Here is a 57,671-nt window from a genome sequence, read left to right on the forward strand (position 1 = left end):
CAAACCAACTCTTTTGGATGGTTTTATTGACAGGGAATGGCAGAAAACTGAGTGGTCATTTTTACAAATAATCAGAGAGATGGAGCACAACCCCTTCAGCCTTCATAGCCTTGTAACTGCCACTTTTACTGTTAACCATTAACCGCAGGTCGTTTTCAACATACCTAGGCTTTAGCTTAACGACTTTTGGCTTCTCTTTGACTGGGGGCACTGGCTCTTTATTCTGCAAGTTATTGATATGCGCAAGCAGCTGAAATAAGTTGGCGTCAGGAAGCTCTGACACAGCTTGCTCTGCCACAGTGGGCGCAATGTCTTCACCGATACCCGCTTGCTCAAGCATATTGATCAGCTTAGATAGCTTGGTCTGCTCAGGGAAATCATGCTCATCCTCTCTATTAAGCTCCGTATTTTCATTTACTGGAGCTGAAACCACTGCGTTCTGAACTATGCTTGCTTTTGGTATTTCTAGATCATCATACTTTTGTATTTCTGAATCACGGCCACTTTGAAGCGCTTTGATCATGGGTTTGATCATATGAAGCTCTTCATTGAATACGGTTTCCACTAAGTCTCTGGAGATCACTTCTCTACCCACTGTCACAGCTCTTGTCTGACATAAGTAAAAAAGTGTTACCGCAACATGGGCAATGCCCTGAGAGTAGTCCCAGAAAAGCGTTTTAATCTCTTTCGTTAGGGGCTGAGGTGACTTGAACCACTGTAAAGCCCACAACTGAGAGAAAAACCTATCCCAATCAGAGCCTTTACCGGATCTGTCTGTGGTATTGAATCGATTCCAATTGATACTGCCAAACTGTGAAGCACGTCTAGCCGAACGCATACTAGGAGAAAATAGCTCATAGGCTTTTGGCGTCCCGACAAACAGTATTGGTAGCTTAATCGTGTTCGTTAGCTGCACAAAGAACCGAAGAATTCGATCAGACACATTCGTAGAGCTCGAACGCTCTAAATGCTGAATTTCATCAATAACTAGTAGGCCTATTGAGTGCAAAGCGGCAATTCTCGCAAAATCCCCCAGCAACATTTCAGCATTTGCTCGTGGTTTTACGTATTGCTTTTCATATAGTCCGTTGTTGTCTAATGCCTCGTCTAGAGCACGAAAGAAGTTGATGCATAGACTTTTTACAGAGGCGTCATGAGGACACTCTACTTTAAGCCAGACAATCTGAACATGTTGGTAAGAGGAATGCATAATGACTTGAGGATAGCCAGACAAGACGGCTTCAACGGCTGTTGATTTACCAGCACCCGAACAGCCAATAACAGAGCTTACTAATGCTTCATTTCCAGCATTACGGCTGTCATCTGCTAGCTTCTCTGTTCGATTCAATGTTTCTTGATAGCTTTTATTGGCTATGTTTCGACTCAAATAGCCTTGACGAATCATAGTAGAGATCGTTTGCTCTAACTGTAGATGCGCTTTTGTTGGGTATAAAAAACCATCCATAATTCGCAACATGGCATGTCGACGGATATGAGCAGGAAGAGCCACCTCTTCAGGACTTACAACCGGAATACGTCGTATCAATTCCGCTGTGTCTTTTGGCGAATTAATCGGTGGCAGTGCATTGATTAATGGGTGATCTTCGTATTCTTTGATCTCTGCATCTATGTATTCTCGCTGTTTCAAATACGGCCATGTGATTATCCCTTAAAAATCATCCAAATCTGGGTAGTCGAACCCCTGTTCAACTTGTTTACCGGAATGGATAGAAGTAACTGTCGCTGCCTCCTTCTTCTTAGGCGATTTAGCGGACTCTCTATTTTTCTGGCGTTCTGACTTTTTTTCTTGCTCTCGATTGTTACGAATTCCACTTAGTCGCTGCGAGTTGTTAGATAGATCCGAAGACTTTTGTCTCTTTTCTGCAACTTGGGCAATCATCTCAAGCTCATTTTGAAGATCTGGTGCTTGATAATCGGCTTCTTGTTGAGCTTCAGAATATGTTGATCTCGATTCAGATTGAATTGACATTGCTTCAACTAAGCTCATGTCTTGATATCTACGACTTCGACTCTGCAATGTGCATTCCCATACACTATCAAACTTATTGTCTGGTCTCACATATAGAACATTGGTGTTCAGAGGATCGTAAGCTACCTCTAAGCTTTTTGGACGAGGCACTGATCTATTTTTATGAAACCAGCCAAGTTCAACTGCTTCTGCACAGGTATAATACATGCCCTTAAAACATATGCCTGAAGGAGATATCGTAGCTTTGCTATGGGGCAACATGTTCACATAGGTGAATTTTGGATCTACTTCCCTCAAAACACCCGTTCTATTTTTAACGCCCCAATGCCATAGCCTTACAGGTATCGCAGCCAAATCTGCGGGCATATCAGATTCAAAGTCGTAGCCCTCTAATGGAATGGATGTATTGCGGTTGATTTCAGAGATGATCACCATTTTTGTGAAATCATAAAGCGTTAGGTTCGCTGATAGCTCTGTTCGTTTCCCCGCTTTTTTCTTTCCATTTACAGGTTCGACCTTCCCTTTCACATAAGGAAGAATATCTACATGCATCATATGAAATGATTTTTCGACTATGCCTTTATCATCACCGCGATATGCTCGGGTATTCGATAAAGTGATGCCAAATCGGTTAACTAAGATATCTCCGTGTTTGCCAAGCAACTCTCCTCGGTCAGCTGTAATCGTTGCAGGGGTCCCAATACTTGGCCAATCACTTTCAGTAATCTCAATACCGAATCTACGGCAGTACTCAACTTTGTCACAGAACGCGTGCGCGAGGGCGATCGATGCGGTTGCCCAAGAAGGATTTTCTAACCCAACATACAAGCCAACAGTCATACGACTAAACACATCTTTGACTTTATATACGATTGGGCGGCCTACGATCCGATCTGGGTCATGGCCTGAAACAAGGTGCAAGTCCGCTATGGTCGCATCGATTTCATAACGAGCCCCTGGTCCAAAGTTATTTGTGGTAGAAGTGCTGTGGCTAGGTGTAACATCTTTTGCATATTGAATAGATGGAGTGCGAGCTTGCACAACAAGAGGCTTTGCATAGTTTTTGTTGTAGAAGTATCGGAACTGCCTATAAGTGGGTAAATCTTCTTTTTTCACCTTAGGGTACTTTGACTTAATAAAGCCATTCGCCTTTGTCCTAGCCCCTTTTAGGTCTACATCATTATTAACTAAATAGAAGCCTTCAATAGCCAACTTGAAAAGACTTGCTATCTCATCAGTAATAGCAAGTCCCTCTCCATGGGATACTGTGCGTTTACTCCCTGTTTTTTGAATTGCTAGTCGGTTTTGTCCAGGAGCACCGCATTTTGTGTAGTCTGGAGCAAGGGAGTCAGGAGAAAGTCCTCTCTGCCAATATCGACGCAATTGTCGAGTCACATACAGCCTAGACTCATCCGTTGCTTCTAAAACTGACTTAATCTTCTGATTCCTCAGCTTTTTATCAAATAAGGCAAAATAGTCCGTTAACAATAAAGCTACGGATCGATAAGCCCGATCTCTTATCTCTTCCGCTTTAGAGCCTGCTTCGGGGGTGGCCAACAAAATTGGATCTGGCACGGCTTCTAGTGACAAACTTTCGAACTCATCTAGATTTACGCGATATGGCCACGCTTTTTCATCGTGTATATCGATAAGCATTAAGAAATCGACATGTTCATAAACAATTCGGACATGGGTTGGATGGTCCAAGTGAGGGTCAAGAAATACTTTATTAAGATACATCAGACAATCCAGCTTTACATGAATCTAGGCCTAGAACGATAGACACATCCGTTGCACGCCAATTCCTAAATACAATATCTAAAGGAACATCAATCAAATTTGCAGCAGCAGCATTACGAATCACACCAATATGAAAGCCTGCACTGCAATCGTATAGGTCATCCATAGCAGCACAAACTGTAGCAAGCTTCTTCTCAGAGCCTGATAACCGGTTAATCACTGTCGAAATATCTTCTAAAGACAACTCTTCGTATAGGTCATGGGAATTCTGGCTGGCTGCATGAAGCCATTCAAGATTCTCTTTTACGACCGCTGGAATCTCTTGGTCTGTGAAAAGTTTCCATTCATAACCAAGCTCTTCCCAATACAGCTTTTCGATTTGAAGTTTGTCTACCGTACGCACATTGTCTAAATCGCTGGCGTATTTAACAGCAATAGCAATAGATGGCTTGCCTTTCAGCTCCACAACTAAGTCTGTGGTAACGACTTTCAATTTGTTGCGTATTTGGGGGTGCTTAATTCCCAAACGAGAACAAATACTCAAGGTATCAGCTACAGGTAGAGGAAATTGCTCTTTGATGTCGTAGGTAAGATGGAAGCGATCAAAGACAAGGAAAGCAGAAAATTCAAGACGAGATAAAAGATGATGAGCTCTAGAGGTGTTTCGACCTCGGATGCGATAGCTCTCACCAGTACTACTTATTTCGTGGACTTTTATAAAGGGCTCGTAGTCTTCCCCTGAACCAATCCCTCTGGTTTTTAACTTCTTCTCATCTTGAAGATCAACTAGTTTCTCAGAATCTAACATTTTTAGGCCTCATGCTTACTCTTTGAGCATAGCAGAAGGCCTAAAAAAATATCAAACATTATTGTAAAATATCAAACTATAATGTCTTTTATCAAACTATAATGTCACCGTACAACACAATCTCGTTTCCTAATCTCGTTATTCTACGGTAACGCTTTTCGCTAGGTTCCTTGGCTGGTCTACGTCCGTACCTTTCACAACGGCAACGTGGTAAGACAATAATTGCAGCGGAATGGTATGAACAATCGGCTCTAAAATGCTGTCGACCTTTGGCACTTCGGTGAAGATAATATTGTCTTCATTATGAAGGTCGGTGTCTTTGTCCGCAAAAACGTATAACTCACCACCACGAGCGGCGACTTCTTGCAGGTTTGATTTCAGCTTATCGAGCATGTCATTGTGTGGAACCAAGGCGATGATCGGCATGTCTTCATCCACCAACGCCAATGGGCCGTGCTTCAATTCCCCTGCTGGGTAGGCTTCGGCGTGAATATAAGAGATTTCTTTTAGTTTCAAAGAACCTTCTAGCGCAATAGGGAACATGGTGCCGCGCCCTAAGAACAAGGCGTTGGTTTTATTGGCAAAGCGGTCCGCGACTTTTTTGATATGACCGTCAGTCAATAACGCATCGTTAACGTACGCAGGCAAAGATTTCATGGCTTGCACTAGCTCTTTTTCTTTGTCGGCTGATAAGCCGTTTTCTACCGCGATGGCAACGCTGGTAATCAATAACGCGGTTAGCTGAGTGGTAAAGGCTTTGGTGGAAGCCACGCCGATTTCAGGGCCAGCATTTGTTAGCAAAGTAAGCGCTGACTCACGCACTAGCGTACTAGATGGCACATTACAGATAGCCAGAGTCGTCAAATAACCGAGTTCTTTTGCCATGCGCAATGCCGCTAACGTATCGGCGGTTTCGCCCGATTGCGATAGGGTCAAAAACAAGGTGTTTTTTGGCACAGCCACTTTTCGGTAACGGTATTCGCTGGCGACTTCGACCGTACAAGGTAATCCAGCTAGATCCTCAATCCAATATTTCGCGACCATGCCTGCATGGTAGCTGGTGCCACACGCCACGATGTGAACATTTTCCACGTCTTTTAAGAATCCAGAATCGGCACCAAAACAGCTTGTCAGCACTTTGCTCTCGCTGATCCGACCTTCTAAACAGGCGCTGATCACTTTTGGCTGCTCGTAGATTTCTTTCATCATGTAATGACGAAATTCCCCTTTGTCTGTGGCATCCACATTGTGATTAAACACGCTGATTGGGCGGTCTTGCAGTTCGCCTTTTTCATCATAGATAACCACACTGTTTCGGCTTACTTCGACAACGTCTCCTTCTTCCAAAAAGATAAACTGGTCGGTAACGTGTAACAATGCAAGCTGGTCAGACGCAACAAAGTTTTCTTCGATGCCCACACCAACGACAAGCGGGCTGCCTTTGCGCGCTGCGATAAAGCGTTCGTTGTCGTCTTTTTGCACCACGCCAATCGCAAACGCCCCATGCAGTTTTGTTAACGCAGCTTGAACGGCTTTGAGCAAGTCTGGCTGTGTTTTCATGGCATCGTGAATAAGGTGAACGATGACTTCGGTGTCTGTCTCGGATTTGAACTCATAGCCTTTGGCTTTTAATTCACGACGTAATGGTTCGTGATTTTCGATAATACCGTTATGAACCAATGCAAGGTCATCACCAGAAAAGTGCGGATGCGCATTGGCTTCCGTTGGTTTGCCATGGGTTGCCCAACGCGTATGTGCGATGCCCATTTTTCCATCCAATGGCACAGCGTCAAATTTGTCTTTGAGTGCTTGAACCTTGCCTACGGCACGGTGCGAATAGACACCTTCTTCGTTGTTAATGGCCACACCAGAAGAGTCATAACCACGGTATTCAAGGCGGCTCAGTCCTTCGATTAATATTTTTGATACGTTACGACGTGCAATGGCACCCACTATTCCGCACATGAGATCATCCTTTTTTGGTCTTTAACTTTAAAGGTAAAACGTTACTTTTTAATTGGCCTAGGCCAATTATCTTTGTTTGTTTGACGCGCTCTGGCAAAAGCCAATTGCTTCTCACCAACCCGTTTGGTGATGGTCGAGCCTGCGGCAATCGTTGCGCCTTCTGCCACTTGAACAGGGGCAACTAATGAGGTGTTAGAGCCGATAAACACATTATCGGCCACTTGTGTCTTATGTTTATTAACGCCGTCGTAGTTGCAGGTAATGGTACCCGCCCCAACATTCACATTGGCGCCCATTTCGGTGTCTCCAATGTAACTCAGGTGATTCACTTTACTGCCTTCTCCAATGAGCGCTTTTTTGGTCTCTACAAAGTTACCAATTTTGGCGTTATTCGCTAAAACCGTTCCAGGACGCAGACGCGCAAAAGGGCCGATATCACAGGCATCACCGACTTCACTTTCGTCAATCATGGTGTTGCTTTTAATGATGGTATTGTCGCCGATAAGACAGTTTTTAAGATGACAGTTCGGTCCAATTTCAACCCCATTACCCAACACCACATTGCCTTCAAACACGCAGTTGACGTCAATGATCACGTCTTGCCCCGTGGTCAATTCGCCACGGATATCAATGCGAGCAGGGTCGAACAGTGTCGCGCCGTTTTGCATCAAAGTAATGGCTTGTTGGTGCTGTAACTCACGCTCCAGTGCCGCCAATTGAATACGGTCGTTCACACCAGCCACTTCGGCTTCGTTTTCAGGATGAACCGTGACAATGTCCACACCATCTCGCGCTGCCATGGCAATCACATCGGTAAGGTAATATTCGCCTTGAGCATTGTTGTTTGTTAATGCTGCTAACCAGCCTTGCAGGTGAGAGTTGGGTGCTAACAGAATGCCGGTATTGACTTCTTTAATTGCCAGCTGACTGTCGGTCGCATCTTTTTGCTCCACTATGGCCACGACTTTGTTTTGTTCATCACGCACAATGCGGCCGTAACCCGTTGGGTTATCGAGAGAAATGGTCAATAGCACTAGAGTATTCGGTGTGGATAAAGCCGTCATTTTTTCAAGCGTGCTGGCACGAATGAGTGGTACGTCGCCATACAAGGTCAAGGTCGCGCCGTTGTCCTGCAAATAAGGCGCGACTCGACGCAGCGCGTCTCCCGTGCCTTGTGGGTCATTTTGCCAAACAACATTGGCCATAAAATCCTGACAGCTGGCTTCCACCTGATCACCCTGATGGCCCACGACCAGATGTAATTTTGCGTTCGGTAGCGCGCTGGCGGTAGTCAGTACACGTCGAACCATGGCGCTGCCGCCGACCTTGTGCAAAACCTTAGAAAAAGCAGATTTCATTCGGCTGCCCTTTCCGGCAGCAAGAATTACAATATCCTGAGTCATGAAGCGTCCTTGTATTGGCGTCTTTAAATAATAGATACATTAAGAATGGAGCCATTAGACCTTTTTGCCAAAAACGCCACAACCCAAATTGTCAAAAATAAAATGACAATTTTTAAAAAATAAAGCCGAATCTGATTTTTCATGGCGTCTACGCGCCTTACGCTTAAAGATTGTCAGAAAGAATCGGCACAATATTAGACATTACGGACACCTAACATGGTGCAACAATCTCCCGACTAAATACGTTGTTCTAACCCTATTTTTGAACATCAGACAATGCGCAAGCTGCCCCTTCGCGGGCAGGCGTTGCACTCAGCCTGAAGCAGTTCCACTAATAAGCGAGTAGCAGGGCCGGTTCGCTCCCCTTTGCCAAAAATAGCGTACATATGGAAGTTACGCTCGCTGCCTGAAATCAGTTTCAATTTTTTCAGTTTGCCACTTTGTAAGGCGTATTCTAAATCGGCTTTTGGCAACCACGCGAAGCCGATACCACTGGTCACCATTTCAAGCGCGGACTGCACGCTCGATACCGTCCAGCGACGATCTGTTCCCAACCAACCCGCATCTACTGAGGTTTCCGACGCCGAATCGCGAATCACGATCTGCAGTTCTCGACTCAAGCGTTCATTATTAATCGGGGGCCGTCTCGCTGTGCAACACATGGCTGCTTGCCGCCACGGCGATCATTTCCACTTCTACTATAGGGTCCGCAAGGTAACCTTTTGGTACCATGCCACTGAGCACCAAATCGGGACTGCCTTTTCGCAAGGCCTCTTCGCCACCACTTAATACCGCTTCTTTTAGCTGCACCTGTGTGCCTTGGCTTTGTGGTTCAAATGCCTGCAACGCTCGCAGCAAAGCAGGCGTAGGAAAGGCCTGATCGACGACTAATTCCAACTCTGGCTCCCAGCCTTGGCCTAGCGTATGAGCTAACTCTTCAAGGTCTACCGCTTCTTTTATCAAATGACGTGATCGGCGTAACAGTACTTCGCCACGTTCGGTCAATTTGGCTTTTCGCCCCTCAATGATTAATAAAGGATAACCAAGCTGTTCTTGCAGTTTCGCAACGGTATAACTCACCGAAGACTGACTTTTATGAAGGGCTTCCGCCGCTTGGGCAAAACCGCCCTTGTCGACAACCGATTGCAGTACTCGCCATTGCTCTAACGTTACTCTTGGGGCTTTCACAGTTCTTCTCTTAGGTTGGGGGTATGAAAATAATTTATCGTATTTTTCGATATATATCTCCAAAAAATGTCACTTTTTTATCGAATATATAGGTTATATGATGGCTTCATTAATCAAGAAACGGGGTCGACCTGATCCTAAATACCTTATTACGGAGAATGTAAACATGGCAACTTTATTGCGTATCGACTCTAGTGCTTCTGGCGAAAACTCAAAATCACGTCAATTGGCAAACGAATTTATTCAACAATGGTTAGCAAAAAACCCAGACGGCAAGGTTGTTGTTCGTGATGTAGATGCAAACCCATTGCCTCACTTTACCAGCGAAACATTGGGTGCATTGTTCACTCCTGAAGAAAACCGTACTGCTGAGCAAAATGCCATTGTGGCGATTGGTGATGAATTGATTAGCGAAATCGAGGCCGCTGATGTCGTTACTATTTCTGCGCCAATGTACAACTTCGGTATTCCATCTACTTTGAAGTCTTACTTTGATTACATTGCGCGTGCTGGCCGTACTTTTAAATACACAGAAACGGGCCCTGTTGGCTTGCTAAACAAAGACGCTTACGTGTTTGTTGCAAGCGGTAGCTTCTTGGCAGAAACACCAATGGATCACCAAGTACCTTACCTAAATACGTTCCTAGGTTTTGTTGGTGTGACAGTGAAAGAAACCTTCATTGCAGGCGGCCAAGCATTGGGCGAGCCAGGTGAAGAATCTTTCAACCAAGCTAAAGCGAAAATCGCTTCTGCAGCGTAATGTAATAGCCCAACGCGCTATCTAAAAAAACCGATTAGCCGGCTGGTTAATCGGTTTTTTTGTTTGCGCGCCTAACAAAACACTCAATGAATGTTATAAGCCATTGGCTTTCAACGCGATTCGTTTGCGCTGTACATCGACTTCCAACACAGTGACATTCACCACTTGTCCCACTCGCACCAAATCTCTAGGGTCTTTCACGAATCGATTGGCTAGCTGAGAAATATGAATCAGCCCATCTTGATGAACACCAATGTCAACAAACGCGCCAAACGCCGCCACGTTAGTAACGACGCCTTCTAAGGTCATCCCCTCGTGGACATCATCGAGTGTTTGTACCGTCTGATCAAAAACCGCATAGCGAAATTCAGGACGAGGATCTCGACCCGGCTTTGCTAATTCCGTCAAAATATCTGAGTAGGTAAAATCATCCACCTGAGCCATGCTCGGCGCCATGTTTTTAAGCTGTTGTAAAGCGTGGCTGTTGTTTAAAAGCTGATGCGCTTTAAGCGACAGACGCTCTGCCATTTGCTGCACCAAGGGATACGACTCAGGATGCACGCCAGACTGATCCAGTGCCTCTTTACCGTTTAGAATTCTTAGAAAACCGGCGCATTGTTCAAAACATTTCTCTCCAATGCCTTTTATCTTCAACAACTCTGCCCGAGATTCAATACGGCCTTTTTGTTGACGATATTCAACGATATTTTGTGCAAGACGCTGTGTTAAACCAGACACATAGGACAACAAAGACACCGACGCCAAGTTGATATCAACACCAACACGGTTCACACAGTCTTCCACCACATTCCCCAGCGACTTGGAAAGCAGAGACACTTTCACATCATGCTGATATTGGCCCACGCCAATCGCCTGTGGGTCGATTTTTACCAACTCCGCAAGTGGGTCTTGAAAGCGTCGAGCAATAGACACCGCACCACGAATGGTGACATCCAAATCGGGGAACTCTTGTATCGCAATCGGTGAGGCAGAATAAACAGACGCCCCCGCTTCACTGACCACCACCGCACGACAATCAAGCTGCTGTTGTGTTATTAGTGCATTAATAAGCGCTTCGGTTTCCCGTGAGGCCGTGCCATTACCAACGGCCAACCAAGCAATGCGATGCCGATTAATAAGGGACAGCAAAGTAGCTTCGGCTTCTTGTGTGCGATTTTGAGGTCCATGAGGGTAAATAACCCCGTGATCTAATACACTGCCTTGTTCATCAATCACAGCCAGTTTTACGCCATTACGAAAACCTGGATCAACGCCTAATACACGAAACGCCCCTGCTGGTGCCGACATTAATAAGTCGTGTAAATTATCCGCAAAAACCTGTATCGCCCCTTCTTCGGCTCGGTCTTTCAGCTGAGTTAAAACATCGGTTTCTAATTTAGGCAGCAGTTTCTTATCCCAAGCAAGGTTTAAATAACGTCGCTGTACAGACGTTACACGATTCGATTCCGGTTGTGTTCCATCAAACAGTTGATTCAATTGAGGAAAGAGTAAAGTGTCCGGGTAAGAAGCCGAGTATTTCAATGCAACACTCAGCTTTAATATGGATTCTTTTTTCCTCTAAATAACGCCAGCAATCTATGCGCTGGCACTTTATTTATATCTTCTTGGTAATCAAAGTAATCTCGAAATTTCTCGCCTAATTCTTTTTTGCCTCTTAATACGCGACTGATGATACGTCCATTTTTCAGCAATTCTGCTCGACCTTGCTTTAGTACGTCACTGTCATTAGCAATGGTTTCGCTTACTATCTCTACCACCCCTTCTAGAGCCTGTTCAGGCGTGACTTTGCTGTTCGTTTGCTTGCACCATGCGGAAACAGCCGACACGCTGTCCGAACGATCGCCAGACCAGATTAGCGCGGCCAGCGGTTGCAGACCTTGCTCTCTTGCTTCATCGGCTTTTGTTTTGCGCGCTTTTTTAAAAGGGGCGTATAGATCTTCTAATTCATTTTTAGAGGTGGCGTTCTGTATTTTCTTTCGAATAATATCGGTTACCGCTGGCTCGTCAGCTAATAATGAGAGGATGCTTTCTTTGCGTTTACCTAATTCCACTAGGTATTGCCATCTATCATAAAATGAACGCAGATCCATGTCGCTCATACCGCCCGTACTCTCTTTTCTATATCGAGCAATGAATGGCACCGTGGCACCTTCTTCAAATAATTGAATGATGTTGTTACTGTGTTTTTTTAATATAGAAAACTCTGTACTTAGGTTATCTGCTATAGAACTCATGTATTACCCTATTGTTTACACTTTTCTAACAGTCCAACTACGTTATTTTATTAGCATGTTAGGATGTTTTTTATTAAAATCCGCACACAAACTTGAAATAGTATAAAATCACACCACAATGTATTGATAGCAATTCAATTATTATGCAGAGAAAGCAAAGTATATTGATTTGATCAAATATATGACAAGCCCACTTCTCAATGGATTTTAATAAATTACCAGAGAAGATAGAAAACCTTTTCTAAGGAAATCGTTTTTAATGGCTTATTTTAACACCACTGAGTGTAAAAGATGGATCTCTTTTCAGTGCAGGACCATACCAACCAGTTCTTAACAGATTAATAGGGGACACCAATGAGTTTATTAGTTGAATTAGCAGGCAATAAAGCAAAAGCACGTGCAGCAGGTAAAGAGCTAAGCGTTGCACAGCTTGAAAACCTAATTGCTGGCTTCACCAATGCACTTGAAAAAGCGAAGGAAGAAGAAGCTGCACGCGAAGCGGAACAAGCGCTTAAATCGGCCCGCGCAGAAGAAATCGCCAACCTAATTGCAAAAAGCGGCCTAACAATGGAAGAAATTGCGCTGTTAACCACACCAAAAGCTGGCGCGACAAAAGGCAAAACAGTAGAGCCTAAATACCGCCTAGTGGTAGAGGGTGAAACACATGAGTGGACTGGCCGTGGCCGCACACCAAAAGTATTCCAAGAATACTTTGATGCTGGTAACAGCCGTGACAGCGTTGAAATCAAATAAGACTTTGATGTCAGTGTCGAACAGATAATAAAAAAGCGACTCATGAGTCGCTTTTTTATTATCTTAAAATCCGCACTTGTCGTTAGATTTTGTGCGTATAAATCAGATCCCAAACACCGTGCCCCAAACGCTCGCCACGTTGTTCAAATTTGGTCAGCGGTCGCCATTCAGGTCGAGGATGATACAACCCTTTACCCGCGGCATTTTCATACCCTGCTTGAACTTCCATTACTTCCATCATGTGCTCTGCGTATGGCTGCCAATCTGTCGCCATATGGAAATGTCCGCCGTCTTTTAAAACATTAGCCACTTGTTGAGCAAACAAAGGCTGAACGATACGGCGTTTGTTGTGCTTTTTCTTGTGCCAAGGATCAGGGAAAAATAATTGAAATGCACTGGCGGCTTTTTGCGGTAAGCAATTTGCCATGACTTCAATCGCGTCATCACAATAAACTCGCAAATTGGTTACGCCCTGTTCGGTCGCCAACATCATCAATTTAGCCACGCCAGGGGGATGAACTTCGATTCCAATAAAGTCTTTCTCTGGGGCATTTTTCGCCATTTCAACCAGTGATGCGCCCATACCAAACCCAACTTCCAGCACAACGTCCGCTTCACGGCCAAATACCGTGGCGTAGTCGATACGTCCATCGGCCAGATCTAAACCGTAGATTTCCCAGTTTGCGTCGTAGTTTTTTTGTTGGCCTTCGGTCATGCGACCTCCTCGTACCACAAAACTGCGAATGGTACGTTTTTTAATAGGCTCTTGTGTTTCTGTTTTTTGATCTTGCATGATTGTGTGTCGCTTAGCGTAAATATGTTCTATTTGTGTGTGCTTACCATTCCATATTGGAAGAATAAAACACGCATTATCAATTTGGTCGCCATACTACCCGAAAAAGCCAATTATGTCCTGCTTTGAACTCAGTTCTAAAAATGAACAAAATAGTGCCTTTATTACGTTGAAGCGCGCCACAAACGTAACGCCAATAACCCCCATGCCATCAAATAGCACAATCCACCTAATGGCGTAACAGCACCCAAAAAGGTCAGGCCACTTAATGCCATGAGATACAAGCTACCAGCGAATAACAGATTTCCCACTGAAAACAGCAGCAAAATACGCGGAGCCTTAAGTGCCAAAGACGACATAGACACCGCCAACCCAGCAAGCGAATGGTACATAAGATATTGGCTCGCAGTCTGCCACCAGCCTAATGCTTTTAGGTCAAGAATCGTGGTTAAAGCATGCGCACCAAATGCACCCGCGGCCACAGAAAGAGCTGCTTGTATTGCAAATAGTGCTGCCCATTTTGATAAGGATGACGTCGTAATCATAAAAAAGTCACTGTAGGACAATGGATGTGTTGATAAGGTCTTATCTGAACAGATAATTTATTCTAGGACGTTAAAGTACCCATTACTGCCAATGGCATAATAACGATTGCCGGGGCCATACGCCAAAGCAAGCACCACGGAGCCGGTTAGACGGCTTTTCTGCTGCATAATGTCCCACTCTTTCTGAACAATGCCAGTACTCACCTGAGCCAAGGTCACACGACCGGTAACTTCCCCCATCAAAATGGTTCGGTCATCTTTTGCAAACACCGCCTGACTGATCGTTACATTACGGTATTGCAATGCTCCGGTGTCTATCTTTGTCAGTTCTTTGCCCGTTCTTGTTGACCAAATTTTTGCATTTCCTAATTGCGCGGCGCCAAACGCGTATTTACCGTCTGCCGATAACGCCACACTGGCGATGGCATTATTTAAGGGCCATTCGTATTTTTTCTCGCCCGTTTGCATGTCCCACAAAATCACTTTAGACAAATCGTCGCCGGTGATTCCCAGCATGCCATCCGGTGTGACATCAACGGCTCGCACAGTCGCCCCCGTTCTTAGGGTCTGTTTTATGCCGCCACGTTTGATATCAAAATAGCGTGCGGTTTGATCATTCAAACCAATCAAGGCGTAATCGCCATTTTGCGTTAATTTAAGCGATTGAATATCGCCTGGTGTATTCCAAAAACCGTCCGGCTTTCCGGTGACGGTATTCCACAACACCAATGTGCGTGCACCGCCCGTTGCGGCAAATTGACCAGTTGGGTCAATGTCTACGCCCAACAAAGAGGAATACTCCCCTTGGGCATGGTTCCAATTATAACGACGCTCATTTACCGCGTTTACCCAGTAACTGCCACCGTGTTCAATAGAACCAATCAAAGCGGTCGAGCCATCATCGCTCAACACCGCCGAATACAAACCTTGCACAGCGTATTTCGCCGTTCGAACTGGCGCCTCTGCCGAGCAAGACAATAACGCCGCGCAGCAGAAAACCATAACCCCCAATTCAAGCGTCTTTTTCGCTGTGCGCTTCATGTAATTCCTTAATTAATTGGTCTTCGAATTGAAACCGTTCAGCCATAACGAGCGTTAAGGCCTGCAAAGAAAATGGCAAAGCCTCTAATTGCGCATTGCAATGTTCTTTGGTGTCGTATTTGTCGTTAAACTCAATCGCCACTTCCGTCGAACTGTCTATCTGCGGCAAAAGTTCGCGTAACAATACCAAGGCACCGTCATCATGAAATTCTTTGGCTTCCAACGCCAATTGTTCGTAAACTGTAAAATGACCCGCAGACACATAGTCCACCAGCATTTCGCATACCGCTTGTATTTTAGGTGTGTCCGTCGGTGTAAATTCACCTCGCTCACGCAAATACATCCAGTTCTCAATCAATTGTCGACGCTGCTCTAACCAACGATCAATAATGATGTGTACTCCGCCCCATCGCTCTTGGGCTGTTTTACAACCTTCTAACATATGCAGACTCCATCAGGCGTTCATTATTATTACTGTCTTACCTCAAGCATATTCCGATACGTTACCCCCTGCAAGACGATAGTCAGGGGGTATTTGTAACCTTTTATTAGCGAAAGGTGTTTTTACCCGCTCGCACAGCGATCACGATATTAATGATGGCCATGCCGACAAATGCCACCAAAGTCCAGCCAGGAATGCTGATACCAAAGAGTGTCCACACCACATCTCCGCACTCTCCGGTACCCATCACCATCGCCTGCATAATTTCTTGCCACGGGAAGACTTCAAACATGTAGCTTAGTCCCGGCAAGCACGCAGGTAGCTGCTCCGCCGGCAAATTTTGTAAATACAGATGGCGAATCGCCAGCGCCGCACCCGCAAAAGACAACACCACGACCAGCCAAGAACAGCTTTTTCGAACGGTGGCATTGGCCGTCAATGCAGAACCCAAAGACACCACCCCCACGCAAAAGAAAACAATGCGCTGCAACATACACAATGGGCAAGGCTCTAGCCCCATTTGGTATTCCATATAAAAAGCCACGGCTAAAAGAGCAAACGCGGCAAACGCAACCAAACCATGAAAACGACGAGCAGACAAAAACGCAAACATAAACGAAGGTTCCTAAGCTGACTAAAGTGATAATTTAAAAATATGAGTTTATGACAATAAGAAGACCAGAAAGTGCGAAATTCCTACTGACAGAACGCTTTAATGGCAGTTAGTATACTGTCTATTGGAACGAATACGAGAATCTACCATGTCATTGATGATGTCCTTGAGCAATAAAATGCGAATCCTTGCTCTGAGCTGTGCTTTTTGCGCAACCAGCCTGAATGTCTACGCGGCAGAAGAAGGCGAAGCGCCCGTTCCGACCTATATCGAGTTAAAACCCAACTTTGTCGTAAACCATGTGGGGGATGAAACACGACTTAAATACATAAAGACCAGCATTAGCATCCGCACCGACATGAGCAAAAAAGAACTGATCGAAGCCAATATGCCCTTGGTCAGAGACGCACTCGTCATGTTTCTCAGCTCACGCACCACAGAACAAGTCACAGGCGCCATCGCCAGAGAGAAAACTCGCGAAGAAGCGGCTGTTGCCGTCAATTCCGCATTAAAAGAAGAAACCGGCGCAGAACCAGTGAAAGACATTTTATTTGCCAGCTTTGTGACACAGTAAACACTCATTTACATACTCATTTGCTCAAACACAAAAAAAGCCCCTTGACTACCAAGAGGCTTTTTTTATGAAAAATGACTCGCCCTAAAATCAACTTACAACTCTTTGATGTCATCAGGATCGACGTAACCAGACAATTTGTCTGTGGCTTCGTTATTGAAAAACTTCTCCATTTGCTCCATTACATATTTACGAGAGTCAGGCTGCATCAGGTTCAATTGCTTTTCGTTGATCATCATTGTTTGCAGTAACTGCCATTCTTGCCAAGCTTGTTTAGACACTGACTGTAGAATTTCTTGGCCTTTTGCTCCCGGTAACGGCGCGCGGTCTAACGCCTCCATGTCTTTCTGAAACTTTTTGCAAAATACTGTATTCGCCATAGGAATCTCTCGCCATCATAAAGTAATAGAGTGAATAATGGCGTTAACACGTCAGAATTCAAGGCATTATAGAAATAAGATAAGAAACGCGATCCACTTAGCTCCTCCCCCTTGAAGATAAGGGGAAGGAACAAAAAAACGTACTTAGCCCCTCCCCTGCTAAGGGGGAGGCTGGGAGGGGTTAATAAAGCTAACAACCCCATCCTAACCTTCCCCTTGAAGATAAGGGGAAGGAACAAAAATGCTTAGCCCCTCCCGCTGCTAAGGGGGAGGCTGGGAGGGGGTTAAAAAGCTAACAACCCCATCTTAACCTTCCCCTTGAAGATAAGGGGGAGGCTGGGAGGGGGTCAACAAAGCTAACAACCCCATCCTAACCTTCCCTGGAAGATAAGGGAAGGAACAAAAATACTTAGCCCCTCCCCCTGCCAAGGGGGAGGCTGAGAGGGGTTAACAAAGCTAACAACCCCATCCTAACCTTCCCCTTGAAGATAAGGGGAAGGAACAAAAATGCTTAGCCCCTCCCCCACTAAGGGGAGGCTGGGAGGGGGTCAATAAAGCTAACAACCCCATCCTAACCTTCCCCTTGAAGATAAGGGGAAGGAACAAAAATGCTTAGCCCCTCCCCCTGCTAAGAGGGAGGCTGGGAGGGGGTCAGTTTTTAAGCACTTCCAACCAATCCAATCAGCACAAATACCGCAATAAAAACAAAAATCGACGGCCGTTTGTAACGCAAAACAACAAAACCTACCCCGACAATCATCAGATCCCAAATCGTCAGTAAACTGGACGTAGCTATTGGAGAATACAGTGCCGCCAGCAAAATCCCTACGACGGCCGCATTAAGACACGCCACAGCAGAACGACAACGTGCCCGCTGAAACACACTCTGCCAAACACCCTGCGCGCTCAACATCAACAACAAACCAGACAAAAAAACCGCTAAGGTCGCCACACCTGCCCACCACCAAATTTGGTGACCATCGGGGGCGGCAATGGCTCCTAAAAAGCTCGCCATGGTAAACATCGGTCCAGGTACCGCTTGAGCCGCCGCATAGCCTAATAAAACCGTCGACTCAGACACCATACCCGAGGCCGACGGCAAGACAAACGAAGACAGCATTGGCAACACCACATGACCGCCCCCAAACACCAAAGCGCCCGCCTGATAAAAGCGGCCAAACAAAGCACTCAAACCATCATTTAGGGCAAAACTAGCGATAAAAACGCCCACTACGATGGCCAACAGCACGCCAGAAAAACGTATCGGCGGCAACGACTCTTGCGGAGACATCGCCTTAGCCGGAACAAAAAGGCTGACCAATACCGCCAACAACAGCGCCCACAACGTGGCCAATCCAAATGGGAATAACACAATAAACAGCCCACACAACACCGCCAATGCGGCAAGTAATGTAGTCTGGCAAAACGATCGCCACATACTGACACAAGCGTCGGCCACCACGACCACAGCCAACAGTTTTAAGCTATGCACTATGCCGTCAAAATAGAGGTTCTCCTGCCACGTTTGGCCAAACTGCGCCAGCAACACCATGATGACAAAAGACGGCAAAGTAAAACCGATAAACGCTGCCAACGCCCCCATTATGCCCGCTCGATGATAGCCTAAAGCAAAGCCTACTTGGCTAGACCCTGGGCCAGGAACAATTTGACTTAGCGCCACCCACTGAGCATATTGGGATTCGCTCGCCCATTGTTTTCGTTTGATAAAAGTTTGGTTGAAATAACCAAGGTGTGCGGCGGGCCCACCGAAACTGGTAAAACCCAACAATAAAAACGAAACAAAAACCTCGACCACACGTTTATAAAAAGAGAGGTTTTTTTCAGTCATCGGACACTCATTCCCAATTCATTCAGTTGCTCTAAAATACGTCTTACTGGCGCAGGTAACCCCTGTGCTAACGCTTCATCTGGATTAAACCATTGATATTTATCACCCTCTCCCACTAATTGAATGTCAGACACCACTATCTGGCTGGGCGAAATATCTAAATGGTAATGACTAAAAGTATGTCGAAACAATGACAACGGCGTGACAACCGACACCTGCGTCGCAAATCGTTGCTCTGTATGCAAGACAACCGACTCGTCTACCGCCAATTCAGGCAAGCTCCATAGCCCACCCCAAATCCCAACCGAAGGCCGTTTTTCCAATAACCACTGACCTTTCGGGTTGGTCAATACCAATAATTGAATGCTTTTCTCTGGCTTGGCGGCTTTTTTCGGTTTACGAATGGGAAATTGTGTTGGGTCTTGCGTCAGTCGACCTTGGCAGTCTTCTTCCAATGGACACAGCAGACATTGTGGCTTCGAACGAGTACACAGCGTCGCCCCTAGATCCATCATAGCTTGCGTGTAATCACCACAGCGTTCACTTGGCATATAATGCTCGGCTAAGTCCCACATGGCATTTTCCGTCTTTTTCTCACCTGGCCAAGTCGGCACCGCATGAAAACGAGCCAATACACGCTTCACATTGCCATCCAAAATCGCGGCCTGAACACCACGAGAAATCGACAATATCGCCGCTGCAGTGGAGCGCCCAATGCCAGGTAACTCACACACCCCTTCCACACTGTGTGGAAACTCACTGTCCAACTCATCCACCAACATTTTTGCCGCTTTGTGCATGTTGCGTGCTCGCGCGTAATAGCCAAGGCCACTCCAATGCGCCAACACCTCGTCTTGTTCCGCGTCAGCAAGCGCCTCTACAGTGGGAAAGGAGGCCATGAATTTTTGGTAATACGGAATCACCGTTGTCACTTGCGTTTGTTGCAACATGATTTCAGAAATCCAAACACGGTAAGGCGTTTTGTGCTCTTGCCAAGGCAAGTTTTTACGCCCGTGCTCATCAAACCACGCTAATACACGAGGCGCGAAATTATCAACTGGTTGCATGTATTTCTCACATTTACGCCGTTTTATCCGTATGGGTTAAAACAAGCTCTTTAGTTTTTCTTTTAATTTCTCTTTTAACTTTTCTTCTTCCGCTTTCCGCTTTGCTTCAAGCTCGGCCTTTAATCGGGCGGTTTCCGCTTGTTTTTTCGCGTCTAATTCCGCTTTAATCTCCGCTTCCTTGGCTTTTAGTCGGGCTTTTTCTGCGTCCAATTTTTGCGTCAACTCGACTTTAGCAAGGTCCGCAAACAACTTCCCAAAGCCTTTTAGATCAGGGCGACATAAGCCCGCTGGGTCATCACTAAACTGACCTTTACAGACAATAGGAAACGCCAATTTGGTTACCTTTTCATTCACACGGCACGCGTTGTCTAATTCACTGCCAGCGAGGCCAACATTGGCCTGATAATTCAACGAAGATTCAGGCAATGACACCACGCCATCACCGGTTACTTGAATGCCCGCGGAACTGATTTTCAAACCGGGCGTAGACACTTGGCCGTTTACAATATGGGCAGGAAAACGCATGGTTTCAAACGGTGTATCTGGCCCAAATTGTTGTTCATCAATGCGCTCTTTGCGTGTGGCTGCGATGCCTTCACACACGGTTTTGGTTAAGTTCGTTCCGACCAATGCACCATTCTTGATTTCAATAAGCACATCGCCCTGTAAAGACGCCATCAGGTCATTGACGCTGTTGCCGCTCGTTTTTAGATCACCGTTTAAATACGTGGCTCCGGCGATTTTATTTAGATCCATGAAGTCCACTAACAATGGCTGAATTTGCACGCCCTCAATGGCAGGAGACACATCGATTACCGGTTGTTTGCCTCTCACATCCAGACGCGCTTTGGAAGACACGGTTCCCTTATACAAGGCCACTTGCAATGGTGCGACGGTGACTACCCCATGAGATTGGGTCGAATCCAACGACACTTTGTCAATTTTTACTTTTTTGACAATGATGTTTTCAAACACCAAACCAACATGACCATTTAACCCGCGAATCAGCTCGACAGGGATCAAAGCATCGGCTTCTTGTGCGGTTTGGGCTTCCATTTGCGCGGCGGTTATGGCCTCTTTTGAGCCATTTTCATTAGGGGTAATCGGCGTTGGCAAATAGCGGTCTAGGTCTAGGTTTTTACCTGCAACTTTAATGTCCCAGCGCAAAGGCGACAGATCCACCACCGCATTGGCTTCCATGTTGGTGTCATCCATGGCAATTGAAATGGGCTGTGCGGTGATCGATTCTAGATTGCCTTCTAGGGTGATATTGGCACGCGCTTTCGTAAACGCACTGTCATCGGACATGTCCGGTACAGGTAAGTTAAGGCGTGTCATTAAATAGCGGGGATTCACGTCCCCCACCGACAATACGGCTGAAAACTGTGGCTCACTCAATACTTGATACGCTTGAACTTTGGCGTCTAGGTTCACACCCAGCACACTTAACGCCGCGCCTTCTATTAAGACATTCTCTTGCGGCAAATCCACATCCACATTCGCCACTTTGAGTTTTGCGCTGATTGGGCTAACAGGCAAAAGCGCGCTGTCTACCTCGGCTGACAACACTAACGAATCCAACGCTAACGCTTCTCTTTCTGGAAAAACGGCAAGATTGGCGTTCAACGACACGTTGGCTTTAATGGGCGACTGCCCCTGTAAATCACTTTGCGTTACGGCAATGTCCATCACCATTGGCCACGCTTTGTCCCATTCCACATCGTTTAATTGAATATTAAAGACGGCGCTCAACAACTGATTGGTTTGTTCATCACGGTACTGAACTTGCGCGTTTTCAATACGCAACTCGTCCAACTGTATAGCGGGAAGCGCTCGACTTGGTGTGCTGTCGGTAGTGGTCGAAGAAGAGGGATTCACGGTTGCCGCTGTCGTTCCTGTTTGGTTGAGCGATTTCTCGCTCGGGCTTGCCGATGGGTTTAACTGCCAATTCCCTTGCCCTTTGGCGTTTTTGCTTAAACTGGCTTTCACATTGACTAGGTTGACCTTATTCACCTGAATCTTCTGTTCCAGCAAGGGTAAAATAGCCAATCCAAACTCTGCGCGGTCGAATTGCACTATTTCAGGGTCAGAACCCAAAGCCACGCCAATATCTTCTAAGTTCAAACCTAACCAAGGAAAAACGACCAACTGATGTCGCCATCCAAACGCAGACTGACATTGGCTTTTTCTAACGCAACGTTTTTGAGTTCGTCTTTAAAATCATTGGGATTCACAAACAACATCACGTACGCCAACAGCAAAGCAATGACGGCGAACAAACCCACCACTAACATACCAATTCGCTTTAACCACACCATGAAAAACCCCTAAATGAATTGTCCTTACCAGCCTCCCCCTTAGCAGGGGGAGGAGCTCGTACGTTTTTTTTGTTCCTTCCCCTTATCTTCAAGGGGAAGGTTAGGATGGGGTTGTTAGTTTTTTAACCCCCTCCCAGCCTCCCCCTTAGCAGGGGGAGGAGCTAAGTACGTTTTTTTGTTCCTTCTTCTTATCTTCCAAAGGCAGGAATAAAAATATCGCCATATCATAGCATTCGATGTTGGCGTTTATCGATGCAATAGCGATAACTCATCGAAAAACACACGGACAAAGCATAGAAGCAAACGTGTCCACGTTCTATAATGATCATCTTATGTCATCCTCTTAATACACAAAACGTGGCGGCCATTCGTCACAATCACGGTGGAGAAACCAATCAATGTCCGATCGCATTGCCAGTGTCGAGCGCAATACGCTTGAAACTCAGATCAAGGTGTCGATTAACTTAGACGGTACCGGTAAATTCAACTGCTTCACAGGCGTTCCTTTCCTTGACCACATGCTTGAACAAGTCGCGCGTCATGGCCTGATTGATTTAGATATTCATGCCGTGGGCGACCTTCACATTGACGCTCACCACACTGTTGAAGATTTGGGTATCACATTAGGGCAAGCATTTGATATTGCTGTTGGCGACAAAAAAGGCATCAAACGCTACGGCCACGCTTATGTGCCATTAGACGAAGCCTTATCTCGTGTGGTGATCGATTTCTCTGGCCGTCCAGGTCTAGAAATGCACGTGCCATTTACTCGTGGCTCTGTTGGTGGCTTTGATGTAGATTTATTCTCTGAGTTTTTCCACGGTTTTATTAATCACGCAAAAGTGACCCTACACCTAGATAACCTGCGCGGTAAAAACACTCACCACCAAGCGGAAACCATCTTCAAAGCATTTGGTCGTGCATTGCGCATGGCACTAGAAGCGGACGAACGTATGGCGGGGCAAATGCCTTCCACCAAAGGTTCTTTGTAGGACTCTCTTAGTTTGAGCGATAAGAGTATGAGCAATAAGAGTATGAGTGAAACGAAAAGATCCACCGTCGCGGTAATCGACTATGGCATGGGCAACCTTCACTCGGTTGCCAAAGCCCTTGAGCACGCGGCGGATGAAAACACCGACGTAATCGTCACCAGTGACCCTGCGGCGATCGATGCGGCAGACCGTGTTTTGCTGCCGGGCGTTGGTGCCATTCGTGATTGCATCGGCGAAATGCACAATGCTGGGCTGGTTCCTAGTATTCGCAAAGCCATGACAGAAAAACCTTTTCTTGCCATTTGTGTCGGTATTCAGTCGTTGATGTCACACAGTGAGGAAAACGGCGGCGTTGATTGCCTAAATCATTTTCAAGGCAACGCGCTGTTCTTTGGCGAACACCACAAAGACCATGACGGCAGCAAACTCAAAGTGCCGCACATGGGCTGGAATCAGGTTAAACATACCATAAACCACCCGCTTTGGGCGGGGATTCCAGACAACGCGCGCTTTTACTTTGTGCACAGCTTTTATGTGGTGCCAGAAAACAAAAATGAAGTCGCAGGCACCTGTGACTATGGTTTGGAGTTCTGTGTTGCGATTGCGCGTGACAATGTGTTCGCGGTGCAATTCCACCCAGAGAAAAGCCACAAAGACGGCCTTCAACTGTATAAAAACTTCCTTAACTGGGATGGCAAGCCATAACAGCAATCGATATTAGGAGCCGTAAATGGGCTTAGCAAAACGCATTATTCCTTGCCTTGATGTGGACAATGGCCGCGTTGTAAAAGGCGTTCAGTTCGTTGATATTCGTGACGCTGGCGACCCAGTTGAAGTCGCAAAACGCTACAACGAACAAGGTGCAGATGAGATTACCTTTCTCGACATCACTGCCAGTTCAGACGATCGCGCAACGACAGTTCACATGGTTGAAGCCATTGCCAGCCAAGTGTTTATCCCGCTTACCGTAGGCGGCGGCATTCGTACCTGCGAAGACATTCGTCGCATGCTTAACGCAGGCGCAGACAAAGTTGGCATTAATACCGCAGCGGTCTTTAACCCTGAGTTTGTGCGCGAAGCCGCACAACGCTTTGGTTCTCAGTGTATCGTTGTCGCCATTGATGCGAAAAAAGTCAGCGCCGAAGGCGAACCAGACAAATGGGAAATTTTCACCCATGGTGGCCGTAAACCGACTGGTTTAGACGCCGTTGAGTGGGCGAAGAAAATGGTCAAATACGGCGCAGGAGAAATCTTGCTGACCAGTATGGACCGCGACGGCACCAAAAATGGTTTCGACCTTGGCGTTACTCGCGCCATTAGTGAAGCCGTGCATGTGCCTGTTATCGCCTCTGGTGGCGTTGGTAACCTCGATCATCTTGTCGATGGCGTCATCGAAGGCAAAGCCGATGCCGTGTTGGCGGCCAGTATTTTCCATTTCGGTGAATACAGCATTCAAGAAGCCAAGCAACGCATGACCGACGCCGGCATTGAAATGCGTCTTTAGCGCATTCAGAAATGGCATCAAAAAATTAAAAACGCGGTGTATCAACATCGCGTTTTTATTTTCGTATCCTCATCGGGAAGTCAGCATTTTTTGTGCATGGGATATCTGTTGCTTGCTGCGAATAAGCTCTGCCGAGTACAATCCTTGAAATTTCATTTTGCCTTATTCAATAGAAGGACGACTTCTTGACTACCTTAACCGATGCTTTGCAAGCGTTGGCAGACCATTGCCAACAAGCCGCGACAACTTCTGCCTTAACATTTCATCGTGGCGTAGAACGAGAAGCCTTACGCGTTGACCGTACCGAAGGCCGCATTTCGCACAAGCCTCATCCAAAAGCATTGGGCTCCGCTTTGACTCACAGCTCCATTACAACGGATTATTCTGAGTCACTAATGGAGTTCATCACTGGCGTTCACCCAAGTGTGGAAGGCGTCATAAAGGAACTGGAAGACATTCATAATTTGGTCAACCACGAACTTTACAAGCAAGACGAATGTTTGTGGCCAGCCAGTATGCCTTGTTATTTGGCCGGTAATGAGGACGTTCCTATTGCCTATTATGGCGAATCAAACACCGGCAAGCTAAAGCGCGTTTATCGTGAAGGTTTGTCTAATCGCTATGGTCGCATCATGCAATGCATCGCGGGCATGCATTACAACTTCTCTTTCGACAAGGATTTCTGGTCTTTCTTGGAAAACCATAAAGGCCGTGCCAATCTTTCGGCGACTGAAAAGCAAGCATTCCAATCAGACAGTTATTTTGCCCTGATCCGTAACTTCCGTCGCAGTTCTTGGATGTTATCACTGTTGTTTGGCGCTTCTCCTGCCATCGATGACAGCTTTCTTCCGAAAAAACCAGACAGTTTAAACGCGCTTGAGAAAAACACTTGGTTTGGCCCAAAAGCCACGTCACTACGAATGAGCGACCTTGGCTACCAAAACAAGGCGCAAGCCGATCTATACGTGTGCTACAACGAAGTTGACACCTACATCAGCACGGTCAAAAAAGCCTTGCAGACGCCTTATCAGCGTTACCAAGACATTGGCGTCAAAGTAGACGGCCAATATCGACAGCTGAATAGTAATTTGCTGCAAATAGAAAACGAGTACTACAGCGACATTCGACCCAAGCGTGTCACCCAACCGGGCGAGCATCCGAGCGCAGCACTTCATGCACGAGGGGTTGAATACATTGAAGTTCGTATTATGGATCTTGATCCAAGCTCTTCGATTGGCATGCAATCTTCGACGCTGTACTTCATCGATGTATTCTTGCTTTACTGCATGCTGCGTGGTGATGAGCGTCTAGGCAGTGCAGAATGCAGCCAACTGCGTCAAATGCAACAAGAGATTGCTTCCCACGGTCGTGATTTGGATATGGATTTTGACTTTGGCCAAGGCCCAACCAAGCTTCGCTCAAAAGCAGAATCGATGTTGGACTCACTGGCGGAAGTAGCGGATTTTCTGTCCAATAAAACAGGCAATCCCGCTTACCGTGATGCGGTTGAAATGCAGCGAGAAAAGCTCAGCAACGAGGCACTGCTTCCTTCGTCTCAGCTGTTAGAGCGCAGTAAAGCACAACAAGGTTACCAAAACGCCATGTTGGCACTCTCTAAAGAGCAGCAGACACAGTGGATGTCTCGCCCATTATCTGACGAGCTGATCCGTGAATTTACGCTAAAAGCCGAGCGGTCTTTACAAGACCAAGAGGCAATGGAAGCGGCAGACGACGTCGATTTCGACACCTTTCTTACGGCGTATTTAACTCCACAATAAAACGTCTTTTACACCTATAGACCTAAAAAAAGCCTCGATGAGGCTTTTTTAGGTCTGGTTCAGATCGGGCGTTCTATTTAACACACGCTATTATGCATTTGGTGAAACCGGAATCTCTTCCAGATTATCAAGTACCAACCATTCAGCCAGTTTGATGCGCAAGTTGTCGACACCGTCACCATTGAGTGAAGAAAACGTTTGTACTGTGCCATCAACGCCTTGCGCTTTTAGGGCTTTTTGTACCGTAAACATGGAAGCTTGAGCTGGACCGCGCTTTAACTTATCCGACTTGGTCAGTAGCACGTGCACTTTCATGCGATTGGACTTCGCCCAATCCAACATCATTTCGTCAAATTCTTTTAATGGGTGGCGAATGTCCATCACCAAAACCACCCCCGCCAACGAGCGACGGTTCATCAGGTAATCTTGCATGTGAGCTTGCCAGACTTTTTTCATTTCAATCGGCACTTTTGCAAACCCGTATCCAGGCAAGTCAATCAAACGACGATCGTCCACGTTTAACCCAAAACAGTTAATCAGCTGAGTACGTCCAGGTGTTTTGGAAGTACGAGCCAATTTCTTTTGGTTGGTCAGCGTGTTCAACGCCGTTGATTTGCCCGCATTCGAGCGACCTGCAAATGCGACTTCGACGCCTTGGTCTAAAGGGCATTGAGAGAGTTTCTCGGCACTTTTAATAAAGTGTGCAGATTGAAAAGTGGAGTCAAAAGGGGTCATAAGTTGATATTCGTCAGTAGATTCGGATTTGCATTCAGATTTATTTCATTTGCTGTATATAATGCCAGCAATCGTAAAAATATGCCATGTTAAACTCGGCTAGACACGGGAATCACAGGAAATGAGCAAAGCCACCATTGATCCGATGTTTCATTTCATTAAAAACATTGAGAAAGACTCCACCAATCTGCTTTTTTGTTGTAAGTTTTATGTAAACTTACTGGAAATGCAGAACCTTCCTCAATTCAAATAATCGTATTCTATGTCATTCTGTGCATGATATGCAGATACTATTAAAGACAAACATAACCATTTAATACGATCAGGAGTAACCCATGATAAAGCTGTTTTCAGCATTGATACTTTCTTTCTTTATTTCACTAACGGCGACTGCGGCAGAATACAGTGACGGCAATGGCTACACGACGATTAAAACGCCCGTTCGTACCAGCGACCCAAGCAAGATCGAAGTCACTGAAATTTTTTGGTACGGATGCCCACATTGCTACAAGTTAGAACCTATTACCGCCGCATGGAAAAAGAACGCACCAAGCGATGTTGATTTTAAATTCCTACCAGCGGTGTTTGGGCGTAACTGGTTAGCACACGCTAAAGCCTTCTACGTTGCCGATCTGCTTGGCATTGAAGATAAAATTCGCGCAGACCTTTTTAATGCTATCCATGTTGAACGTCGTAATCTAAACTCAGAAGACGCGTTGGCGAGCTTCTTTGCAAATTACGGTGTTAGCGAAGACGAGTTCCATAAACAATACAACTCTTTCGCAGTGAACAGCCGTTTGAGCCAAGCCGATGCAAAAATTCGTGCTTATGGTGCTCGCGGTGTTCCTGGATTGATTGTAAATGGTAAATACTTAGTCAGTGCTGAAACAGCGAATGGAAACGAAAATATTTATAAAGTCGTTGATTTTCTTATCGAGAAAGAACGTCAAAAATAATATAAATGAGGCGATATGACGGAATCATCAAGTGACAAACTGATCGAAGCTTTACGTAAAGCGGTTTCCCGAACGAGCATGCTCGCTGAAGGAAATGACCCTAAACTGGATTCCGTTGTTCGCCAAATTCGCCAAGCCATAACAAAAGGGGCGGACGCGAACGAGATACAAGACGTACTCAATGCGGCTGAGCCATTGCTTATTCAAAGCGATGAAGCTCAGCTAAGTCGAGCAAAGCAAGTTCGAAATTGCTTGCAAGATCTGATTGAACTACTTGAAAAGCAAGATACTAGCAGCGTTCCTCAAAACGAAAAGAAACAGCTAGAAGCACAAATACGTATGAACTGGCAAGTATCGTCACAATGGCCACACTTGCTAAAAGGCTTTTTGTCTTTAGCCGAAAAAACCCTAGTACAAACCGAACATAATCCGTCAAAAAGCTCTTTTTTCAAGCGTTTTTTTAACCGTGAAACTCAGGTCATTACGCCGAAAAACGACCAAGAAATCATGGTACAGATCAGTCATACGCTCGCGGGCTTGACGAATAACTTAATGCTCCCCAGCCATTATGATGACGATATCTCTGATCTTAAAAAAGCCCTATTAGGCAATAACAACTTACAACAATTACCCGCGCTGCTTGATGAAGTCATTAACTTAATCATGGTGGCCATTGGTAAAACACAAGAAAACCTCACCAACTACTTAAATCAATTAAACAAGCAACTTGCCAGTATTAACGAGTCCATTACCAGCAGTTATCATTCGCAAAAGTCGCTATCTGAAAGTCGGGAAGGATTTAACGCCAAACTTCAACAACAGGTCACGAACACGTCTCAGGCTGTCAAAGGGGCCAGCGATTTAGACAGTTTAAAGGCATTGATTGATGATCGGTTGTCGACGATATCGACCACCATGACCGAATACCGAACCCAGATGCTGAAGCAAGAAAAACTCGCGACACAGTCAATTACACAGCTAAAAAACAAAGTCACTCGCATGGAAAAAGACACCGCATCACTGCGCTCTTTGCTGCAAGAAAAATTGGCGCAAGCGATGACAGATTCCCTCACCGATTTACCCAATCGCACCGCCTACCAAGACGCTATTCTCCCACTCTGCAAAATCATGCAAAAAACACAGAAGCCTATTTGTTTGGCCGTTTGCGACATTGATCATTTTAAAAAAGTAAATGACACATGGGGGCATCTTGCCGGCGATAAGGTATTACGTCTGGTTCCAAAACAAATTCGCAGTATTTTGTCGAAGGAAGATTTGATGTTCCGTTATGGTGGAGAAGAATTTGTTATTGTTTTTCCCGAGTTGACTCTTACACAAGCCACCGAACGCGCGGAAGCCATTCGTCTGGCGGTGGCAAAAACCCCGTTTAATATGCAAGGCGAGCCCGTTTCTATCTCTGTTTCAATAGGAGTTGCCGAGCTGATCCCTCAAGAAGAGCCTGAATCTTTGTTCGCTCGTGCAGATAAACAGCTGTATCTCGCAAAAGAATCTGGCCGAAATAAAGTCATGGCCAACAAATAGAAAGGACAAAGCAGTACCAGAGCCTTGTCGTCGCGGTTACAATAACCGCCATACGCTCGCTACAATACAGCGACTAACACAATTGCCAGAAAAGAAGACAGGCGTGCGATGCCGCCATTAGGATGAAGTAGTTTATGCAAGACGATCAGAAAAAAACCACCGACTTTGGTTTTAAAGAAATTCCCACAGACGAGAAAGTACAAGCTGTCGCGCAAGTTTTCCACTCCGTCGCTGCAAAATACGACATTATGAATGACCTAATGTCTGGCGGCATTCATCGCCTATGGAAACGTCATACCATCAGCCAATCTGGTGTTCGTGCTGGCAACTGCGTACTCGATATTGCCGGCGGTACAGGGGATTTAACCCTAAAGTTTTCACGTTTAGTTGGCAGCCAAGGCCAAGTCATTTTGGCGGACATTAACGATTCCATGCTAAAAGTAGGTCGTGACAAATTGGCCAATCAAGGCGTCGTCGGAAACGTCAAATTTGTACAAGCCAATGCCGAAGCCTTGCCCTTCCCTGATGACACGTTTGATTGCATTACCATTGCGTTTGGTTTGCGCAATGTAACCGACAAATCCAAAGCGCTAGCCTCCATGTATCGTGTGCTCAAGCCTGGTGGACGTTTGCTGGTTCTTGAGTTCTCTAAACCCGAGTCAGAATTATTGTCGCAAGTGTATGACCAGTACTCATTCCGCCTTCTTCCAGCCATGGGCAAACTGATCGCCAATGACGCCGACAGCTACCGCTACTTGGCTGAGTCTATTCGCATGCACCCTGATCAAGAAACACTAAAAGGCATGATGGATGACGTGGGGTTTGAACGCACAAGCTACCAAAACTTAACCGGCGGTATTGTTGCGCTGCACAAAGGATTTAAATTCTAGTCATGCTAACCAGTACTTTTCGATTACTGCGCATACTGTTTACGGTTGTGCGCTTTCGCCTTGATGTGTTTATCCCATTTGCTCTTTTGCCTTGGTACATACGTTACACAGTCGGTGCCGTATGCTCTATCGGACGTCATAGAGCCAGCAAAAATAAAGGCGAACGTTTACGTCTAGCCTTAGAGTCACTTGGCCCTATTTTCGTAAAGTTTGGACAGATTTTATCGACAAGACGCGATCTTCTGGACGACGACATCGCCGATGAACTTGCCAAATTACAAGACAAAGTGCCTGCGTTTTCAGGGCAGGTAGCGCAAGCGATTATTGAGCGAGATTTGAAAGCACCGGTGGCGGAGTTATTTGCAAAATTTGACTCAACACCATTGGCATCGGCTTCTATTGCTCAGGTTCACACCGCAACCTTGCACACTGGAGAAGAGGTTGTCGTCAAAGTCATTCGACCGAATATTCAAAAAACCATCAGCAAAGACATTAGCCTGCTGTACACATTAGCGCATCTGGTCGCCAATATGAGTGCCGATGGTCGACGACTTCGCCCTGTAGAAGTGGTGACAGATTATGAATACACCATTTTAGACGAACTCGACCTAGCGAAAGAAGCCGCTAACACCGGCTTACTGCAACGTAACTTTACTGACTCTGAGTTGCTGTATGTTCCGCAAGTTTATTGGGATTTCAGCCATCGCAATGTCATGGTAATGGAACGCATTTCAGGCATTCCTGTCGCCGACATTGCCGCGCTAAACAAAGCCAATGTGGACATGAAGTGCCTGGCCGAGCGCGGTGTTGAAATCTTTTTTACCCAAGTGTTTTCCCATAGTTTTTTCCATGCTGACATGCACCCAGGGAATATTTTTGTTGATATAAGCAACCCTCAAAAACCAAAATACATTGCGATCGATTGCGCCATTATGGGCAGCTTGGATGATGCAGATAAAAGCTATTTGGCGCGTAATTTGTTGGCGTTTTTCCAGCGTGATTATCGTCTGGTTGCTGAGTTGCACGTGGAAAGTGGTTGGGTACCCAAAGGCACGCCCGTTCACGCATTTGAATCTGCAATTCGCAGTGTTTGTGAGCCCATGTTTGCCAAACCTTTGAAAGACATCTCTTTTGGACAAGTACTGATTGGGCTGTTCCAAACCGCTCGCCGTTTTAATATGGAAGTGCAGCCGCAACTGGTTTTGCTCGAAAAAACCTTGCTGAATATTGAGGGACTGGGGCGTCAGCTCTACCCAGATTTGGATCTTTGGGTAACAGCAAAACCTTTCCTAGAACGTTGGATGCGGGAACAAATGGGGCCTAAACGCGTCATGGAAGAAGTCCGTAAACAAGCACCACAATGGGCCGGACAACTCCCTCAGATACCAAACTTGATCTTCACGGCCTTATCGCAAATGTCGCATCAAGAAGAGCGCATACAGGCACAGACCGAAGCGATAACGCAACTTGGTAAAGAGCTGAAAAGCAGCCGACAAAATTTGCCATTTAGATTACTTGGCGCATTAAGCATTGGCGCAGCTTGGGTCATCACCGATCCCGTATCTTTACAACATTTAAAGGTTGCCGACATGACCAGTTTAGGCTTATTTTTAGTTGGCCTATATTTGCTTGTCTTAAAACCGTAACATTTGAGAGACTATAATGAATTCCGATGTATTGGCTGAATTAGCAGCGACTCTAGAACAACGTAAAACAGCAGCGGCAGACTCTTCATACGTAGCCAGTCTACATGCGAAAGGATTAAACAAAATCCTAGAAAAGGTAGGCGAAGAAAGCATTGAAACCATTATCGCAGCCAAAGATGCCGTGATTTCAGGTGACAAATCTGATCTGATTTATGAAACCGCCGACCTTTGGTTCCATACGCTTGTCATGTTATCTCACTTAGATATTGGCCCAGATGCTATCCTTGATGAACTGGCTCGTCGCTTTAACCTGTCTGGTCTTGATGAAAAAGCCAACAGAACCAAATAAACCGTAGGAGTAAAGTTATGTTAGGTGGAATCAGTATTTGGCAATTACTTATTGTCTTAGCCATTTTGGTGTTGATTTTCGGCACGAAAAAGCTCAAAAACCTAGGTTCTGATTTAGGTGGCGCGGTCAAAGGTTTCAAAGAAGCCGTGGACAAAGACAGCGACACAGAAGCCGACAAAACCGCTCAGCATAAAGTCATTGATGCCGAAGCGAAAAAAGACGATAAGAGCGCTTAAGCTGTGTTCGACATTGGCTTTTCAGAACTTCTTGTCGTCTTCGTCGTTGGCTTACTTATTTTAGGCCCTGAACGTTTGCCACATGCGGCAAAAACGGCAGGGCTTTGGGTTCGTAAAATTCGTCGAAGTATTAACTCGGTTCAACGAGAAATCAACGCTCAGTTGGATCAAGAAGAACTGCAACAAAAAATCAATGAAACCAACCAGCGACTGCTTAAAGAAGGCCAAGCCATTCAAAATACGATTACGCCGTATCCTGAAACGTTCGGCACGCCAGCAGATCAGGCACCTGAGCCACAAGCAGATATCCTAGACGCTGACACGGCTAAAGCCACAGCCACAAATGAAAACAAAACCGTGCCAGAGGCCAACAAGCCCACTGAATCAAAAACAGTAACGGATGCAACAAGCACCCAACCTTAGTGGCTATATTTTCTACATGACAGCGGACACATAACGCATTATGAGCACAGATTCTTCTAACCAAGCCCCATTGGTTGCTCACCTGATTGAGCTGAGAAACCGTTTATTAAAATGCGTTCTTGCGATACTCATTTTATTTATTGGCTTGTATTCGTTCGCAAATGATTTGTATTTGATCGTGTCGGAACCATTGCGATTGTTGCTGCCTGCTGGCAGCTCTTTGATTGCAACCGAAGTGGCGTCGCCTTTTCTTGCGCCATTAAAACTGACATTTGCAGTGGCTGTTCTCATCTCCGTGCCATACACTCTATTTCAGGCTTGGTCCTTTATCGCCCCTGCTTTGTATAAAAACGAGAAGCAAATCGCGATCCCTTTGTTAATTTCGAGCATTTTTCTTTTTTATGCCGGTGTGGTGTTTGCTTATTATGTCGTTCTACCGCTTATTTTTGGCTTCTTCACCACCGTTGGTCCAGGTGAAGTGACCGTTATGACGGACATCAACAACTACTTAAATTTTGTCTTAAAACTGTTTTTTGCGTTTGGTGTGACCTTTGAAATCCCAGTAGCAACGTATCTACTGATCAAGGCCGGCGTGACAACGGTTGCCACTCTATCGAAAAAGCGTCCGTATATTTTCCTAGGATGCTTTGTGGTGGGCATGCTCATCACGCCACCGGATATATTTTCACAAACCCTGCTCGCCATACCTATGTGGCTGTTGTTTGAGCTTGGTTTGATTGCCGGTCGTACCGTCAAAGTCGTGGTCGATGGTTCGGAAACGGAAGAAGACAGCGAAGCCTCTCACACCACCCCTTAATCGAGCATAAAAGTAACAGGCCCATCGTTGGTAAAGGACACTTTCATGTCAGCACCAAAACGGCCTGTTTCAACTCGTTGATATTGTGCTCTCACTTTCTCCACAAAATCGTTAAACAAACGCTCTGCTTCAGACGGGACAGCCGCTGTGGAAAAGCCAGGGCGCAGGCCTTTTTTGGTCTCTGCCGCCAAGGTGAATTGAGAGACCAATAACACACCACCACCGGCTTGCTGAACATTGAGGTTCATCTTGCCCTCTTCATCACTAAACATGCGGTATTTCAAAAGTTTGTCTGCCAATCGTTGAGCATCCGCTTCGGTATCGCCTTTTTCAATGCCAACCAACACCAGCTGTCCATGATCAATGGCTCCTACCGTGTCACCCTCTACAACAACGCTCGCGTTCAATGCTCGCTGCACCAATACTTTCATTGCACTCGCCCTCTTTCCTTTGGCTCTTCTTACGTTACGACTCTAGCAAACCCCAGATAAAACAAAAGCGCCCGAAGGCGCTTCTGTCGCTCACGGATTCATTTGCATGAACCCATTTGCTGCTGCTCTATAAAAACAACGTATTTAAAGCATTACACGAAGCAATGGCTTACTTACGACCAGCGCGTTTACGCTCGTTTTCAGTCAATAGCTTCTTACGAATACGAATGCTTTCTGGTGTTACTTCTACCAATTCATCGTCTTCGATAAACTCAAGCGCTTGCTCAAGTGTGTGGCGAATTGGTGGCGTCAATGTCAACGCTTCATCCGTACCAGAAGCACGCATGTTCGTTAACTGCTTCCCTTTAACAGGGTTAACCGTTAGGTCGTTATCGCGTGAATGGATACCGATTACTTGACCTTCGTACACTTCAACCGCATGACCTAGGAACAAACGACCACGGCTTTGTAGGTTGAACAATGCAAATGCTGCTGTCTTACCCGTCACCATGCTGATCAATACACCGTTTTGGCGTCCACCTACATCACCTTCTTTTACTGGACCGTAATGGTCAAATACACTGGTCATGATACCAGAGCCAGAAGTCAATGTTAGGAACAAGCCACGGAAGCCGATTAATCCACGAGAAGGCGTCATGAACTCAAGACGAACACGACCTTTACCATCTGGTTCCATGTTAGTTAATTCAGCTTTACGTAAGCCAAGCTCTTCCATGATAGAACCTTGATGCTGCTCTTCAACGTCGATAACAACCAACTCAAATGGTTCTTGAATTTTGCCGTCGATTTCTTTTTGAACTACTTCAGGACGAGAAACACCCATCTCGAAGCCTTCGCGACGCATGCTTTCAATCAAAACAGAGAGGTGAAGCTCACCACGACCAGAAACGATGAATTTATCCGGTGCATCACCTTGGCTTACGCGCAATGCCACGTTGTGGATAAGCTCTTGGTCCAAACGGTCTTTGATATTACGAGAAGTAACAAATTTACCTTCTTTACCAGCAAACGGAGAATCGTTCACCATGAAGGTCATGCTTACTGTTGGCTCATCTACAGACAATGCAGGAAGCGCTTCTACGCACTCTGGGTTACATAGCGTGTCAGAAATACTTAGGCCATCGATACCATTAATACAAACGATATCACCCGCCGACGCTTTTGTTGTATCGACACGAGCTAGACCATGGTAACCCTTAACGTTTAGAACTTTACCTTTACGCTCTTTACCGTCAGCAGATTTGATTACTACTTGCTGGTTTGGAGACAAGCTACCACGAGTGATACGGCCGATACCGATAACGCCAACGTACGCATCGTAGTCCAACGCAGACACCTGCATTTGGAACATGCCTTCTGGATCAACATCAGGAACAGGCACGCTGTCTACGATCATTTGGTAAAGTGGCACCATGTCTTCGGCCATGTTTTCTGGGTCATTACCAGAAATACCGTTGATTGCAGAGGCATAAATAACAGGGAAGTCTAATTGCTCTTCTGTTGCACCAAGGCTATCAAACAAGTCAAATACTTGATCCATAACCCAATCTGGACGAGCGCCAGGGCGGTCAATTTTGTTAATAACAACGATTGGACGAAGACCACGCTCAAATGCTTTTGATGTTACGAAACGAGTTTGTGGCATTGGGCCATCAACTGCGTCAACCAACAACAATACAGAGTCAACCATGGACAATACACGTTCTACTTCGCCGCCGAAGTCAGCGTGTCCAGGTGTGTCTACGATATTGATACGGTAATCGTTCCACATGATGGACGTGTTTTTCGCCAGAATGGTGATGCCGCGCTCTTTTTCTTGGTCGTTAGAGTCCATGATTCGCTCTGAACCAAGGTCTTTACGATCTAGCGTACCAGATTGTGTTAATAACTGATCAACCAAGGTAGTTTTACCATGGTCAACGTGGGCAATAATAGCTACGTTACGTAACTTATTGATATCATTAGACATTTATAGTTCTCTGCATTTAGCGTGAGCAAAAAGATAAACTGCCGCTTGATACGGGCAGATATGCTCTTCAAGCGTCTCGGATCTTGGTGCGGGATAAAATTCGCGCAATTGTACCCTTATATTTGTGAAGATCCCATTAAAGTGGCCAAAAAAGCCAATAAAATATCGAAATATTTATTTTTTGGCACCTTCTTCGCAAGTCTGCTTGTCTACCGTTTGCGCCCAAAACTGCGCGGCAAGCTCTTCCATTTGCCTCACCAGCTGATGCACCTCGTCACACTCTTTGGCGTCTTGCTCTCCATGCTGAACCAATTCACCAACTACTTTGACGGCATTGACCATACGATGGCTTATTTCGTTTGCGCATTCATTTTGTTGCTGCATTGCGTTTACGGTTTCTTGCATTTGTTGATGCACAACCTCTATCTCGGCCTGCGCATCAATAAGTCTCGCTTCTGCTGAGTGCGCTCTTGCTTGGCTTTCTTGGGCGACATCATACGCTTGTTCCATTTGTGACAGCGCCGTCATGGATCCTTTTTGCAAACGCTCCATAACCGCAACAATATCTTCTGTTGAATGGTACGTGCGTGTGGCCAGCCCTCTTACCTCATCCGCCACCACGGCGAACCCTCGTCCTTGATCGCCTGCGCGTGCGGCCTCTATCGCGGCATTTAATGCCAATAAGTTGGTCTGCTCAGCAACGTCTCGAATTACCCCAACCACGGAGGATATCGCATTACTGTCTTCCTTTAAGTTCGCCAAACCGTTTCGAGCGGCTTCCACTTGTTGACACACTCGACTCATTGCTTCTCGAGAAGACTGCATTTCTTCTCGTCCACCAAACATATTGTCTCGAGCCATTTGAGTATTTTGTTCGCTTTTTTGAGCGGAAGAGGCCACTTGATCCGTCACCACAGCCATGTCTTGCGACGCTTGCCCTATTAAGCCGAAGTCCCCTGATAATGCATTCAGCGCCTTTTGTTTACTCTCTACACTGGCACAGATAGTGGATTGCCTCGCCCACACATTTTTAGAAAAATCACTGATGCGCCCCATAATCGCAGCGGTTTCACCTCGCAAGCGAGACATAGCAAGGCCAAGCTGACCCGCTTCATCTGTTCGCCCCGTATACAAATACATCGCCAAGGTAGAATCTGATATGGTTTTGGCCTCATTTAAGACTCGTGTTAAAGGCCGTAGTAGTCCGCCAATACTGAACAAACACAGCAATAACGCCATGATTTCCAGAGTGGCCACCAGCCAAACGGATGATAAAAATTGCCCCAACAAGGCAACCACAAAAAAGAACGCCGTGGTGAGTTGCAGCTTTCTAAGTAAAGTCAATCGAGGGCGTCGTATTTGCTTTAAAGGTTTACCTTTCGCCTCTACCCCTTGTTGATAAAGCGATTCAGCTCGGTGCTTCACACCGTCATCAGGACGACGACGCACGGATTGAAATTCTGCCACCTCCCCCTCTCGTCGAATTGGGCTAACGTAGGCATCTACCCAATAGTGATCCCCATTTTTACAGTGATTTTTTACTATTCCCATCCAAGATTTATCGCGCTGCAAGTGCTGCCAAAGGTCTTTAAACGCAAGGGCGGGCATATCCGAATGGCGAATAATATTGTGAGGTTGGTCAATGAGCTCATCAAACCGATAGCCACTGACTTCTTCAAACTCGGGGTTCACATACTTAATGGCACTGCTAAGGTCTGTGATCGACAAAATGTTAGCATCATGGCTGACAACACGTTCTTTACCCACTGATGTATATGGCACCCGACACCCTCCCTATGTTCACAAAGTAGACAATTTCTTGAGGCGCCAAGCATAAGCAGGCCATAAAAAAAGGTTCTTGATGTAAATCAAGAACCTTTAACTATTGCGTAACAGTATGTAATACCAGTAAACAACCTAAGGCAAATACACTCCGACATTTTCATGCCCTTTGCCCAATAAGTAAGATGCGTGCATTCGACTCATGACGCCCTTGCCACAGTACAGTAAATGCATTGTGTCTTTATCAAGATCAGACCAATTAGAATCCAATGCAAAAAATGGAATCACTTTGACAGGACGACCGCTGACTTTCAATGGGCGGTTACTGGCTTCATCTGGGTGACGGATATCGATGATCACTTCGTCTCCCACGGGCATACGCACCACAGGCACTTCACCTTGATATTGCTTAGAAACATCGTCCATTACATTTTGAATCGACATAACTTGAGCGTTCTCAATGGCACTTTCCAAAACAGCGAAGTCAAAGTTCGACTCTTGTTTTTCCACGCGATGCATTTTTGCTCGCGTTGTTGGCTTAACCGAAATCACACCACAAAACTCAGGCATACTGGCCGCAAATGGCGCAGTGCCGATTTCGATGGCCTTATCAATGATGACTTGCTTATTCGTCGTAATCAAAGGACGCAGTACCAGCTCTTCTGTCACCTGATCGATCACTTTTAAATTCATCAAGGTTTGACTAGAAACTTGCGCCACACTTTCACCCGTTACCAACGCTTTCGCCCCAACTTCGCCCATCAACTGAGAAGCCGCACGCAACATCATGCGTTTTAAGATAACGCCCATCTCGGCGTTATCTACTTTGGTTAAAATCTCACCGACCACCGCCTCAAAAGGCACAGTAATGAATTTTACATTCAGTGCGGAACCGTATTTTTCCCAGATAAAATTGGACACTTGCTTAACGCCAATTTCATGAGCATCTCCGCCCAAATTAAAGAAGCAAAAATGCGTTTTCAAGCCTCGACTCATGGTTAAGTAGGAGCTTACTGTTGAGTCGTAACCACCTGACATTAAAGACAACACAGAATCTTGGGACCCTAACGGATAACCACCAAGGCCTTCAACTCGTTGTTCAATCATCCACACTCGATCATCACGAATATCAATAGGTACCAATACTTCAGGATTTTTCAAGCGCACCGCTAAGGCGCCGCAGCGTGCTTTTAAACAACCGCCAATATGACGTTCAGCATCCACAGAAGTAAAGTCATGCTGGCCGACACGTTTTACTCGTACTGCGAAAACAGCGTCTTTTAATGCATCGCCATAAGAAACCACCGCTTGCTCTACAATGTCATCAAGGTCAACCAAAGGGAATTCACGAACATACTGGAAATGAGCAATACCAGCGATACAAGACAATGCCTCTGTGAACTCTTGTCGCAATGCGTCTTTATCGGAAAAAATTTCAATAAAATCCCAATTACCAGAAACAATGACATCGGCATCGTGCTTCTTTAATACCAATTTCACATTATGGCGGAGTTGTTTAATAAACGCCTTTCTTACTGGACGACTTTTGATGGTGATTTCTGCAAAGAACTTAACAATGAATTTCATAGGGTTTGAGGTTTTTACCGGATAGTGTAATTTAGGCGCATAGTATAAAGAAAAGCCAATCGATACGAAAACGCTAAATTTGCACCAAAACAAAACAATCAGCCTTATTTTTGCACTAACAAGGTGCATTTAAGCAATTTCAAAGCGCTATTTTGGCCAAAGTGAATAACAACAAGGATCAAAAAAAACCTATCTTATTGTTATTTATGAACTTATTGTCTCGCACAAAATTCTGGCACAAGTTGTGCTTACCTTATAATCGATGAATAACTAGACAAACGGCGCTTTACATTGAAGCCCCCTTAAATCAAAAGTAATTTTGCTTTTACTATGACTGGAGAACAACTATGTCAAACAAGACCCTTGCCTTGATTGCTGAGCATGACGCGAAGTGGGTTGACCTTCGCTTTACCGATTTTAAAGGTAAAGAACAACACGTATCTATTCCAGCTATTACGGTAGATGAAGAATTTTTTGAAAACGGTCAGATGTTTGATGGCTCTTCCATCGCTGGCTGGAAAGGCATCAACGAATCCGACATGATCATGATGCCTCAGGACGATACCGCGATTATCGACCCTTTCACTGAAGAGCCAACGGTTATTGTTCGTTGTAACGTTATCGAGCCTTCTACTATGCAAGGTTACGACCGTGACCCACGCTCTGTTGCTCTACGTGCAGAAGAATTCCTAAAATCAACAGGTCTTGGCGACACTGCGTTCTTTGGCCCAGAGCCAGAGTTCTTCATCTTTGATGATGTTAAATGGAAAACAGACATGTCAGGTTGTTCTGTAGAGATCAACTCTGAAGAAGCGGCTTGGTCTTCTAACAAGAAATTCGAAGGCGGCAACATGGGCCACCGTCCTTTCGTGAAAGGCGGTTACTTCCCAGTTCCACCAGTAGACTCTCATCACGACCTACGTGCTGCAATGTGTGGCGCGATGGAGACTATGGGTCTTGTGATCGAAGTTCATCACCACGAAGTAGCAACAGCGGGTCAGAACGAAATCGGCGTTAAATTTAACACTCTAGTTAAAAAAGCCGACGAAGTTCAAATCCTTAAGTACTGCGTACACAACGTAGCGCACGCTTACGGAAAAACAGCGACTTTCATGCCTAAACCAATCGTTGGTGACAACGGTTCTGGTATGCACGTTCACCAGTCTTTCTGGAAAAACGGCGAAAACCAATTCGCAGGTGACCAATATGCCGGTCTATCTGAAATGGCGCTTTACTACATCGGCGGTATCATCAAGCACGCTAAAGCATTGAACGCGTTCACTAACGCTTCAACTAACTCTTACAAGCGCCTTGTACCTCACTTCGAAGCACCTGTTATGCTTGCATACTCTGCACGTAACCGTTCTGCTTCTATCCGTATCCCATACGTTGCAAGCCCTAAAGGCAAGCGTATTGAAGCTCGTTTCCCTGATCCAACCGCTAACCCATACTTGGCATTCGCAGCCATGTTGATGGCGGGTATCGACGGTATCAAAAACAAGATTCACCCTGGCGATGCAGCGGATAAAGATCTTTACGACCTACCAGCTGAAGAAGCGTTGGCCATTCCTCAGGTTGCTGGCAGCCTAGAAGAAGCGCTTAAGTGCCTAGATGAAGACCGCGCATTCTTAACTCAAGGTGGCGTTTTCTCTGACGACATGATCGATGCTTACATCGACCTTAAGACTGGTGAAGCTCGTCGCGTATCTATGACAACTCACCCACTTGAGTTCGAACTTTACTACAGCGTGTAATATCAATATTCGCTAAGTAATTCACGAAAAGCCCCGACACAGATCGGGGCTTTTTTTTGCACTAAAAAAAACACCAACACCATAACGCACAAAAACAGTGCATAATGTTTTCTTAACAAACGCAAAAACCTTAATAAACAAGCCATTCTAGGCTGCCCAATGTTGGTTCGCTTTTTGCAGTTGTTATAAAAGGAAACCATAAAAGCAGGAGTCAATAGAGAGGCACTGTCTGTGTATAGTTTATTAATCGACCATTTATCTACGGCTATTGTTCAACTGAATGACCAGCTTGAGATCGAATATCTGAATCCTGCAGCCGAAATGTTGCTGGCGGTCAGCCGCCGTCGAATTTATGGCAGTGACATTAACGCCGCCTTTCGTGAAGACGAAGACAGCATTCAAGCCTTGCATGCCGCTATCGAGTCTGGCCACCCTTTTACTAAGCGCGAAGCGGAAATAGAGTGCAGTAACAACAAAAAGCTCTTTTGCGACTACACGGTCACACCGGTCATGGGCACGTCCAATGATACGGAAAGCTTAATCATTGAGCTGTACCCACGCGACCGCATGAAGCGCATCTCACAAGAAGATGAAATCATCGCGAACCACGAAAGCAGCAAAGAACTGGTGCGCGGCTTGGCTCATGAAATCAAAAACCCACTTGGCGGTATTCGCGGCGCCGCGCAACTTATCAGCCGAGCCTTTACCGATGAAGCACTAAACGATTACACACAGGTGATCATTGAAGAGTCCGATCGGTTACGTGATCTTGTTGACCGTTTGTTAGGGCCGAGACAACTACCGAAGAACAAACCTCTCAACATACACAAGGTCATAGAACGCGTTAGACAACTGATCTCAGTTGAGACAGACAATCAAATCCAACTCATTCGAGATTACGACCCCAGCATCCCAGACCTCATTGGCGACGAGTCGCAATTGATCCAAGCGCTGTTGAATGTGACACGCAACGCCATGCAAGCACTCATGGAAGACACCGACAATCACCACAAAACCATTCACATGGTGACGCGGGCTTTGCGTCAATTCACCATTGGCTCAAAACGCCATCGTTTAGTGTGCAAAATCAGCATTGTCGATAATGGCCCAGGCATTCCAGAAGCCATTCTAAAAACCCTCTTTTACCCAATGGTCAGCGGCAGAGCCGACGGCACAGGCTTAGGCTTATCCATCGCACAGTCTGTTATTCATCAGCACCATGGGATTATTGAATGCAACAGTTACCCGAAGAAAACCGAATTTAATATATTGATTCCCATAGAGACAACAGTCCACGAACAGGAGAAACACACATGACACCAGAAGAAACCGTATGGATTGTTGACGACGATCGCTCTATTCGTTGGGTTTTAGAAAAAACACTGGAACAAGAAGGCATTCAATGTCGTTTGTTCGACTCTGCTGAAAACCTCGTCAACATGATTGACAAAGAGCAACCCAGCGCGATCATCAGCGACATACGTATGCCAGGTATGGATGGCCTTAAACTGCTTGAGAAGCTGCAAAAAGATCACCCCTATTTGCCCGTAATCATCATGACCGCCCACTCCGATTTGGAAAGCGCGGTGGCATCTTATCAGGGTGGTGCGTTCGAATACTTACCAAAACCTTTCGACGTCGAAGAAGCGGTCAGCTTGGTGAAACGCGCCATGCTCCACCATCGCAACGCAAGACCCAGCACCGACGACATGGAAGTGGCAGAAGAGCCTCAAGTAGACAAAGAGATTATCGGCGAAGCGCCTGCCATGCAGGAAGTTTTCCGCGCCATTGGTCGTCTTGCCAATTCCAACATTACGGTGTTGATTAATGGCGAATCGGGCACAGGCAAAGAGTTGGTTGCACAGGCGTTACACACTCATAGCCCACGAGCATCCAATCCATTTATCGCCTTAAACATGGCGGCCATTCCACACGACCTCATTGAGTCTGAATTATTCGGCCATGAAAAAGGCGCATTCACTGGTGCCAACACACAACGTCGCGGACGCTTTGAACAAGCCAACGGCGGCACCCTGTTTTTAGATGAAATCGGCGACATGCCAGCCGAAACCCAAACCCGCTTATTGCGCGTTCTAGCGGATGGTGAGTTTTATCGCGTTGGCGGCCATACGCCCGTTAAAGTGGACGTTCGTATCATTGCCGCGACACACCAAAATTTAGAAAACTTGGTACAAAAAGGTTCATTCCGAGAGGATTTGTTCCACCGACTAAACGTGATTCGCATTCACTTGCCAAAACTGGCAGAACGCCGAGAAGACATTCCAAAATTGGCTCGTCATTTCTTGAGTCGTGCCGCGGATGAACTGTCTGTGGAACCAAAGCAACTCACCAAAGAAACCGAAAATTACCTTACTCAACTCGACTGGCCAGGCAACGTTCGTCAATTAGAGAACACCTGTCGATGGTTAATCGTGATGGCATCAGGCCGAGAAGTGCTTGTCGAAGATTTACCACCGGAATTGCTCGCAGCGGTTCCACACGAGCAACCTTTCGCATCTTGGGAGGAAGCGCTTAAAAATTGGGTCGACAGTACATTAGCCACTGGACAAAAAGGCATACTTGAACAAGCGGTGCCAAAATTTGAGCGAATCATGATTGAGACGGCATTGGCACATACTGGTGGTCGTCGTCGTGATGCTTCTTTGTTACTGGGCTGGGGACGTAACACTCTGACCCGTAAAATCAAAGAGCTCAACATTGATCACGCCGAACAGGATGAAGATTAATAAGTCCTGAGAAACAATCGAGTAATGCAAGCAAGTCTTTTATTATTTGCTTGCATTATCTCAGCTTTCTATTCTTTTAGACTTGCTTTTACTGACACAATCCCCTACTAATTAAAGATTATTAAATAACGATTAATAAACGGGAAAATAGTTATGTATCCAACACTTCAGTCCATGGGTATCACCAGCATACAGGACATTGAAAAATTCACGTTACGCTACGAAGGCGGTCACGACGTCTTAAAAATTTATTACCGCCGTGAGAAAGGCTCTTTGCTTCCAAAGAGTAAAAAATTCAAATTTGGTCGCTCAACAAAAACCGTATTGGCTGATGGTGGTCAACAAACTTACCGACAAGTACAAGAACCATCATTGATCGTTTTACGAGCGATGGAAGAGCTGGAACAAATCGTCGGTAAGCAGCACGAAACCAAGGCATCAAAAGAAGATTTGATTAAAGAGCTGGAACACCTAGAAAAAGTGGTCAACAGTAAAATCAGTGAGATAAAAGAAAAAATCGAATCGATGCAATAAACCTGTACTGGGTATTTAGCAGAACTTCCCTTTGACCAAGCGATTGCCGTTATCGCTTGGTCAAACAACAATATCAACTGGCTCCCCTCTTTTTTTCTCGCTACAATCTTTCGTATTCTTATCTTCTGTGTACATTTTATAAGCCAATCAATATGAACCTCATTACCTCTGTAGAAGTACTTGCCGACATTATTAGACAAGGCGGCGTTATCGCCTATCCAACTGAAGCTGTTTGGGGGCTGGGTTGTGACCCTTTTAATGAAGCGTCGGTAAGACGTATTTTGACATTAAAAGACCGTCCAGAATCCAAAGGATTAATCTTGGTCGCCGGGGCAAAAGAACAACTGGCGCCTTGGCTTCAGGCTCTCGACGCTACCTCTGCAGCGCGCCTTATCAGCCACAATGACATCCCAACATCATGGGTGGTACCCGACAGCACCATTACACCAAGCTGGGTAAGAGGCGAACACCAAAGCGTTGCAATACGTTTATCTCAACACCAGCCGGTTCAACGCCTGTGCGCTGCCTATGACGGCGTTATTGTCTCTACCTCCGCTAACCCTGCAGGATTATCACCCGCAATGAGTGCAGAAGAAGTGCATGCGTATTTCGGTGACAAGATTGATGCTATTTTTCAAGCACCATTGGGCATGGCTTCACAACCTTCGCAAGTACGGGACATTTTAACCGATACGCTTTTAGAGCTTAACGCCCCACTTCAACCAGCGTGGTTTTCCTGAAAAATACAGCAAGAATGCTGAGCAGCCTGTGTAAAACACACTGTTTTATCCACAATAAAAAAGCCACGTTTCATTCCTGTTATAAATGAAACGTGGCTTTGATTAAAAGACCAAATAATCGTTTAAGTTTAGTGGCCGCCTAGGTAAGCTTCTCGTACTTCTGGGTTGACCAGTAGCTCAGCCCCAGTACCAGTCATACGAATCTCACCGTTGACCATAACGTAACCACGGTTTGCCAATTTCAAGGCGTGGTTAGCGTTCTGCTCCACCAAAAATATGGTCATCCCTGTGCTCGCTACGTCTTTCAAAATTTGAAAGATCTGCTTCACGATAATGGGCGCCAAACCTAAACTCGGCTCATCCAACAACAGCAGTTTTGGACGGCTCATCAAGGCACGAGCGATCGCCAACATTTGTTGCTCACCACCAGACATAGTAGAGGCTCGCTGATTGCGGCGCTCCAGTAATCGAGGAAACAGCTCAAACATTTTCTGCATGTCTTCCTCAGCATGATCCATACCGATTGGAATCGTCCCCATCAATAGGTTCTCTTCCACCGACATACTAGGGAAAATCCGGCGACCTTCTGGTGATTGAGCCAAACCATGCGACGCCACATAATGCGCAGATTTTTGCGAAATATCTTCACCGCGATAAATGATTTCACCTGAAGAAATGCGTGGCTGCCCAAAAATAGACATCAATAACGTTGACTTACCCGCACCGTTGGCACCGATCAACGTCACAATCTCCCCTTCATTTACAGTAAGAGAGACTTTTTTCAGCGCTTGAATTGGACCGTAATGAACATCTACGTCTTTAAATTCCATCAATGTAGTCATAGTGTTACCTCCTCACCTTCTTCTGCACCAAGGTAAGCTGCAATAACTTTTGGATTACTCTTAATGTCATCAGGGCCGCCTTTCGCAATGACTTCACCATGATCCAGCACTACTATGTAGTCCGAAATATCCATGACCATCCCCATATCGTGCTCGATCAACAACACTGTCGTATTATGCTCATCACGCAATACGCGAATCATTTTGGTCAATGCTTCGGTTTCAGATGGGTTCAAACCAGCCGCAGGCTCATCCAAACACACAATCTCTGGATTCGTACACATAGCACGAGCAATTTCTAAACGACGTTGCTGGCCATATGAAAGTTCACCCGCCAATCGGTTAGCAGAATCCACCAAATCAACCACACCCAACCAATAAAAAGCACGTTCTAACGCGTCTTCTTCGGCTTTTTTATAAGACTTAGTGTTTAAAATACCGGCCAATAAGCTGCGATTTGCTAGCATATGTTGTGCCACCAGCAAATTCTCCACCACCGACATTTCTTTGAACAATCGAATATTCTGGAAACGTACGGGCAAGGCCCGCACGGTTCACCAAATGCGAGCCACCAAACATTTTGTATTTAAGGCGCGCAAAGAACGCAAAAGGTGAGAAGAAATCCGTCGTTTTGAACGGTTCGCCTAACACTTTAATGATACTGGTCTCTTTACCGCCAGCAGACAAAATAATCTTACCGCCAGTCGCTTTGTAAAACCCTGTCAAACAGTTAAATACCGTCGTTTTACCCGCTCCGTTCGGACCAATAAGAGCAGAAACAGAGCCTCGTTTAATATCAAAGGTCACGTCATTTAGTGCTTTAATACCACCAAAATGCATCACCAAGTTTTCAACAGCTAAAACATTTTCTTGGCTCATTTCGTTACCCCTTTTCTCGCAGCAAAACCAGTTCGAGTAACACGAACAATACCTCGAGGTTTCCAGATCATCATAACAACCATCAAAATACCAAACATCAACACACGGTATTCAGCAAATTCCCGCAATATTTCAGGTAAAACAGTTAAACAGAAGGCAGCAAGTACAACGCCTAAAGTCGAGCCCATTCCACCCAAGACAACGATCGCAAGAATCAACGCAGATTCAAAGAACGTAAAAGACGATGGGTTGACGAAACCTTGGTAAGAGGCAAAAAACACACCCGCCAAACCCGCCGTAGAAGCACCTAACATGAAGGCAGACAGTTTTACCAGTACGTGGTTTAACCCCAAAGATCGACAAGCAATCTCATCTTCACGCAATGCTTCCCACGCGCGACCAATTGGCATTTTTACCAAACGATGCTTAATGAACAATACCGCCCAAACTACGAAAAATAGAATCAAATACACAAACATGTACTTGTAAGCGGAATCATAAGGAAGATTAAAAAATTCATGGAAGGTTTCACCACTGCTAGAGCGGCGCTTAAATTCCAAACCAAAAGAGTAGGAAGTGGTGCAGAAACACCGTTTGGTCCATGAGTAAAAGACGCCCAGTTTGTTAAAACAAGTCGAATAATCTCACCAAAACCCAGCGTAACAATGGCCAAATAATCCCCATGCATACGCAAAACAGGGAAACCCAGAATCGCCCCAGCAATGGCCGCCATAACGGCCGCTATCGGCAACATAGACCAAAAGCCCAAGCCCAGATTTTCATAACCTAACGCCAAACCGTAAGCACCAATCGCGTAGAAGCCAACAAAACCAAGATCCAGCAACCCCGCCAAACCCACAACGATGTTAAGCCCCAGCCCTAGCAAAACGTATATTAGGCCAAGGATGACAACCGTCAAAACGTATTTGGATGCAATAAACGGAATGATTAAGCCAATCACCATGACCAACGGAATAATCCAGATCATTTTAGATTTATGGCCCGGAGCTAATACCTCCACCCCTTCATTGTTATTCGCGTAACGAAATGCCATCGCCACGCCTTTTTCAGTCTGAAAAAGCATGACATAACGAAGCGGCCTGCGGCGACAATAGCCACCATCCAAGCGACTTTTCCGAACTCAGCATTAAAGTTATACCCATCTAACACGACACCAACAATGGGTCCAAATAAGACCAACGCCATAAAACCGGCAATTAAGGCATCAATGCTACTTTTTTTAAAATTAATTCCGACTGCTTGGCTCATTTATACTTTCTCCACTTCAGGTTTGCCTAAAAGGCCACTTGGGCGAACAATCAAAATGAGTACTAACAAAGAGAATGAAAAAACATCTTTATAATCAGAACTAATCAACCCAGCAAACAGTGCTTCAGACAATCCAAGAATCAACCCACCTAACATAGCACCTGGTAAGGATCCAATGCCGCCTAATACAGCAGCAGTAAAGGCTTTGATACCAATAATAAAGCCAACATAGAAATCAAATGCACCGTAATCAAGCGTAACCAATACACCCGCCAACGCAGCCATAACGGCACCAATAACGAAAACAGTCGAGATAACCTTGTCCGTATCTATACCCAAAATAGAAGCCATTTTACGGTCTTGTTGGGTCGCTCGACACATACGACCTAGTTTTGTTTTTTGGATAACGTAAGTCAGTACACCCATACCCAAAATAGAAATAAACAGAATGAGCAATTTCATGTACGTGATTTGCACAAATCCGTCACCAACATGGAAACGCAAGGCGCCGGTTAACAGTGTTGGTACGCCCTGCTGATTTGCACCTTGGCTAAGTTGCACATAGTTTTGCAAAATCAACGACATACCGATCGCAGAAATCAATACAGACAAACGACTGGAGCTTCTTAATGGACGATAGGCAATACGTTCAATTACCCAGCCATAAGCGCCAGTGACAGCAACCGTTAGGAATAAGGTGCCGACAAGAATGATAGGAAAAGATTCGATACCGAAAAATGTTAAAAGTGCTAATGCAATAGCGGTGATATATGCAGAGACCATGTAAACGTCGCCATGCGCAAAGTTAATCATGCCGATAATGCCATACACCATGGTGTAGCCGATCGCAATGAGTCCATAAACAGAACCAAGGGTAAGACCGTTTACCAACTGCTGGAGAACGATATCCATCGTAAGACCTCGTGGGAATTTTAATAGAGAAATCAGGAGTGCTCACCTAATCCGTGGCGAGCAACCCTGTGTCAGATATGACAGGAACAGAAAACTAATAGGAAATTAATCTACTTGACTATATTTACCTTGAGCATCCCACTCGTACATAACGTAATCAGAAACCGTTAAGTCACCTTTGCTGTCAAAGTCTTTTTTACCCATTACCGTATTAACAGAATGAGACTTCAACCATTTAGCGCCTTTGATTGGGTCTAAGTTATTGTTTGCCAATGCAGCAACAGCCACTTGCATCGCTGTGTAAGAGTACAAGGTATAACCTTCTGGCTCGTAACCGCTATCACGGAATTCTTTGATCACTTTTTTACCCGCTGGGTAAGAGGTTGGATCCGCACCAAATGTCATCAACACGCCATCAACGTATTTTGGAGAGCCCGCTACAGAAACGAATTCGTCAGATACGATACCGTCACCAGAAATAAAGATGGCTTTGGAACCTTGTTCACGCAACTGGCGAACCAATGGGCCGGCTTCAGAGTGAAGACCACCAAAATACACAACGTCTGCGTCTACAGAACGAATTTTAGTAATCAAGGCGTTAAAGTCTTTCTCGCCACGAGTCAAACCTTCGTACATCACTTCTTTTACGCCATAAGCGTTAAGAGTGGATTTCATTGCGTCTGCAAGGCCTTTACCGTACGTGTCCTTATCATGAATAACGGCAACGCGTTTCGCGTTTAGTTTGTCCACAATATAGCTCGCTGCTACGTCGCCCTGCTGATCATCACGACCACACACACGGAAAACGTTTGGCAAACCTTGGTCAGTCAACGTTGGGTTTGTGGAAGCAGGCGTTACCATAATAACACCGGCTTCTTCATAAATTTTTGACGCAGGGATAGAAGAAGAAGAACAGAAGTGACCCACAACAGCAACAGCGCCATCGGAATCCACTAGACGGTTAGCAACCGATACAGCTTGTTTTGGCTCACACGCATCGTCTGCTTTTACCAAAGAGATCATTTCGCCATTAACACCACCCGCGGCGTTAATGTCAGCGGCCGCTTTTTCAGCCCCTTTCCACAATTGTTCACCGAATGCAGCATAAGCCCCAGTATGAGGACCTGCAACACCGATGACCACATCTGCTTGTGCTAATGTAGCCGCACCCGCAACAGCAAGAGAAATTAATGTTTTTCTAACAACCGCATTTGACATAAGAAAAGCCTCTACTCGTTTTGTGTTTTATCGTTATTATTCAAAAGCAAGAAGCGTTCCAACATTTCAACCTATTACAAAGTATTAAATATGGAACGTTTACAGCAATTATTCAAAAAATGTGCACTGTAATGAAGCTACACATTAATATTAGTCTATTGTTTGGTCAATAGTAGTGCGAACAAATAATGCAAATAGAAGAGACAAAACGCTGTCGATTAAAATATAAGCAAAATTAATCACTGTATTTTTTTATTTATAAAGAATTTTATACTGACGAGCGTGATCTTCTGCACTAAGCAGGAGCAAACTGTTTGGAGGGATATTTAAGAGGGCGGATATTAAAACCCCGCGCTGTATGCAAAACACACAACACAGATTTAATGTATTACAAAAAGCCAAGAAATAAATTAGTAAAAACTCCGATTTTTTATCAAAAACCTCCTAGCTTTATAAAATAACCATTTAGGGAGCCGGTTGTGTGGCCACCTTTAACAGCGCTGACACAGGCACAAGATGCACGCCATCTTGCCCTAGATTATGCAGTCGCTTATTAAGGTAAGACATCGTCTCTGGATAAGGATGACCGATTGCCAGCGCACTACCGTGCTTTTTTGCCAACTTAATTAACCGTGTGAATTGTTTGTCTATCGCGGCTTCGGTTCGGATATTATCCAAAAACACATCTCTACTCACTGTTTCTAGACCGAATTCTTGAGCCGTTTGCTTCGCTACACTTTTCGGGCTAGTCAGGCTATCAATAAAAAACAACGAGCGACCTTTTAGGGTTTCCATTACCCACTTCATCGAATCGGCTTTGGTCGTGAGTAAACTCCCCATGTGGTTGTTCACCCCTTTTATACCCGGCAAGCCATCCAGATCATTAGACAACGTAGACTTCAATTCTTGCTCCGACATCTTGGCGTACAATCCACCCGGCCCTAATTTCAGCTCTCGTTGATTTTCCATAGGAGCGTGCAACAGGGTAATTCGATTTTGCTTTTGAGCCCCCAGTGCCGTTTGATGCGCAAAGGGAGTACTAGGCAGAATCGCCAACGCAACTTCGGTCGGCAACAACAACGACGATTCCATACCGTGACGGTTATACCCTAAGTCATCAATCAGGATCGCAATTTTGGGCATTTTAGGGTGAACGTCGACCGCCAGAATCTTGGCAGGGACACCCTCTTGCTTAGGCGATACCACTTTGGGTTCATGCAATGGCTTTGAGGCTGTTTTACCATCTTTAGCACCCTCTTTAGCCGCTGCTTCTTCAGGCAGGGTATGGTCGAGAAATGGCACTATTGATGGAACCCAAGGCGCTGGCGCGTCCAATAATGGCGACTCTGGGAAGGCGACCGATGGTTCGTCGGTATTTTTGGCGGAAATAGGATTAATAACAGGGCCCAAATGCTCAGGCAACACCAACGGCTCCTCAAAATACGCCACACCACCGTCTGAATTATCCTCAACGACAGCGTCATCTGCCACCCATTCATACACATCAACACCATCGCTGTGACGGCTCTCTTGTTGCTCTTTAGAGGTCTCAAAAGTTGGCTCTGACTCCTCCGCCCTTGATGACAAAGTAAACAGACAAATGACGATAAAACCCATTACCTTAAAATTAACCAAGTGAACTATTACCCAAAAAATACGTTGATAAAACAAAACTTAATTCTTACTCGTGAACTTTGGCAGCGTTTTTAAAATGGTTAATGCTTGAAACAATTGAAAATCGCTTTTCGCTAACTCACCAATATCCGATTTCACATCCGCACTCGTACGCTCTTCGCCGCCAGTTCCATTTCCCAAATGCCCTTTTAATTCGGCCTCTTTGACAAAAAACTGTCCTTTATCAAACGTCAAGGTTGCCTGCGGCACCACCAAATCAGGAGTAATGCCTTGTGCCTGAATAGAACGCCCGTTAGGCGTGTAATATAAAGCCGTTGTTAACTTTACCGCATCGCCATTAGAAAGAGGGACAACCGTTTGCACTGAACCTTTGCCGAAGGTTTCTGTCCCCATAATCAACGCTCGACGATGGTCTTGTAATGCGCCAGCGACAATTTCAGACGCAGAGGCAGAACCTTCATTTACCAGCACAACCACAGGCACCGTCGCTAACTTGGTATTTTTTTCCGTTGCCATAAATTGGCTTTTTGACATGTCATGTCGACCATTGGTGTACACAATCATGCCCTTATTAATAAAAACATCGACCACGCCAACGGCGCTTTGTAATACGCCACCGGGATTATTTCGCAAGTCCAAAACAATCCCTTGAATACTATGCTCGGCTTTCAGCTTATCAATAGCCCGGGAAAACTCCGTACTGCTGTCACCCTGAAATTGGCTAATACGAAAATACGCAATACCATCGTCCAACCATTTGTCCGTCACACTGGCGTCTTCGACCAAACGACGAGTCAGCTCGTAATGCTTTACTTCACCATCACGTTCAATATCCAAAGTAACAGTGGAGCCAATTTCCCCGCGCATCATGGTCACAATGTCTTGCATCCCAAGATCGGTAATCAAGGTATTGTCTATTTTAATGATCACATCCCCCGCCAACACACCGGCTTCCTTGGCGGCCGAGCCATCGACTGGCGTAATAATCGTCAAACGCTTGTCTTTCATTTCAACTTCAACGCCAATACCAGCGTAGTTTCCAGACGTGAGTTCATTGAAATCCACCAGTTCACTTTTGGTAAAGTATTCCGAATGAGGGTCAAGTCCTGACACCATGCCTTTTAAGGCTTTATGCAAAATGTCTTCATCAGACATCACTTCGACGTACCCTTCACGAATGGTTTCGAATGTCTCAACAAACGATTGAATCTCCGCAGTGGGCAACTTGGAAGGCTCTTGAACAGCGACAGGAAGCGGCGCAGAAAAGCCGGGCTGAACCAACAGCACAAGAAAAAATAATGGAAGTCGTCGACGTAAAGAATGAATCATGTTTTATCCTATAACATTGTCACGGGTGCGGGATGCAGTGTGCCATGAATATTACCCAGCGTTTACCCAAGAAAGTGGTTTTAATGGTGTTCCGTTATGTCGAATGGCAAAAAACAAAGCGGTATCGGGGCGACCACCCGTGCTACCAGCCATCGCAACCGTATCACTTGCACCGACCCATTCCCCCACTTCTTTCAGCAGGCTTTGGTTGTATCCGTATAATGACATATAGCCATCACCATGATCTAAAATAAGTAAAAAGCCAAACCCTCTCATCCAATCTGAAAACACCACCCGCCCTGAAAAAATAGCATGAACTGGCTCGCCTTCTTTCGCACGTAATGTCACGCCACCTAGGTTAATACTGCCATTGGTTGACAATTCATTAATGGATTTTAAAGGTCGAACTAACTTGCCACGTTGTGATGAAAAAGGCACGTCTTGATCGGGTATTTGAATGTCAGCCAGCGCTTCTTCTAGACGCTTCAACATGTCCTGTAAGTCTTTTTGATCTTGCTGTAACTGTTTGGAGCGCTGATCGCCCTTGGCCAAATCACGGTCCAATTTCGCCAATAATTCTCGGCGGCTTGCTTGTTGCGCCGTTAAGCGACGACGCTCTTCTTTGAGAGAGACTTCTTCTTTGGCTTGCTGTGCTCGATGGCTTCGGATGCTTTTTTCAACCAAGTTCAGATCGCTGACTTCGTTGACGAATCCGTTTACCAAGGATTGTCTCGCATTGGAAAAATAACGGTTGTATTGCACCAAGCGTTGGGCGTCTTCCGAGTTGTCCCCGTTCAGCAGCAACTTAATACTTTCTTCCTTGCCTGAACGATAAACCGCCCTTAATTGGGCGGCTATTTGGTCATTTTGTTGCTGGATACTCAGTTGCAATGAGCGCTGCTGGACTCTCAATTCACCCAGCTGCTTTTCACCTTGTTGAAGACTTTGCTGAATGGACTGAATCTTTTTTAACAACTCTTGGATATCTTTCTCTTTTCCTTCAAGCTGTTTTTCCACATCCGACCGCTCAGACTTCAGATCTTTAAGCCAGGTATTGAGCTTTTTAAGGTCTTTTTGCAATGCTTGAATCTGCTGCTTAGCTTCTTCTGGAGTTTGTGGTTCGCCTGCTGACCAGCTCACGCTGGACAGCAGTAACAAACTCAAAAGAAGGCAACGTGATAATAACATCATCACTATTTTAAGCCCGCGTGAGCAAGCTCACACCTGTCATTTCCGCCGGCTTATCCATGCCCATCATATCCAGCAGGGTGGGAGCAAGGTCACACAAAGCGCCTTCTTTCAACCCTACCCCCTGAGAAGGAGAAAACAACACCAATGGCACAGGTCCAATCGTATGAGATGTTAAAGGCTGCGCACCATCATCACTCAACATTTGCTCCACGTTGCCATGGTCTGCGGTAATCAAACATTGGCCACCATTCACTTTCAACGCATCAATAATTCGACCTAAGCAGGCATCAACCGCTTCAACCGCTTTCACTGCCGCTTCAAAAATACCACTGTGGCCTACCATGTCGCCGTTCGCGAAGTTACAGATAATCGTGTCGTACTTGCCCGCTTCGATCACCTCAACCAACTTGTCCGTCACTTCTGGCGCACTCATTTCTGGTTTTAGATCGTACGTTGCCACATTTGGAGAAGGGATCAACTCGCGCTCTTCGCCATCAAACAACGCTTCTTCCCCACCGTTGAAGAAAAACGTCACGTGAGCGTATTTTTCGGTTTCCGCAATGCGTAGCTGCTTTTTACCGTGTTTTGCCAGCACTTCACCCAATGTATTCGTCAAAGCAATCGGCGGAAATGCCACATCAGCGTTGATGTCAGAAGCAAACTCCGTAAAGGTTACAAACGACGCCAGCGTTGGATAAACAGCGCGAGTGAAACCATCAAAGTCAGCGTCCGTAAAAGCACGAGTCAGTTGGCGCGCACGATCAGGGCGGAAATTAGCGAAGATAATCGCATCGCCATCTTGCACTGGTGCCGACTCACCAATCACGGTGGCTTTCACAAATTCGTCGTTTTCATCGCGATCATAAGCGGCTTGAATCGCGCTTTCTGCGCTCTCTGCTTGGAATTCGCCTTTGCCTAATACAATGGCATCGTACGCCGTTTGCACACGATCCCAACGATTGTCACGGTCCATGGCATAATAACGCCCCGTCAAGGTGGCAATTTTACCAACGCCTAGCTCAGCAAGCTTGGCTTCTAACTCAGCCGCTGGCGTTTTAGCCGAACGAGGCGGCGTGTCACGACCATCCGTAAAGCCATGCACATAAACCGCTTTCGCACCACGTTTTGCCGCTAACTCACACATTGCCATTATCTGCTCGTGGTGACTGTGAACGCCGCCATCAGACAGCAAACCTAAAATATGCACAGCCTTGCCAGCCTTCACCGCTTTATCGACCGCATTGACCAGCGCGTCGTTCTCAAAGAACGAACCATCTTCAATGGCTTTGCCGATACGAGTAAAGTTTTGATACACCACGCGGCCAGCGCCTAAGTTCATGTGACCGACTTCAGAATTACCCATTTGACCTTCAGGCAAACCAACGGCAAGACCGGATGTTTTGATTAAAGTATGCGGCTGATTGCTCCATAACGCGTCCCAGTTAGGCGTGTTCGCAGCAGCAATCGCGTTAGAAGTAGAGGTTTCGCTGTATCCCCATCCATCAAGGATAAAGAGGGCTGTGGTCTTTTTGTTCATGTTAATCTATCCCGTAAATTGATCATGATTATGACTCGATACTATCACAGGCTTGTAATTTAGTTACAGACTCGAGTCTCTATTCGGACTATTAATTTCATTAATAAGAAGCAGGCAGTTCACTTCGTTTTGCCAACAGCCAGTCTCTAAAGATGACCACTTGCTCCAAATCCGCCTTATCCACAGGGTACGACAAAAGGTACTCATGGGGGGTAATCACCGCACTACCAAAAGGGGCCACCAGCTCGCCATTTTGTATGCTACGTTGCGCAAGAATCGTCGGCATGATCGCAATGCCCATGCTGTTTTTCGCCGCTTCCAACAACATATGAAAATGCGCGAACGACGCCCCCGCAAAAGAACCACTTTCTAGACCCTGCGCGACCATCCAATCGGGCCAAGCGTTAATACGCGATGACAGATGCAAAAAAGGAAACGCGGTCACGTCTTCCACTCGCCATGCATCTGTCATTTTATCTAGCGCACGATCCGCTCCAATACGCTCCAACAAGGCAGGAGAACACACCGCTATCACCTTTTCTTTCATCAACTGATGAGAAATAGCGCGTGGCCAATGATCGCCACCGTAATGCAAAATAATATCGATGCTTTCTGGATCTATCTTTGCAGCATCATCCAATGAACGTACTTTGATTTGAAACTGAGGGTGAGCCAGTTGAAACTCAGCCAGAAGAGGCATGAGCCAATACGATGCCAGCGTCGGAAGCGCGGAAATCGTCAATGTGGTTTTCTCGTCCTCGCGATGCAACATCCGTAAACAGGCGTTTTCCATTCCGTCCAACAGAGGCACCACTTCTTTGTAATACGCCGCCCCCGTTCCCGTTAATACCAATCGCTTGTTTAAACGAATAAATAGGTCACGCGAAAGAAATTCTTCTAGATTACGAATTTGTCGGCTAACCGCACTTTGGGTAAGGTGTA

51 protein-coding genes and 3 pseudogenes (1 of these 54 running past the window's edge) are annotated in these 57,671 nt (G+C 45.7%); 20 read left to right on the forward strand and 34 right to left on the reverse strand.

Annotated features, from left to right (window positions below; genetic code table 11):
- Nucleotides 1–61: 61 nt before the first annotated feature.
- The 7 genes from N5P32_RS12925 to N5P32_RS12955 form a co-directional block, all read right to left on the reverse strand.
- A complete protein-coding gene (locus tag N5P32_RS12925; protein ID WP_265729452.1) occupies nucleotides 62–1,648 on the reverse strand; it encodes an ATP-binding protein in 1,587 nt (528 codons plus the stop codon).
- A 21-nt stretch (nucleotides 1,649–1,669) separates the two neighbouring features.
- The gene (locus tag N5P32_RS12930; protein ID WP_265729453.1) at nucleotides 1,670–3,730 is read right to left on the reverse strand and encodes a Mu transposase C-terminal domain-containing protein; all 2,061 of its coding nucleotides are present in this window, start codon (nucleotides 3,728–3,730) and stop codon (nucleotides 1,670–1,672) included.
- Complete coding sequence (locus N5P32_RS12935; protein WP_265729454.1) at nucleotides 3,720–4,538, reverse strand: TnsA endonuclease N-terminal domain-containing protein; 819 nt, start codon at nucleotides 4,536–4,538, stop codon at nucleotides 3,720–3,722. The genes N5P32_RS12930 and N5P32_RS12935 overlap by 11 nt, the downstream gene beginning before the upstream one ends.
- Nucleotides 4,539–4,676: 138 nt before the next feature.
- On the reverse strand, nucleotides 4,677–6,503 hold the full coding sequence (gene glmS / locus N5P32_RS12940; RefSeq protein ID WP_265729455.1) for a glutamine--fructose-6-phosphate transaminase (isomerizing): 1,827 nt from the start codon (nucleotides 6,501–6,503) through the stop codon (nucleotides 4,677–4,679).
- Between the two features lie 41 nt (nucleotides 6,504–6,544).
- Nucleotides 6,545–7,906 carry a bifunctional UDP-N-acetylglucosamine diphosphorylase/glucosamine-1-phosphate N-acetyltransferase GlmU gene (gene glmU / locus N5P32_RS12945; protein WP_265729456.1) on the reverse strand — a complete coding sequence of 454 codons (1,362 nt, stop codon included), beginning with the start codon at nucleotides 7,904–7,906 and terminating at the stop codon, nucleotides 6,545–6,547.
- A gap of 269 nt (nucleotides 7,907–8,175) precedes the next feature.
- Nucleotides 8,176–8,526 (reverse strand): LysR substrate-binding domain-containing protein, encoded by a 351-nt coding sequence (locus N5P32_RS12950; RefSeq protein ID WP_265729457.1) that lies wholly within the window; start codon nucleotides 8,524–8,526, stop codon nucleotides 8,176–8,178.
- 10 nt (nucleotides 8,527–8,536) lie between these two features.
- Nucleotides 8,537–9,094 (reverse strand): LysR family transcriptional regulator, encoded by a 558-nt coding sequence (locus tag N5P32_RS12955; protein WP_265729458.1) that lies wholly within the window; start codon nucleotides 9,092–9,094, stop codon nucleotides 8,537–8,539.
- 166 nt (nucleotides 9,095–9,260) lie between these two features.
- Here N5P32_RS12955 and N5P32_RS12960 point away from each other — a divergent pair, with 166 nt between their 5' ends.
- The gene (locus N5P32_RS12960; protein ID WP_265729459.1) at nucleotides 9,261–9,854 is read left to right on the forward strand and encodes an FMN-dependent NADH-azoreductase; all 594 of its coding nucleotides are present in this window, start codon (nucleotides 9,261–9,263) and stop codon (nucleotides 9,852–9,854) included.
- A gap of 93 nt (nucleotides 9,855–9,947) precedes the next feature.
- Here the strand turns inward: N5P32_RS12960 and N5P32_RS18275 are convergent, their stop codons facing one another.
- Together N5P32_RS18275 and N5P32_RS18280 are read right to left on the reverse strand one after the other, a co-directional pair.
- The gene (locus N5P32_RS18275) at nucleotides 9,948–10,163 is read right to left on the reverse strand and encodes a S1 RNA-binding domain-containing protein (protein ID WP_409371106.1); all 216 of its coding nucleotides are present in this window, start codon (nucleotides 10,161–10,163) and stop codon (nucleotides 9,948–9,950) included.
- A gap of 95 nt (nucleotides 10,164–10,258) precedes the next feature.
- Nucleotides 10,259–12,109, reverse strand: a pseudogene (locus N5P32_RS18280) (Tex-like N-terminal domain-containing protein).
- A gap of 354 nt (nucleotides 12,110–12,463) precedes the next feature.
- Between N5P32_RS18280 and N5P32_RS12975 the strand changes: the two are divergent.
- Nucleotides 12,464–12,862, forward strand: coding sequence for an H-NS histone family protein (locus N5P32_RS12975; RefSeq protein ID WP_265729462.1), 399 nt, complete (start codon nucleotides 12,464–12,466; stop codon nucleotides 12,860–12,862).
- Nucleotides 12,863–12,944: 82 nt separating this feature from the next.
- Here the strand turns inward: N5P32_RS12975 and trmB are convergent, their stop codons facing one another.
- The 5 genes from trmB to N5P32_RS13000 form a co-directional block, all read right to left on the reverse strand.
- On the reverse strand, nucleotides 12,945–13,655 hold the full coding sequence (gene trmB / locus N5P32_RS12980; RefSeq protein WP_265729463.1) for a tRNA (guanosine(46)-N7)-methyltransferase TrmB: 711 nt from the start codon (nucleotides 13,653–13,655) through the stop codon (nucleotides 12,945–12,947).
- 164 nt (nucleotides 13,656–13,819) lie between these two features.
- Entirely contained in the window at nucleotides 13,820–14,200 is a 381-nt protein-coding gene (locus tag N5P32_RS12985) for a DUF423 domain-containing protein (protein ID WP_265729464.1), read from the reverse strand.
- Nucleotides 14,201–14,257: 57 nt separating this feature from the next.
- Nucleotides 14,258–15,241, reverse strand: coding sequence for a WD40 repeat domain-containing protein (locus N5P32_RS12990; protein WP_265729465.1), 984 nt, complete (start codon nucleotides 15,239–15,241; stop codon nucleotides 14,258–14,260).
- Entirely contained in the window at nucleotides 15,213–15,683 is a 471-nt protein-coding gene (gene rsd / locus N5P32_RS12995; RefSeq protein WP_265729466.1) for a sigma D regulator, read from the reverse strand. Before rsd ends, N5P32_RS12990 begins: the two co-directional genes overlap by 29 nt.
- A gap of 106 nt (nucleotides 15,684–15,789) precedes the next feature.
- On the reverse strand, nucleotides 15,790–16,296 hold the full coding sequence (locus tag N5P32_RS13000) for a disulfide bond formation protein B (protein ID WP_265729467.1): 507 nt from the start codon (nucleotides 16,294–16,296) through the stop codon (nucleotides 15,790–15,792).
- A gap of 148 nt (nucleotides 16,297–16,444) precedes the next feature.
- Between N5P32_RS13000 and N5P32_RS13005 the strand changes: the two genes are divergently transcribed.
- The gene (locus N5P32_RS13005; RefSeq protein WP_265729468.1) at nucleotides 16,445–16,870 is read left to right on the forward strand and encodes a flagellar basal body-associated FliL family protein; all 426 of its coding nucleotides are present in this window, start codon (nucleotides 16,445–16,447) and stop codon (nucleotides 16,868–16,870) included.
- Nucleotides 16,871–16,965: 95 nt separating this feature from the next.
- On the opposite strand, the gene N5P32_RS13010 is transcribed toward N5P32_RS13005, so the two are convergent.
- The 5 genes from N5P32_RS13010 to N5P32_RS13030 all read right to left on the reverse strand — a co-directional run bounded on the left by N5P32_RS13010 (nucleotide 16,966) and on the right by N5P32_RS13030 (nucleotide 22,484).
- Nucleotides 16,966–17,250 carry an oxidative damage protection protein gene (locus N5P32_RS13010; RefSeq protein ID WP_265729469.1) on the reverse strand — a complete coding sequence of 95 codons (285 nt, stop codon included), beginning with the start codon at nucleotides 17,248–17,250 and terminating at the stop codon, nucleotides 16,966–16,968.
- 658 nt (nucleotides 17,251–17,908) lie between these two features.
- Nucleotides 17,909–19,099: a chromate efflux transporter gene (gene chrA / locus N5P32_RS13015; RefSeq protein WP_265729470.1), complete on the reverse strand. Its 1,191-nt coding sequence runs from the start codon at nucleotides 19,097–19,099 to the stop codon at nucleotides 17,909–17,911.
- Nucleotides 19,096–20,166 carry an A/G-specific adenine glycosylase gene (gene mutY, locus N5P32_RS13020; protein ID WP_265729471.1) on the reverse strand — a complete coding sequence of 357 codons (1,071 nt, stop codon included), beginning with the start codon at nucleotides 20,164–20,166 and terminating at the stop codon, nucleotides 19,096–19,098. Before mutY ends, chrA begins: the two co-directional genes overlap by 4 nt.
- 36 nt (nucleotides 20,167–20,202) lie before the next feature.
- The gene (locus N5P32_RS13025) at nucleotides 20,203–22,314 is read right to left on the reverse strand and encodes an AsmA family protein (protein WP_265729472.1); all 2,112 of its coding nucleotides are present in this window, start codon (nucleotides 22,312–22,314) and stop codon (nucleotides 20,203–20,205) included.
- On the reverse strand, nucleotides 22,293–22,484 hold the full coding sequence (locus tag N5P32_RS13030; protein WP_265729473.1) for an AsmA family protein: 192 nt from the start codon (nucleotides 22,482–22,484) through the stop codon (nucleotides 22,293–22,295). Before N5P32_RS13030 ends, N5P32_RS13025 begins: the two co-directional genes overlap by 22 nt.
- Before the next feature lie 398 nt (nucleotides 22,485–22,882).
- On the opposite strand from N5P32_RS13030, the gene hisB reads away from it, so the two are divergent.
- The 4 genes from hisB (at nucleotide 22,883) to gshA (ending at nucleotide 26,758) form a co-directional block, all read left to right on the forward strand.
- On the forward strand, nucleotides 22,883–23,476 hold the full coding sequence (hisB, locus tag N5P32_RS13035) for an imidazoleglycerol-phosphate dehydratase HisB (RefSeq protein ID WP_265729474.1): 594 nt from the start codon (nucleotides 22,883–22,885) through the stop codon (nucleotides 23,474–23,476).
- A 42-nt stretch (nucleotides 23,477–23,518) separates the two neighbouring features.
- Entirely contained in the window at nucleotides 23,519–24,181 is a 663-nt protein-coding gene (hisH, locus tag N5P32_RS13040) for an imidazole glycerol phosphate synthase subunit HisH (protein ID WP_265729475.1), read from the forward strand.
- Nucleotides 24,182–24,206: 25 nt separating this feature from the next.
- On the forward strand, nucleotides 24,207–24,980 hold the full coding sequence (gene hisF / locus N5P32_RS13045) for an imidazole glycerol phosphate synthase subunit HisF (protein ID WP_265729476.1): 774 nt from the start codon (nucleotides 24,207–24,209) through the stop codon (nucleotides 24,978–24,980).
- Nucleotides 24,981–25,165: 185 nt separating this feature from the next.
- Nucleotides 25,166–26,758, forward strand: a complete 1,593-nt coding sequence (gene gshA / locus N5P32_RS13050; protein ID WP_265729477.1) for a glutamate--cysteine ligase — start codon at nucleotides 25,166–25,168, stop codon at nucleotides 26,756–26,758.
- Between the two features lie 90 nt (nucleotides 26,759–26,848).
- Here gshA and yihA read toward each other — a convergent pair whose 3' ends face one another.
- Nucleotides 26,849–27,493 carry a ribosome biogenesis GTP-binding protein YihA/YsxC gene (yihA, locus tag N5P32_RS13055; RefSeq protein ID WP_265729478.1) on the reverse strand — a complete coding sequence of 215 codons (645 nt, stop codon included), beginning with the start codon at nucleotides 27,491–27,493 and terminating at the stop codon, nucleotides 26,849–26,851.
- Nucleotides 27,494–27,828: 335 nt separating this feature from the next.
- Between yihA and N5P32_RS13060 the strand changes: the two genes are divergently transcribed.
- The 8 genes from N5P32_RS13060 (at nucleotide 27,829) to tatC (ending at nucleotide 34,352) form a co-directional block, all read left to right on the forward strand.
- Nucleotides 27,829–28,449 (forward strand): thiol:disulfide interchange protein DsbA/DsbL, encoded by a 621-nt coding sequence (locus tag N5P32_RS13060; protein WP_265729479.1) that lies wholly within the window; start codon nucleotides 27,829–27,831, stop codon nucleotides 28,447–28,449.
- Between the two features lie 15 nt (nucleotides 28,450–28,464).
- The gene (locus N5P32_RS13065) at nucleotides 28,465–29,991 is read left to right on the forward strand and encodes a GGDEF domain-containing protein (protein WP_265729480.1); all 1,527 of its coding nucleotides are present in this window, start codon (nucleotides 28,465–28,467) and stop codon (nucleotides 29,989–29,991) included.
- A gap of 134 nt (nucleotides 29,992–30,125) precedes the next feature.
- A complete protein-coding gene (gene ubiE / locus N5P32_RS13070) occupies nucleotides 30,126–30,881 on the forward strand; it encodes a bifunctional demethylmenaquinone methyltransferase/2-methoxy-6-polyprenyl-1,4-benzoquinol methylase UbiE (protein WP_265729481.1) in 756 nt (251 codons plus the stop codon).
- A 2-nt stretch (nucleotides 30,882–30,883) separates the two neighbouring features.
- On the forward strand, nucleotides 30,884–32,527 hold the full coding sequence (gene ubiB, locus N5P32_RS13075; protein ID WP_265729482.1) for a ubiquinone biosynthesis regulatory protein kinase UbiB: 1,644 nt from the start codon (nucleotides 30,884–30,886) through the stop codon (nucleotides 32,525–32,527).
- A gap of 16 nt (nucleotides 32,528–32,543) precedes the next feature.
- Nucleotides 32,544–32,876, forward strand: a complete 333-nt coding sequence (locus N5P32_RS13080) for a phosphoribosyl-ATP diphosphatase (protein WP_265729483.1) — start codon at nucleotides 32,544–32,546, stop codon at nucleotides 32,874–32,876.
- 17 nt (nucleotides 32,877–32,893) lie between these two features.
- Nucleotides 32,894–33,112: a Sec-independent protein translocase subunit TatA gene (gene tatA / locus N5P32_RS13085; RefSeq protein WP_265729484.1), complete on the forward strand. Its 219-nt coding sequence runs from the start codon at nucleotides 32,894–32,896 to the stop codon at nucleotides 33,110–33,112.
- A 3-nt stretch (nucleotides 33,113–33,115) separates the two neighbouring features.
- Complete coding sequence (tatB, locus tag N5P32_RS13090; RefSeq protein ID WP_265729485.1) at nucleotides 33,116–33,535, forward strand: Sec-independent protein translocase protein TatB; 420 nt, start codon at nucleotides 33,116–33,118, stop codon at nucleotides 33,533–33,535.
- A gap of 40 nt (nucleotides 33,536–33,575) precedes the next feature.
- Nucleotides 33,576–34,352, forward strand: a complete 777-nt coding sequence (gene tatC, locus N5P32_RS13095) for a twin-arginine translocase subunit TatC (RefSeq protein ID WP_265729486.1) — start codon at nucleotides 33,576–33,578, stop codon at nucleotides 34,350–34,352.
- Here the strand turns inward: tatC and dtd are convergent.
- From dtd to thiI, 4 genes are all read right to left on the reverse strand, one after another.
- Nucleotides 34,349–34,783 (reverse strand): D-aminoacyl-tRNA deacylase, encoded by a 435-nt coding sequence (dtd, locus tag N5P32_RS13100; protein WP_265729487.1) that lies wholly within the window; start codon nucleotides 34,781–34,783, stop codon nucleotides 34,349–34,351. The two genes, tatC and dtd, sit on opposite strands and share 4 nt — an antisense overlap.
- Nucleotides 34,784–34,952: 169 nt before the next feature.
- A complete protein-coding gene (gene typA / locus N5P32_RS13105) occupies nucleotides 34,953–36,773 on the reverse strand; it encodes a translational GTPase TypA (protein ID WP_265729488.1) in 1,821 nt (606 codons plus the stop codon).
- Nucleotides 36,774–36,947: 174 nt separating this feature from the next.
- A complete protein-coding gene (locus tag N5P32_RS13110) occupies nucleotides 36,948–38,555 on the reverse strand; it encodes a methyl-accepting chemotaxis protein (RefSeq protein WP_265729489.1) in 1,608 nt (535 codons plus the stop codon).
- A gap of 135 nt (nucleotides 38,556–38,690) precedes the next feature.
- Nucleotides 38,691–40,142, reverse strand: coding sequence for a tRNA uracil 4-sulfurtransferase ThiI (gene thiI, locus N5P32_RS13115; protein WP_265729490.1), 1,452 nt, complete (start codon nucleotides 40,140–40,142; stop codon nucleotides 38,691–38,693).
- Nucleotides 40,143–40,489: 347 nt separating this feature from the next.
- Between thiI and glnA the strand changes: the two genes are divergently transcribed.
- From glnA to N5P32_RS13140, 5 genes are all read left to right on the forward strand, one after another.
- Nucleotides 40,490–41,896: a glutamate--ammonia ligase gene (glnA, locus tag N5P32_RS13120; RefSeq protein ID WP_265729491.1), complete on the forward strand. Its 1,407-nt coding sequence runs from the start codon at nucleotides 40,490–40,492 to the stop codon at nucleotides 41,894–41,896.
- Nucleotides 41,897–42,127: 231 nt separating this feature from the next.
- On the forward strand, nucleotides 42,128–43,213 hold the full coding sequence (glnL, locus tag N5P32_RS13125; RefSeq protein WP_265729492.1) for a nitrogen regulation protein NR(II): 1,086 nt from the start codon (nucleotides 42,128–42,130) through the stop codon (nucleotides 43,211–43,213).
- The gene (gene ntrC, locus N5P32_RS13130; RefSeq protein WP_265729493.1) at nucleotides 43,210–44,643 is read left to right on the forward strand and encodes a nitrogen regulation protein NR(I); all 1,434 of its coding nucleotides are present in this window, start codon (nucleotides 43,210–43,212) and stop codon (nucleotides 44,641–44,643) included. The genes glnL and ntrC overlap by 4 nt, the downstream gene beginning before the upstream one ends.
- 153 nt (nucleotides 44,644–44,796) lie before the next feature.
- Nucleotides 44,797–45,177, forward strand: a complete 381-nt coding sequence (locus N5P32_RS13135; protein WP_265729494.1) for a DUF3461 family protein — start codon at nucleotides 44,797–44,799, stop codon at nucleotides 45,175–45,177.
- A gap of 152 nt (nucleotides 45,178–45,329) precedes the next feature.
- Nucleotides 45,330–45,917, forward strand: a complete 588-nt coding sequence (locus tag N5P32_RS13140) for an L-threonylcarbamoyladenylate synthase (protein ID WP_265729495.1) — start codon at nucleotides 45,330–45,332, stop codon at nucleotides 45,915–45,917.
- A 128-nt stretch (nucleotides 45,918–46,045) separates the two neighbouring features.
- Here N5P32_RS13140 and N5P32_RS13145 read toward each other — a convergent pair whose 3' ends face one another.
- The 10 genes and pseudogenes from N5P32_RS13145 to N5P32_RS13195 all read right to left on the reverse strand — a co-directional run.
- Entirely contained in the window at nucleotides 46,046–46,759 is a 714-nt protein-coding gene (locus N5P32_RS13145) for an ABC transporter ATP-binding protein (protein WP_265729496.1), read from the reverse strand.
- Nucleotides 46,756–47,638, reverse strand: a pseudogene (locus N5P32_RS13150) (ABC transporter ATP-binding protein). The gene N5P32_RS13145 and the pseudogene N5P32_RS13150 overlap by 4 nt, the downstream one beginning before the upstream one ends.
- Nucleotides 47,635–48,907 (reverse strand): annotated as a pseudogene (livM, locus tag N5P32_RS13155) (high-affinity branched-chain amino acid ABC transporter permease LivM). Before livM ends, N5P32_RS13150 begins: the two co-directional pseudogenes overlap by 4 nt.
- Entirely contained in the window at nucleotides 48,908–49,819 is a 912-nt protein-coding gene (locus tag N5P32_RS13165) for an ABC transporter permease subunit (RefSeq protein WP_011978557.1), read from the reverse strand.
- Nucleotides 49,820–49,924: 105 nt separating this feature from the next.
- Nucleotides 49,925–51,037, reverse strand: coding sequence for a branched-chain amino acid ABC transporter substrate-binding protein (locus N5P32_RS13170; RefSeq protein WP_265729497.1), 1,113 nt, complete (start codon nucleotides 51,035–51,037; stop codon nucleotides 49,925–49,927).
- Between the two features lie 465 nt (nucleotides 51,038–51,502).
- Nucleotides 51,503–52,672: a divergent polysaccharide deacetylase family protein gene (locus N5P32_RS13175; RefSeq protein ID WP_265729498.1), complete on the reverse strand. Its 1,170-nt coding sequence runs from the start codon at nucleotides 52,670–52,672 to the stop codon at nucleotides 51,503–51,505.
- A gap of 39 nt (nucleotides 52,673–52,711) precedes the next feature.
- Nucleotides 52,712–54,001, reverse strand: a complete 1,290-nt coding sequence (locus N5P32_RS13180) for a S41 family peptidase (RefSeq protein ID WP_265729499.1) — start codon at nucleotides 53,999–54,001, stop codon at nucleotides 52,712–52,714.
- Between the two features lie 51 nt (nucleotides 54,002–54,052).
- On the reverse strand, nucleotides 54,053–55,192 hold the full coding sequence (locus N5P32_RS13185; protein ID WP_265729513.1) for a murein hydrolase activator EnvC family protein: 1,140 nt from the start codon (nucleotides 55,190–55,192) through the stop codon (nucleotides 54,053–54,055).
- Nucleotides 55,193–55,199: 7 nt separating this feature from the next.
- Nucleotides 55,200–56,729: a 2,3-bisphosphoglycerate-independent phosphoglycerate mutase gene (gene gpmI / locus N5P32_RS13190; protein WP_265729500.1), complete on the reverse strand. Its 1,530-nt coding sequence runs from the start codon at nucleotides 56,727–56,729 to the stop codon at nucleotides 55,200–55,202.
- Nucleotides 56,730–56,829: 100 nt separating this feature from the next.
- Nucleotides 56,830–57,671: the 3' portion of a LysR substrate-binding domain-containing protein gene (locus N5P32_RS13195; protein ID WP_265729501.1), read on the reverse strand. The gene runs 88 nt beyond the window's last position; only the last 842 of its 930 coding nucleotides appear in the window; the start codon falls outside the window, past its right edge — the gene reads right to left on this strand; it ends in the stop codon at nucleotides 56,830–56,832.

It is taken from the genome of Marinomonas pontica (assembly GCF_026191375.1).
In the GTDB taxonomy this organism is placed as follows: domain Bacteria; phylum Pseudomonadota; class Gammaproteobacteria; order Pseudomonadales; family Marinomonadaceae; genus Marinomonas; species Marinomonas pontica.

What these genes read in the sequence shown, in the direction of transcription:
- yihA (WP_265729478.1), bottom strand. Translation starts at nt 27,493, where the DNA reads ATGACCCCTTTTGACTCCACTTTTCAATCTGCACACTTTATTAAAAGT.
- N5P32_RS12975 (WP_265729462.1), top strand. Translation starts at nt 12,464, where the DNA reads ATGAGTTTATTAGTTGAATTAGCAGGCAATAAAGCAAAAGCACGTGCA.
- N5P32_RS13010 (WP_265729469.1), bottom strand. Translation starts at nt 17,250, where the DNA reads ATGGCGAATACAGTATTTTGCAAAAAGTTTCAGAAAGACATGGAGGCG.
- N5P32_RS13000 (WP_265729467.1), bottom strand. Translation starts at nt 16,296, where the DNA reads ATGTTTGCGTTTTTGTCTGCTCGTCGTTTTCATGGTTTGGTTGCGTTT.
- gpmI (WP_265729500.1), bottom strand. Translation starts at nt 56,729, where the DNA reads ATGAACAAAAAGACCACAGCCCTCTTTATCCTTGATGGATGGGGATAC.
- N5P32_RS12935 (WP_265729454.1), bottom strand. Translation starts at nt 4,538, where the DNA reads ATGTTAGATTCTGAGAAACTAGTTGATCTTCAAGATGAGAAGAAGTTA.
- N5P32_RS13145 (WP_265729496.1), bottom strand. Translation starts at nt 46,759, where the DNA reads ATGACTACATTGATGGAATTTAAAGACGTAGATGTTCATTACGGTCCA.
- ubiB (WP_265729482.1), top strand. Translation starts at nt 30,884, where the DNA reads ATGCTAACCAGTACTTTTCGATTACTGCGCATACTGTTTACGGTTGTG.
- hisB (WP_265729474.1), top strand. Translation starts at nt 22,883, where the DNA reads ATGTCCGATCGCATTGCCAGTGTCGAGCGCAATACGCTTGAAACTCAG.
- N5P32_RS12960 (WP_265729459.1), top strand. Translation starts at nt 9,261, where the DNA reads ATGGCAACTTTATTGCGTATCGACTCTAGTGCTTCTGGCGAAAACTCA.
- glnA (WP_265729491.1), top strand. Translation starts at nt 40,490, where the DNA reads ATGTCAAACAAGACCCTTGCCTTGATTGCTGAGCATGACGCGAAGTGG.
- tatC (WP_265729486.1), top strand. Translation starts at nt 33,576, where the DNA reads ATGAGCACAGATTCTTCTAACCAAGCCCCATTGGTTGCTCACCTGATT.
- N5P32_RS13080 (WP_265729483.1), top strand. Translation starts at nt 32,544, where the DNA reads ATGAATTCCGATGTATTGGCTGAATTAGCAGCGACTCTAGAACAACGT.
- N5P32_RS12990 (WP_265729465.1), bottom strand. Translation starts at nt 15,241, where the DNA reads ATGAAGCGCACAGCGAAAAAGACGCTTGAATTGGGGGTTATGGTTTTC.
- typA (WP_265729488.1), bottom strand. Translation starts at nt 36,773, where the DNA reads ATGTCTAATGATATCAATAAGTTACGTAACGTAGCTATTATTGCCCAC.
- N5P32_RS13185 (WP_265729513.1), bottom strand. Translation starts at nt 55,192, where the DNA reads ATGATGTTATTATCACGTTGCCTTCTTTTGAGTTTGTTACTGCTGTCC.
- N5P32_RS13170 (WP_265729497.1), bottom strand. Translation starts at nt 51,037, where the DNA reads ATGTCAAATGCGGTTGTTAGAAAAACATTAATTTCTCTTGCTGTTGCG.
- dtd (WP_265729487.1), bottom strand. Translation starts at nt 34,783, where the DNA reads ATGAAAGTATTGGTGCAGCGAGCATTGAACGCGAGCGTTGTTGTAGAG.
- N5P32_RS13065 (WP_265729480.1), top strand. Translation starts at nt 28,465, where the DNA reads ATGACGGAATCATCAAGTGACAAACTGATCGAAGCTTTACGTAAAGCG.
- thiI (WP_265729490.1), bottom strand. Translation starts at nt 40,142, where the DNA reads ATGAAATTCATTGTTAAGTTCTTTGCAGAAATCACCATCAAAAGTCGT.
- N5P32_RS13135 (WP_265729494.1), top strand. Translation starts at nt 44,797, where the DNA reads ATGTATCCAACACTTCAGTCCATGGGTATCACCAGCATACAGGACATT.
- ntrC (WP_265729493.1), top strand. Translation starts at nt 43,210, where the DNA reads ATGACACCAGAAGAAACCGTATGGATTGTTGACGACGATCGCTCTATT.
- hisF (WP_265729476.1), top strand. Translation starts at nt 24,207, where the DNA reads ATGGGCTTAGCAAAACGCATTATTCCTTGCCTTGATGTGGACAATGGC.
- N5P32_RS18275 (WP_409371106.1), bottom strand. Translation starts at nt 10,163, where the DNA reads ATGACCTTAGAAGGCGTCGTTACTAACGTGGCGGCGTTTGGCGCGTTT.
- N5P32_RS13005 (WP_265729468.1), top strand. Translation starts at nt 16,445, where the DNA reads ATGTCATTGATGATGTCCTTGAGCAATAAAATGCGAATCCTTGCTCTG.
- mutY (WP_265729471.1), bottom strand. Translation starts at nt 20,166, where the DNA reads ATGCAACCAGTTGATAATTTCGCGCCTCGTGTATTAGCGTGGTTTGAT.
- N5P32_RS13180 (WP_265729499.1), bottom strand. Translation starts at nt 54,001, where the DNA reads ATGATTCATTCTTTACGTCGACGACTTCCATTATTTTTTCTTGTGCTG.
- N5P32_RS12985 (WP_265729464.1), bottom strand. Translation starts at nt 14,200, where the DNA reads ATGATTACGACGTCATCCTTATCAAAATGGGCAGCACTATTTGCAATA.
- chrA (WP_265729470.1), bottom strand. Translation starts at nt 19,099, where the DNA reads ATGACTGAAAAAAACCTCTCTTTTTATAAACGTGTGGTCGAGGTTTTT.
- rsd (WP_265729466.1), bottom strand. Translation starts at nt 15,683, where the DNA reads ATGTTAGAAGGTTGTAAAACAGCCCAAGAGCGATGGGGCGGAGTACAC.
- N5P32_RS13030 (WP_265729473.1), bottom strand. Translation starts at nt 22,484, where the DNA reads ATGGTGTGGTTAAAGCGAATTGGTATGTTAGTGGTGGGTTTGTTCGCC.
- N5P32_RS13140 (WP_265729495.1), top strand. Translation starts at nt 45,330, where the DNA reads ATGAACCTCATTACCTCTGTAGAAGTACTTGCCGACATTATTAGACAA.
- tatA (WP_265729484.1), top strand. Translation starts at nt 32,894, where the DNA reads ATGTTAGGTGGAATCAGTATTTGGCAATTACTTATTGTCTTAGCCATT.
- N5P32_RS12930 (WP_265729453.1), bottom strand. Translation starts at nt 3,730, where the DNA reads ATGTATCTTAATAAAGTATTTCTTGACCCTCACTTGGACCATCCAACC.
- glmS (WP_265729455.1), bottom strand. Translation starts at nt 6,503, where the DNA reads ATGTGCGGAATAGTGGGTGCCATTGCACGTCGTAACGTATCAAAAATA.
- glmU (WP_265729456.1), bottom strand. Translation starts at nt 7,906, where the DNA reads ATGACTCAGGATATTGTAATTCTTGCTGCCGGAAAGGGCAGCCGAATG.
- N5P32_RS13060 (WP_265729479.1), top strand. Translation starts at nt 27,829, where the DNA reads ATGATAAAGCTGTTTTCAGCATTGATACTTTCTTTCTTTATTTCACTA.
- N5P32_RS13165 (WP_011978557.1), bottom strand. Translation starts at nt 49,819, where the DNA reads ATGGATATCGTTCTCCAGCAGTTGGTAAACGGTCTTACCCTTGGTTCT.
- ubiE (WP_265729481.1), top strand. Translation starts at nt 30,126, where the DNA reads ATGCAAGACGATCAGAAAAAAACCACCGACTTTGGTTTTAAAGAAATT.
- hisH (WP_265729475.1), top strand. Translation starts at nt 23,519, where the DNA reads ATGAGTGAAACGAAAAGATCCACCGTCGCGGTAATCGACTATGGCATG.
- trmB (WP_265729463.1), bottom strand. Translation starts at nt 13,655, where the DNA reads ATGCAAGATCAAAAAACAGAAACACAAGAGCCTATTAAAAAACGTACC.